Here is a 53,338-nt window from a genome sequence, read left to right on the forward strand (position 1 = left end):
TACGATATCTCGTACTGATATCCCTCATCTACAACCCCATTCACTTTTTGCAATACAGGAATTTCTATCCGTTCCTTTTCCGCTCCGACAACTACCTCTAACTCCGTAGGCTTCCAGAAAACCGGTATAACTATATAACCTTTTGTTCCATAAATATATGCCGTATGTAATGTTTCCGTACGTATACCACTCATCATGACAGCCAGCTCTCCACAGTCATACTGTCCAATATATGCAGCCTGTTCATCAACCTGAAAATGGCACGCATCTGTATCCATGGATGCCATTCCTTTCATGCAAATTGGTACTTTATTGTATACCATGTGTGCAAAATGTAAATTGTAAACACCTGTATCAAGAAGTCCTCCCCCACCTCTTAGTGGGTCTGTCAACCTTGATTTGTCGTTGTCTGCAACACGAAAAGAAAAGTTCGATTCTATCGTTCTTACCTCTCCTATTCTACCATTTTCAATGTAGGACAGGGCTTTTTGAATAACAGGGAAAAATCTGGTCCAAACAGCCTCCATTAGAAAAACATTATTTAGCTTTGCACACGCTATCAATTCTTGAAATTCTTCTGCATTAATTGTTGCCGGTTTTTCCAACAACACATTTTTTCCAGCATTCATCGCTTTTAATGCAAGCTCCCTATGTGCTGTATGAGGAACTGCAATATATACAATATCAATATCAGAACATTCCACCATTTCGTCATACGTCATTGTAAATGGAATATTCCATTTATCTGCAACTTCTTTTGCCGACGCTGTACTTCTTGATGATATTGCTTTGATTTCTATATCTTCAAGCTGCATCGCTCCCTTGATCCAGCGTTGGACGACAGCACCGGCACCCATAATTCCCCATCTGATTTTCCTTTGCATTTTAGCTTCCACGCTCCCAAATTTCCTGTAGTAAAATTACCCGACAGAACATAACACATAGCGATCTGTCCATCGGGTAATTCCGCATCTTAGCTTCTGGCAAAAATCGAAACAATCACATCTACTATTTCATCATTCCGTTTTCCGTATGCATTGCAATAATATCGTCTACATTTTCTGAGGTTACAACAGTACCGTCGAGTGCAATCAGTCGGGAGCTTGTATCCTTACCTGTAATCATATCTTTGAGTGCTGAAGCAGAAGCAGCTGCTTCGTCCGTCGCATCCTGAAGGATTGTAGCTGTCATTGTGCCATCCTTTACCGCATTGCAGCCGTTTGCAAGTGCATCAATGCCAAAAAACTGTGTTTTCTGCGTATCGTAGCCAGCTGCCTCACAAACCTCGATACAGCCTACAACCATGTCATCGCATGGAGCATAAACAAAATCAAAATCATCATAAAGCTGTGTCCAGTCTTCCATAACAGCCATTGCGCCTTCTTTTGACCAGTCTTTACTGTTCTGTACTGCTAAAATCTCAATATCATCTCTTCCTGCTTCTTCCAGTGCGTCCACAAATCCCTGATAACGATCCTCCGATCCTGTATTGCCTGGTGTGGCTTTCATGATAAGCCCTTTTCCATTTTCCGGTATCATTTCAGCAGCTGCTGTTCCGATATTCCCGCCAAGCGTATAATTGTCGAGACCAACATGCACACTGTATCCTTCTGCCTCTGTTGCATTGTTTACAAATACGACCCATACATCATTTTCTTTTGCATCATTGAGCAAGTCTTCCATTGGCAGATCCTGATCAGGAATGTCGATAATCACGCCATTATAGTCACCCACTATTGCCTGTTCAAATAAAGTAGCTACATTTGCGGAATCAGATTCAAAGTCGAATATGTCAGCTTTCATGCCCAGCTTTTCACATTCCTCCGCACAACTGTTTGCAAGCCATGAATAGAACGATCCTGACATATTCGATGCGCCGATCAGAACCTTATACTCTTCTTCTGCACTTACATTCATGGTTCCCATTGCTGTAACAGACAGAGCTGTTACCATCATCATACCAAGCATTTTTTTCTTCATCTCTTTGTCCTCCTAAATATTATATAGTTAATTAGTTTCACCGCGGAAATGTGGCCACTTATTCCCACGATTCTATCTGCTGTACAGCAAAGCTGTACTTGACAGGCTTATTTTTTCTTAATGCGTTTGTTCTTACTTGTCAGGTCAATTGCCAGAGCTCCGATAATGATGACTCCTTTTGTTACCATCTGGATATAAGAATCAAGTCCTACCAGATTCAGAAGATTTGTCAAAAATCCCATAATAGCTGAACCTACAAGACATCCAAATACTGTGCCAACACCTCCGGTAAAGCTTGTCCCTCCTATAATTGCCGAGGCGATGGCATCGCCATGATAGTTCATTGCCGTATCGGGGATTGCAGAATTCACTCGTGCGATCTGAAGCACTGCTGCTACACCAGTAAGAAGTCCTGCAATTACAAATGTCCTGATGATCGTAGCCCTCACATTAATACCTGATGCATTTGCTGCATCCTGATTTCCTCCGACTGCAAAAATATCTCTTCCAACAGTAGTTTTATTCATCACAACTGCAATGATGATCGCCATAAAAAAGAAAATATACACTGGAAGCGGAATAGGACCAATATACGCAGTAGAAATAACAGAGTAATTGCCTATTTCATATGTCGCCTGACCTCCCGTATAAATGTAGCAGATACCTCTGGCAATATAATCCATAGCCATTGTTGCGATAAATGCAGGAAGATGTACATGAGCGACCAGAACCCCGCTAATTGTCAGGCAGACTACACTAACTAAAATCGCAACAATGATTCCAACTGCCAGAGATCCGGTACTTAAATATGCACTTACGGAAAACATACCACTCAGTGCTACGACTGATCCCAGCGACAGATCAATCTGTCCCGAAATAATCAGAACCATTTCAGCCAATGCCAAAACCCCCGTTACAGAAATCTGGCGCAAAACATTTGTCACATTTTTTACCTTGATAAAATACGGTGAAATAAAACTGCCTATAATAATCAGTGCTACAAACACCAAAAAAATCCCATACTTTCTTGTTACAGTCTCTATCACAGATTTAACTTTCGTTTTTTCCATTTTACTTTTTACCTCCCGCTGCAAGTCTTACTACATTTTCCTGTGTCAGTTCTGAACGATCCAGCTCACCTGTAATCCTTCCGCCGTTCATGATATAAGCTCTGTCACACATCCCGATAAATTCCGGGAGTTCTGACGAAATCATAATGATCCCCATTCCTTTTCTCGCCTGATCAACCATGAGCTTATAAATTTCCCACTTGGCACCTACGTCAATCCCTCTGGTCGGTTCATCCAGAATAAGAACCTTCGCATCTGTCATCAGACATTTTCCCAGTACTACCTTTTGCTGATTTCCACCGGATAAGGTTCCTGCATGATAGTTTATACTTGGTGCCTTTACCCCCATTTTATCGAAATACATCTGTGTTATCTGTTTTTCTTTTCTTTTTTCTATAAACTTAAATTTTGATATCTTATCAAGACTTGACAGGGAAATATTCTCTTTGATGTTCCTGCAGAATATCAGCCCCAGGCGCCGGCGATCTTCTGTTGCCATGCTGATCCCTGCCCGAATCGCATCGGAAACGGATCGGATCTTTACGGGATGACCATCTACCTTAATAGTTCCTTCATCAAATTTATCAATTCCAAAAACAGCCCTCACCGTTTCTGTACGACCGGCTCCCATCAGACCTCCGATTCCAACAATCTCTCCTCTCTTTACATGGAAGGAAATGTCTTTAAGGCGACTGTATTCCGATGACAGATGCTCTACTTCCAGTACTGTATCTCCGATAGGTACCGTCTCTTTCGGATATACATTGGACAGTTCCCTTCCCACCATAAGCGCTACCAGAGAATTCTCATCAAACTCCGATGCTTTTCCTGTTTTAATATGCTTTCCATCACGCATAACAGTAATGTAATCTGCGATCTTAAAAATTTCGTCCATCTTATGCGAAATGTAGAGAATCGTTACCCCTGATTTTTTCAGATTTTCAATTTTCTCAAATAACCGGCTCACTTCTTTATCCGTTAAAGCAGAGGTTGGCTCATCCATGACCAGTACATCCACATTTTCTCCCCGTGTGCATTTTATGATCTCGAGCAGCTGTATATCAGAAACACTGAGATCCCGCAGCTTCATTTTCGGATCATAAGCCAGTCCCTCTTCCTCCAGTATCTTTTTTGCTTCCCGGCTGACCCCTTTCCAGTCGATAAAGCATCCTTTTTTCGGTTCATTGCACAGCATCAGATACTTCTCTACCGTCATATCAGGAATATAACTCAGTTCCTGATAGATCATTGCCACTCCGTGATGTTTTGCATCCATTGCTGAAGAAAAATGTCTTTCCTGCCCGGATACATACAGTTTTCCTTTTGATGGAGTGTTTACTCCATTCAATATCTTCATCAACGTAGATTTTCCGGCACCATTTTCTCCCATCATAACATGTACGACACCCGGCATTACGCCAAAGGACACATCATCCACTGCCAGAACTCCGGGAAATTCCATGCTTATGGAGTCAAACCAGATTTTGTATTCACTATGTTTCATATCCCCCATCCTTTTCTGTCAATTACATTCGATCACATACGTCCCTGCTTCCGCGAAAAGAACAATATAATATTCCTCCTCCCGGCAGTTTCCATCAACAACAGTACCTTTTTCATAAATATCTCTGCCATTTACCTTGATATTCGTATACACAGTATTAGCATTCGCTTTTGGTATATAGATCCTGGCTGTCGTATTAAATGGCAGTTGTGTTTTCATTTTGAAGCTATGTTCACCAACAAACCATGTATTTGCGACTCTTCCTCGCATCGTATCTACGCAGGCTTCCACATGTTTTAATGCTTCCGGTATCACCGGGCGAATAATCACATTTTTAAATCCCGGCTGTTCCTCATCCGCAAGAATACCTGCAAAATATTTATAGAAGCATACGCCGACCGCACCATACATTGGATGATTGTAAGATGCCATCTTACTCAGACAGCTGTCTTCTGAAACAATCTCTTCCCAGCGTTCCCAAACCGTTGTCGCACCTTTTTCAATCATATACCCCCAGCTTGGGTATGTAGTCTGAGTCAGAAGCTTATACGCCACATCCCTATATCCATTTGTCAGGAGCACCTCTATGATATATCTGGAACACAGGTTTCCTGTTGTCAGATGATAATTTCGTGTCTCTACAATATCTTTTACCAGATTTTCCATTACATAATGGCGGTCTTCTTCTGGTATCAGACCAAAATAAAGCGCTATCGTGTTACCTCCCTGGCTATTTAATCCCACATATTTTCCTGCACGATTATAATATGTTTTCAAAAATGCTTCTTTTACCTTATCACTCAGATCCTTGTAATAATCTACATCTTCTTTCTTGCCAAGAACAGATGCAATTTTTTCCATCAACGTACATTCGTAATAAAAGAATGCAGTCGCTACCATACGTGGCGGCGTCACCAGGGAAACTGCTCCCCCGCCAATACTATTTACATCATTATCTCCTATAGGTGCAGCCCAGTCTCCCATTGTGGCCCATCGCATAATATAATCCGTCGTATTCTTTTCCAGATATCTAAGGAAGCGTTTTATTGCATCATAGTTTTCTTCCAGAATACGTACATCACGATAGTGAAGATACATATTCCATGGCAATAACACAAGAGAAGCGCCAACCGGATCTGCCGGTCTGCAGCCAAATACTCGAAATGGTGCCGTATCTGTGATGGCTCCTGTCTTTTTTCCCTGCGTATCACGAATATCTCCAAGCCACTTCGTGTAAAGCGATGCAAGGCGATAATTATAAAGTGCACATTCATTCCTTACAGTCATATCATTCGTCCACCCAAGACGCTCATCACGCTGCGGACAATCGGTCGGAATGCTGTGCAGATTACTCTCTTCTGTCCAGCATATATTGCTCTGGAACTGATTCAGAAGTGCATTGTCACAGGAAAACTGTCCAATTCTCTCAACATCTGACCGAACAACGCACCCCGTCAGCGTATATTCATCTGGTTTCTGAGGCAGACCAAACACCTGTACATATCTAAATCCGTGGAATGTAAATCTTGGTTCATATTCTTCTATCCCTTCACCGCGAAGTACATATGTGTCAGTAGCCCGCACATGACGCAGGCTGATCTGATTAACAGTATGGTCTGCATATTCCAGCTCGCTGTAAACCAGCCGGATTTTCGTTCCCCGTTCACCACATACACGTAATCTCGCCCACCCTGCAAAATTTTGCCCCATATCAAAGGTGTAACTGCCATCTGCAATTTCATAAATCTTTGCAGGTTTCATCGTTTTGACCACCCTGATAGGTTCCAGACACTGCGCTCTTACTTCGCCTTCTTCCGGCTCAAACTCAACTGCATCAAACCACTCGGCACCTGATTCTTCCATTGAAAATCCCGGCATATCCCACCCTGGCAATTCATCCTGTGCATCATAAAATTCGCCGTGATAGATACTATTTTCATGTACAGGCCCCTTTTTTGTATAAGACCAGTTATCCGGATCACTGTAAATCCACTCGTATGTTCCATCTGTATACTCTATGCGAAGCTGAAGAGAAAACATGTGTTCTCCCACTCCTGCGTCCGTTTGTCCAAGACTCAATGCTTTCCATCCATTCCCCAATTCTATACCAATTACATTTTCTCCCTGCAGCAGACTTGCTTCTACAGGATAGGCTGCGTATAATAACGTCTTTGCCGGATCGGTATTTGCATTTTGCAGTACTGCATCTCCACACCGATGTCCATTGACAGACAATACATAATAATTTGGACTGATCACATATACAAATGCTGTCCTCACCGGCTTTTTAATTTCAAAAGACGTCCGGAACCAAAATGCCTGCACCTCCATCCAGGGGCCTCCGATCCACGCTGCACGCCAGACTGGCTGTTCCATAATTCCCATGGTAAAGGTATTATCTTCTTTTTTAATCACTGCGCCTGAGCTGCAAAATATTTCTACAGTATACTGATACGTCTGCGCGGTTTCCAGCCGCAAACCATTGTAAGGTATATTCAGCGTCTCGTCAGAATCAACCACGCCACTGTCCCATACTATCTGGCCGCTCTCCTCCCTGCGCACAACTACACGATATGCTTTTTGTTTCGATATATCCTCATCAACTACCCATGAGAATCTTGGATGCTCCCGGTCGATTCCAACCGGATTGTTCAAATACTCACAATAAACTTTCATAATTACCTGGATCCCTTCATTTATTTGCTAAAACGTTTTATCATCTATGAAAAAAATTATTATTGTTTTTCTTTTTTGATAAAACGTTTTATCAGTTCGATGTTTTTTTCCGCTATGGAATATACATCGTTTTTTACCATAGCGGATCTTTTTATGTGTCAATATTCTGATCTTGTCAGACTGCACGCCCGGTACTTTTTCGCACAATTAACCGAGGCTGAAAATAGACATCTTCTGCTGTCTGTGTATTATGTTTAATCATGTCGATCAGCATTTTGCAGCTTGCTTCTCCCATTTTATATGCCGGCTGCTGTATCGTAGTAAGCGGTGTGGAAAGAAATGCTGAAAATTCCAGATCATCAAATCCTACTACTGATAAATCCTTCCCAATGCAAAGCTGGTTCTGCTCCGCCATCCGATAAACACCATACGCCATCAGATCATTGAAAGCAAAAATAGCTGTAACTCCCTGTTCATAGAGAGTCTGCGCGTGTCTGGCAGCCAGCTCCTCATGAAAATCACCAACCTTCACGAGGGCTTCGTCGTATTCAATCCCATATTCATTTAATGCTCGTTTATAGCCGCGAAGACGGGACAATGGCGTATACTCACAGCCAGTAATACAGCCAATCCGGCGATGCCCCAGTTCCAGCAAATGTTTGGTTGCTATATACCCTCCCTGCTCATTATCAAAAATTATGTTTCCGCTCGGAAAACGCATCTCTCCATTTCCTGCATTTGCAAGTGGTTTTTTTCTTTCATGATAATATGTATCTATATATTTTTTCAGCTCGGGTGTATCTAAATCTCTTGTTATGATCAGTCCATCTGTACTGTCATATCCCAGAAGATTTGCAAAGCTTTTCGGCTTATTCCAACGATTCTGCATATTTACCAGAAGCAATTGATATCCATTTTCCGATGCAACATCCTCTGCGCCCTTCGCAAATTCTGCAAAATATATATTACTGATGTCATTCAGGATAACGCCGATAATTTTAGTACAATTTGTCACTAATGCAACCGCATTTCTATTTGGCTGATAATTCAGTTCTTTTGCCTTCTTTTGAATAAGCTCTCTTTTTTCCTTTGATATTCTGCAATCCTTTCCATTTAATACCTGAGACACAGCCGTTATAGAAAGACCTACTTCATTTGCAACATCTTTAATTGTTGTTCCCATTTTATCGCATCCTGTCATTCACCTTAATTTAAAACAAATTTGCTATTTATTATCAACAAAATACTATTATATTTTGCGATAAAACCATATCTCATTTGCTAAAACGTTTTATCATCGTCAGTATATCCAAATTTTCTTCATTTGTCAATGGAAACATCCAACAAATTGCACTTTTAAATTTTGTTACTTATCACCAATATCTTATTTTATTTTTCTTTCCCTGTTTATTCACCATTTTCCACCATCTCCTGCATTTGATCCCACAATCCGTCAAGACACTCTAACGTTTTTCTATAGATCTTATATTTTCGATCATAGATTTCTGCAAGCTTCGGATCCGGTTTTATTTTCCTCCCCACTGCTGTCATATTTTCTACCGCCGCAGCCATAGACGTATACTCTCCAACTGCAGCTGCCGAAGCGATTGCGCAGCCAAGCGCACCTGCTTCTTCCGCTTCCACTGTTTCGATTGGAAGCTGCATGATATCTGCAAACATCTGCGCCCATACCTGTGACTTTGCTGCACCTCCTGAAAGGCGGATCGCCCTTGGTCTCTCATCCATTGTTGCAAGCAGTCTCTCAAGATGATAGCGGTGGCAAAAAGCAATTCCCTCATAGATACTCCGCGCAATATGTTTTCTCGTATGTGAGATATTCAGGCCCACAATACTTGCTTTTGCATTTGGGTGGACGTTCGACGCCATAAGGAACGGAAGAAATACAGGCACAAACACCTGGGGAGAAATGCTCTCCACCCATTCATTCACCGTCTCATATATGCTTCTGCCACGCTTTTTTGCCTCTTCCTCTGCTTCCGGCAAGAGCTGATGGATAAACCATTCATTATTTCCTGCCGATGTCGCGCTGGATTCCTCGATCAGATAATACTGCGGCAGTCCAAATAGAGAATTCATCTGCACGTTTCCGTCCAGTACCGGTTCCCGACGGATATATTCATTGATCGACCATGTCCCTGCGATCATACATATCAGATCCGGATAGATCACGCCAGATGCGATCGCGCATGCATTGATATCAAAAAAGCCTCCTGCAACGGGTGTTCCTTCCTTCAGACCGCACTGTGCTGCCGCCTCTTTCGTCACGTATCCGGCAATTTCATCTGCACGGCAAAGAGGCGGAAGCGCAAATTGCATTTCTTCAATTCCGAACAGACGCAAAAGCTCCGGCTCGTATTCCCGGGTTTTCAAATTCATAAAGTGCGCCCCGGAATAGTCCGTGACCTCAGCACGCGCTTCACCGGTCAGGCGAAACCGGACATAGTCCTTACACTCAAAGACGTATTTAATATTTTCATAATTCTTCGGCTCGTGATCTTTCAGCCATGCGAGAAGTGCAACAGGCTGACAGCTCATCAGGTGCTGACAGGAAATCGCAAAAGCCTTTTCCTCTGTACCATCTGCTCTCCAGCGTTCCACATAACGATATGCGCGGTTGTCGGTTGAGATAATGCCATTCCTAACAGGTCTGTCATCTTTCCCCCACAGGTACAGTCCTTTTCCATGCCCACAGATTCCCACACCTGCCACGCGCTCCGGCTCAATACCCGTCTTCTCCAATACGCCCCGTACCACCTGGCAGTTTGCCTCCCACATTTCCTCCATATCACGTTCGACAAACTCCGGACACGGTGTCAGTGCTTTCGTTGCGGTACTACAGCATCCGATCTGTTTTCCTCTGCTGTCAAAAAGCGCTGCTTTTGTAGTTGTTCCCCCATTATCAAGTCCGATATAATACTGCATTTTTATCCTCCTGTTCTGGTAAAATAAGGCTGCCGCAAAATACATATCCGCCGGATCGTTTTGCAGCAGCCCTGGATTTACACTCTGTCACTTATTTTTCATTTCAGACGTGCACCATTTCATCTCACATTCTTCATTACATAATCGTGTATCTTGCCACTTCCCCCTGTTCATGGTTTGCCGCATACAGAACTACAGAATTTTCCATTTCCTTTACGCAAATATTTGAAGCACCTGCGCCTTCATCTGCCTTCATCTGCTCTAAACCGAATGCTTCTGCAGTACACGGCCGGTACAGCTTTGTACATTTATCTCCGCTCCTGCTGCAGGAAATGAGCAGTACACCATCCCCGCATCTGCCGCTCCAGACTGCATGACCGAAATCAAGTGCTTCCTGCGCAATAGCCTCCCAGCCCTGTGAAGTTCTTTTGAGTACCTTCATGGCATTTCCGTGGAAAGGACTAATACAGACCATTTCGTCTGTTCCATCGCCATCCACATCATACATACACAGATCACTGACCGGCTCATCACAGAGTTTTCTGACAGCACACTGACCGTCAATCCCCCACACGCCCTCTGCTCCGCTTATCAGGATATAAGAGCCGCCTTTCTTTTCATATGTATACATACCGTGGTTTTTCGTAATGCCCTCGAGGAGCGTCCGCGTTTTGCACACCTGCATATCCTCATTCAGCAAGTATTCATACACAGCCCCCGGTCTGGACCAGTCATCTGCAAAATCTTTTCCGCCGCACAGCGTGGCAGCAATCAGTCTGCGTACTCCGGGCTTGCCCGTCAGTGCGATTCTGTGTACGAACGGCAGAGGAACGACTGTTTTTACTTCCGCTTCCATTACATCACAGATTTCTCCGCTGATCTTACAGCATACCACCTCTGCTTCCTGCGAATCAAATACGGGATAAAATTTCTGGATCGCAAGGAATACACCGTCCTGTTCCGGTACCGGTATGACTGCCATCACCCCGCCGTCCAGTCCTGCGATCTTTGATAATTTCTTCGTTTCTGTATCAACCATGACGATCTCACCGCCACGTTCTTCCGAAGCGCTCACACAGTATTCTCTCCCTTTGTAATTCATCAGACTGATACTGTAACACATAGAAAGCTGTGCCAGCTTTTCTTTCATAATCATACGTTTCCCGTCCTTTATTTTACGCTCATTCCGGCAATTTCAAAACACTTCATCAGAAATTCTCTTGCGTTGCGCTCCTTCAGCCATAAATTATCCCCCGGATGTCCCAGAACCTCTACTGATACATAGACATCCTTTACACCTGCCGGCTTATCATAGGATGCTGCTTTCTTTAATATTTCTGCACCAAGAGCCGGTGTCAGGAAGCCCTCCGTCTCAAAATCAGGACCCTCGCCCACATCCATATGCAGATCGCCAAAACACGGATGCGATGGATCTACGATCGCATTACACAGGTGGAACTGCGCCAGAAACGGCGCTGTTACTTCCAGCGATTTCATCAGATCCATGCCGCCCAGGGCCTCGTGCGCACTGTCCCAATGGATATATGCATTCGGGCACTCCTCGTGAATCGGCGCAAACCAGATCACAGATTCTTCGATCGGTCCGATCAGCTGCTTTTTAAACACGTAACGGTCAAGCGGTTCCAGCGTCAGATTCAGCCCCAGGCTCTTACAGTGATCTGCAATCTCGATCATAGATTCTGCCAGAACATTCTTTGCCAGCCCTCGAAAAACAGGTCCCGGATCGTCACCACTTGGAACGCCAAAATTTGTATAGCCTGTATCTGCCGCATAATTTGCCAGTTCCTTCACAAGCTCTACTGCCTTTCTCCGCCTTCCCTCGTCCAGATCGGACAGTCCGAGCTTCTGATCTTTTACATAGGGCGTTGCAAAAGTCGTTCCGTTGAGATGATTTTCTTCCAAAATACGGCGTACCTCTTTTCGATTCGTCTTATCGAAAAAGATTCCAAGCTCTACTCCCTTATAAAAGTCAAGCTCTACTGCTTTGTGCAGTACATCAATCATTCTCGCCTCATCGGAACGGTAAGGCATGAAAATCTCCAGTAAGTGTGCCGATGTCAATAGTTTCTGTGCCATCATCATTTCCTCCTCACATACCGCATCTGCTGCGGATTATTTGATTTTATAATTTCCTGCCGCTTTTTCAGCGCTCTACCCCAAGGAAGGAACAAAGTTCATCCAGGCACGCTTCTTTATGTTCCGGCAGCAGCTTCTTTCCAAACATAAAGTCAAAGATCACATCCATCTGGGAAACGAGCATCTGCATACCGGGAACAGTATTCAGCCCGTTTTTCTGCGCCGCCCCGATCACCTCTGTTTTCGGCGGATTGATAATACAGTCAAATACGGTTGCCGTTTTCGGCATACGGTCAATAAATCCGAGATAATCATGTTTTGCAGGAAAACCACACATGCCAAGCGGGGTAACATTTGCAAGAAGCTCACATTCTTCTGCCGCCCGGTCCAGTGCTTCCCGGGCTGTCGTGATCACTTCTGTCTCCATCGGTGTATTTTCCCTTAAAATTTTCGCGATTTCTTCAGCCTTTTCCACAGAACGGTTTGCAATATACAGTTTTTTTACATTTTTTCTGGAAAGCTCATATCCTACCACGCCGCTGATACTGCCTGCCCCATACATAAGCGCATTGATCCCGTCAAGCTTTGCTCCGCCATTTTCCATTGCGCGTATGGCTCCCTTTCCGTCCATGCCGACTCCGTGGCTTCCTTTCTCGTCAATGCGGATCGCATTGACCGACTGAAACAGCCGTGATACCTCGTCCACATCATCGAGCAGCGGGATAAAATCCTTTTTATGAGGCATCGTCGGACACAGATAGTGAATATTCAAGAGCCTGCAGGCGTCCATAAACTGCGGCAGCATACCCTTTTGAATCTCTACCGGCAGCATGATCGCATTCATATCCAGCACTTCAAATATCTTATTATAGCATCGCGGAGCATTTGTCTTGCCCATCGGCCAGCCCACGTTGTATACGATCTCTGTATCAAGATTTAATTTAATATTTTCAAGTTTCATTTTCCTCCAGTTTCTCCTCTCTCTGATCGATCCTGCTTTTTCGCACCCAGATATGCCTCACGGAGCATATTGTCAGCAATTTCCTGCATATTCTCCTGCTCGTTTGATACCATGCCCGTAATCTTTCCCGTGTTTAAAACGTATGCCCGGTCGCAGATACGCAGCGCCATGCTGGCATTCTGCTCTACCAGAAGAACTGTGATCCCCATATCGCGCACTTTTTTGATCACTTCAAATACTTCTGCTACAACGAGAGGCGCAAGTCCCATCGACGGCTCATCCAGCATCAGAAGCTGCGGATCTGACATGATCGCGCGGCCGACTGCCAGCATCTGCTGCTCGCCGCCGGAAAGTGTACCGCCAAGCTGTTTTTTTCGTTCATAAAGCCGCGGAAATGTCTCATATACCATATCCAGCAATTCCTTATCTCTTGCCTTTGTCCTTGTGCGAAAATATGTCCCTATCTCCAGATTATTTTCCACTGATACATCAACAAAAATTTTTCTTCCCTCCGGAACAAGGGATATCCCCAGCGGCACGATCTGATGACTCTTTTTTCCCACCAGCTCCGTTCCGTTGTAGAGAATACTTCCGCTGTCAATATGAACCATACCCAGGATTGATTTCATCAGCGTAGACTTACCCGCGCCGTTGGCCCCAAGGAGCGTTACAATCTCGCCTTTGTTTACTTCTGCGTTAATATCGGTGAGAGCCCTGATATTGCCGTAAGAAGATACCAGATTTGAGATTTTCAAAATCTGCGTTTTTTCTGCCATTTATTCCTCACTCCTTCCCAGATATGCTTCGATTACTGCGGGGTTCGTCTGCACCTGCTCCGCTGTTCCGTTTGCTATGCGGCGACCGAAATTCACTACGGTAATATTTTCTGAGATCCCCATTACAAGCTCCATATCATGCTCCACAAGCAGTACAGAAAGATGGTACTTATCTCTGATCCTGTAAATTGTTTTCATCAGCTCCTGCTTTTCTGTAGAATTCATGCCTGCAGCCGGCTCATCGAGAAGCAGCAGCTTCGGTCCGGTTGCCAGTGCGCGCCCAATTTCCAGAAGTCTCTGTGTACCGTACGGAATATTGCATGCCTCCAGCCCCATAATATCCTCCAGATGGAGGAACTTCAGAATTTCAATGCTTTTCTCACGGATTTCGGCTTCTTCTCTGCTGATTTTTACCGGATTGTAAATAATATTGAACATACCGCCAGAGCTTTTGGTATGAAATCCGGTCATCACATTTTCCAGTACTGTCGCTTTTTTAAAGAGACGGATATTCTGAAAGGTACGGGCAATCCCCTTTTCCACGATTTTATGAGGTTTCAGTCCGCTGATACGCTCTCCCTGAAAGGTAATATCTCCCTCTGATACCTTATACGCCCCGGTGATCATATTAAATACGGTCGTTTTCCCAGCGCCATTCGGGCCGATCAGTGCGGCAATCTGATTTTCTTCCACTGTCAGATCAAGATTTCCTACTGCCGTAAGACCTCCGAATACTTTTGATACATTTTTAAGTTCCAACAGAGCCATTGCGCACTCACTCCTTTCCTGTCAGCCCGGGCTCGGGTGCCTTTTTAAATCTGTCAATAAATTTCTGAATATACGGATACAATCCGCCTGGGAATTTCAGGATTACGACCAGAAGGATCACTCCATAAACAACAAGTCTCCAGTTTCCGAGAAAACGCAGAGCCTCCGGCAGCACCTGCATAACAATGCCACCGATAACAGGTCCGAGGATCGTACCAAAACCTCCGACAATCGCTGTCCAGAGTATGATACTTGACGTGTTGTTCGTAAATGTGTCAGGGCTTACGTACTTAATCATCATTGCGTAAAGAACGCCTGCAATACCGCAGTAAACAGCGCTGAGTACAAAGGCACGGATCTTATACGTCGTAACATTGATTCCCGTAAGCTCTGCCGCTTCATTATCCTCACGGATCGCGATCAGCGCCCGTCCTGTCCTTGTCTTAATCAGACGGTTCTGATACAGCAGCCCCGCCGCTACAAAAATAACAATCAGAAAATAGTATTTCGGAAGTGTATCAAATGCAAAGCCGAAAAGCTTCGGGCTTTCGATCCCCAGAACACCTGCCGTACCGTTTGTTACCGGCGTCCAGTTGATCATTACGATGCGGACAATTTCTCCAAATCCCATAGTCAGAAGAGCCAGATAGCTTCCTTTTACCTTCAACGCCGGAACTGCCAGTACCAGACCAAAGAGTCCGGTCAGAACCATAGCGCAGACAAGCGCCGGAAGAAAACCAAAACCAAATCTCGTATTAGTCAGTGCCGCCGTATACGCACCAATTCCGAAGAATGCCGCCTGACCAAGCGAAAGCTGCCCTGTATATCCTGTCAGGATATTGATTCCGGTACCAAGGATAATATAAATACCGATCATATTGATGATCTGCATAATATAATTATTTGGTGTAAGAAACGGGATCGCGATGACAATGACTGCCGCAGCAGCTGCTGCAAGATAACTTGTTTTTTTCGTGTTATTCATCTTCTCTTCCCCCCTTACAGTTTATTCTCAATTTTCTTATTCAAAAGACCTGTTGGCTTCACATACAGTACAATGAACAGTACGATGAATGAAAAAGCATCTCTGTATGCCGTTGAGATGTAGGCTGCGCCAAGCGCTTCTACAATGCCAAGGATCAGTCCTCCAAGAAGTGCGCCCCAGAGATTTCCAATACCTCCAAGGATCGCTGCCGCGAATGCCTTCAGACCGATCGTAGCGCTCATATCAACTCTTGCATATGTAAGAGGTGCGATCAGGATACCTGCGATACATGCCAGACCGGCGCTGATGCCAAATGTCAGAAATCTCATATGACTCACATTTATCCCCATCATAGCTGCTCCCTCCGGATCAGAGCTTGCAAGCTGCATACATTTTCCTACCTTTACTTTTGTAAAGAACAGATGCAGCAGGGTAATAATCGCAAGGGAAATCAAGATAATGCCCACGCTCTGCGGAGTGATCATATAGCCGCCGATATTCCAAAGCGCTGCCGGAAACATGCTCGGAAAAAGCTGCGGGTTTGTCCCCCATATTACCATGCTCATATTTCTGAGCACATACGACACGCCTACCGTTGCGATCAAAAGATTCGTAAACGAATCAAACTGTACTTTTCTTAAAATCCCCCTCTCCAGAATAAATCCCAGAAGCACTGCACAGGCAATCGCCAGGATAACCGAACAGTAAAGCGGCAATCCGAAATTAAACATAGAAAGACAAATAAACGTACCTACCATCATGGTATCGCCATGTGCAAAGTTAAGCATCCCTAATGACTTATAGATCATTGTTACACCGACTGCCATCAGCGCATAAATACTGCCATTCGTTAATCCATTCAGTAGCTGCTGAACAAGCATATACACACCTTCCCTTCTTTATAAATCACGGGCCATGCATTTTCATGACATGACCCGCAATTCCTTCCCCAAACCAGCGAATTATCCGTACTTATTTCTGCCAGTCAATAATCTTATGCTCACCGTTTTCAATCTGAATAATAATCAGATCCTTCACCATCTCACCTGTTTCATCAAAAGAAGTTTTTCCTGTTGCTCCCTCATAAGCTGCCGAAGCTATATATTCATTCAAAACTTCTCCGTCACTCCAGTCTGCTCCGTCAGCGATCGCGCGTTCTACTGCATCAGCAATCAGATATACAGCGTCGTACGACTGCGGTGCATTCTGATCATATCCGGCTCCAAAAAGCTCTGTATATTTTTTATCAAATGCCTGAACAGCCGGATTCGGATCTGCTGCATCAAAAGAGGTACACATCGTAAAGCCTTCTACCGCAGCACCGCCCAGTGTCGTAAGCTCCGGAGAATTCATACCATATCCGATCACCGGAATCTTGATCCCGTACTGCATCATCTGATTGCAGATCATGGCTGCTTCCGTATGATAGCCCCAAAGGAAAAAATAGTCCGGCTTTTCTGAATACAGTTTTGAAATAATAACAGAAAAATCTGTGTCGCCAGAATTATAAACCTCTGCGCCTACCATCTCGATACCATACTCTTCGCACATGCTGCTGACTGTCTTGTAGCCGCCCGTTCCGAAGTCGCTGGACTCATACATCATGCCGATCTTTTTTACTCCGCAATATTCAGAAAGATATTTCAGCAAGGTAGCTGCGTTTGTCGCATCTGTTGAAGTCATTCTGTAAATATACTCATTTCCCGACTGCGTAATAGAAATATTGCTGGAAGCCGGCGTGATCTGAGGTATCTTTGCCGCCTTTGTGATCTCCATATTTGCGATCGTACAGGACGATGGCTGAGAACCAATGACTGCGTTTACTTTATCCTGTTCCACAAGCTTCTGAACCGCCGTAACTGAAGTCGCCGGTATTGCCTCGTCATCTGCTGATATAAGGTTAATCGGAATCTCTCCGTTGATACCGCCTGCTTCGTTTATCTCGTCTACCGCCATTTGCACCGCATTGTTTAAGATCGCACCAGATACTGCTGATGAGCCGCTGAGCGGACATACAACACCTAAATTAAATTCTTCTGCTGCCCCAACCGGAACTGCTGCAGCGATCATCGCAAATGCCAACAAGCCTGCTAAAATAACTCTGTTTTTTTTCATACTGCTCTCCTTTCCCTGCCATATAGCTGCCACATCGCCATTCGTATCTCTCCTACTTTTCTGCTGCGATCTCGTCGATAATCTCCTGTGTGATCTTCAGGAATTTATCAATTTCTGCATACGTATGGCAGTGCAGCGGGGATACCCGCACTATTCCATGCTCGCCGATTGAGTTTACCTGACGGGCAGAGTAAAGAGAATCATCAGTCCTTTCATGTACGACAACACCCCTTTGCTCATACATTCTGGATACCTGAGCCGGTGCTCTTCCATCGAATGTAAGCGGTACGATCAGATCCCTCTCGGCCAGATTATCCATCTCTACGGCTACATTGACACCATCCATATCCAAAAGTCCCTTCTGTTCTTCCGAACCATACAGCATTCTCGCAAGAAGCGCTCTCTCGTGAAGCATGATCGCTTCCATACCTTTCAGATACAGCTCACGGCGCGTTGCATTTTCACCGAGATAATATTTACCGATATCCAGTACATAACTGAAGATTGCAGAAAGTCCTGCGTACATACCAGGCGCACAGCCGCCCATCTCCCAGTTGCTCTGTTTTTCCTGGATCAGCTTTCTGTGCGGCAGATTCATGACTCTTTCTGTCAGCCAGCCAGCTCCGAGTCCCCGGATTCCGCCAAATTTGTACGGTGCAAAATTTACTGCATCCACCGGTGCAGCCTGCATATCAATGGTTCCATGCGGCGTATGCTGAACAGAATCGCAGATGATGTAGAGATCCGGTTTGATCTTTCTTGCTTCGCGGACGATTGTCTCGATATCCAGAATTGCGCCAGTAATATTAGACGTCATGATAACAGACAACAGGCAGGTATCCTGATCGATCAGTTTCAGAATATTCTCTACCGGGATAGAACCTGTGCGCGGATCTGTCTGCGCCACCCGAAGCTCTTTGCCGAATTTTTTCGCGGCCGCTGCGCAGCCGTCGTATGCGGACGGATGCTCCAGCGCTGTCGTTACCACGTTCGTCCCCGGCACGTTTTCAATAATTACTTCCGATACGTCAAAGATGATGATGGATGCTGTCATAGAAGTCACGATGCAGCCATCCTTCGCATTGAACATTGTAGAAAGATCTTCACAAGCCTGTCCCCGGAGTGTATCAAGATAATCAGATGTCACGCCGCCGTGTCCGCCGCAGTTTGGGAGATCATCGACCTTCTGAAAAGCTTCTGATACTGGTTTCAGTCTCAAAGATCCGCCGGAATTATCAAAAAAGAGCCTTTCTTTTCCAGACATTGGATCCTTTTCCAGGTGCAGGCACTGACTGCGTACCCATTTTGTAAGCTCCTCCGGCATTAATTTTCCTTTATTATCTATAGCTGCCATTTTCTTTTCCTCCTGATCTTGATCTATTTCTGTCTTATTATTAGAAAACTACTTCTCCGTCCTTCAAAATGGTCTTTCCGTCAACCGTCATCGTCGCACCAGAGAACATCATATCAATATGAAGGATGAAGTCCTGATTATCCGTCTCGTTATTTCCAAATGCACAGTGCATATAACCGTAGCATCCCTCATCCTCCAGCATCCTTCCGCAAAGGGAGGCTGCCGGATTCAGCCCTACAGCAAGCTCTCCGATACGATACATTCCCTTTGTGTCGCCTTTTAGAAGATCACCTTCTGCAAGTGCCTTTTCAAAAAGCTTCGACTCCTCGGTATCCTGCTCTACACCGTCTACAAGTCCTGTGATCTTTGTGCAGTAGCTGTCCTCGATATAAACGACGATCGGCTGCTTTACAAGTCCGATATACGGATGAGTGATGGAACCGTCAATTACCAGCTTTCCGTGAGCTGTTCCCGGAATAGCTCCTACCGCGCACTCTACGTCTGGCGGAGAACATGTCTGTCCCGGCTCAAGCGCCATTGCATACTGTGCGAATATTTTGTGTCCTTTGATGCTGCAGTAATAATCGGTTCCGAGTTTTGTAGTTACGTGAACCTGATCTCCGCCCTCAAAGCCTTTTGCGATCTGATCTACGTATCTCTTGCTGTCGCCATTAAAATCATTATATAAACCTCCGCTTTCCAGCATACTGTAATCATAATCACAGCAATTGAGATCTCTTGCTCCGGCTTCGCAGGCCTGTCTTCTCGCCATACTGTGAGAGAGGGAAAATGTCGTAGCACGGAAAATGACATCTGCCTTCAGCATTGCCGCCGCCACCAGATCTGTAGGCTCCTCCCCATGCATTTTACGCGTTTCCATCAGGATCAGACTCTTGTTCGGAAACTCCTCCGCCGCATCCCAGAGCGCCATCCCCATATCCAAGCAATCCTCATCTGTAACGATCAGAATGTTTTCTTCTTTCTTACAGTTGGAGCATACCGTCAGCAATCTGCGGCACGCTTCATAAACCTTCTTTTCTCGCATCACTAATTCTCTCCTTTTTATTTATTTTTTTATAAACCTCGCGGCACCCCGCGAAATTTCCTCAGTTACTCGTGTTGATGCAATTTAAAAAAAATATATATTGACCCATCTTTTACTATTGTTCTGTGGATTTCCATACGCTTTTTTTCATCTGCAGTGGTGATTTTTGTTCGATAGTTACTCGAGTTTCTAATCTGCCTAAAACAGGTTCCTGACTTTTCAGTCATTCAGGCACTTTCCCTCATGACGATAGAAACCTCAATATATTTATCAGACGGAGTTTTTCCCTTGAGCAGACTCATCATGGTATTCACCAGTGTTTCCGAAAACTTCTCTTTAGAAAAGTCCAGGCTCGTCAGCGTCGGGGATACAATATTAGAAAGATAGGTATTATCTACTCCGACGATCGCCACATCCTGCGGGATCCGAAATCCCATTTTCTTAACGTACTGCATGATATTTACCGCTTCATAGTCATTTCCCGTGATAAATGCCGTAGGCTTTGCCTCTGCTCTATTATTTACCAGCATATTAAATACAGTTGCCAAAATCGTATCAAGAGACTTCGTATCTGTACAGACCAGCTCTTCTCGGAGTCTTAATCCATTCTGTTTCATCGCCTCAATATAGGCGCTGACTCTGAATCCGTCATCCTCCAGTCCATTGATCCGATACCGTATGGGAGGGATCATTGCGATATTTTTATGACCCCGCATGGCAAGATAATTTACACTTTTGATCATGCCATCATAATAATCCGGTGCCACTGTCACAATGTTCGGCGCTAATTCCCCATAATTTCTTGTTTTGAATAATACCACCGGAATCCCTGCATGTGCGATATAATTCAGCTGAGCAGTAGAAAAACGATTCGACATCATAAAAATCCCGTCAAACTGCCGCTCTACCAGCATTGGCATAAAGCTTTCATCGTCCCTGCTATAGCAGTGCGATACGTAATAGCCATTTTCAAAAAAACGGGTCTCTGCATCTTCCAGCCAGTCGTTCCGCAGATTATCGCAGACAAATGCGATCTGCATGGACTGATTTGTTTTCAGGCCTCTGGCCTGCATATTCGGACGATATCCTAACTCCTCAATAGCCCGCTTAACTGCCAGCGTCCGCTCCTCGCTGACATACTTGGAAGAATTCATCACATATGAAACGACTGCCGGAGAAACACCTGCAAGTCTCGCAACATCATCCCGCGTCACTCTTTTTGACTTCTGTCTTTTTATCTCCCGGTTCTGCATTTCATCTCTTCGCGCCCCGTGACCGCCTGGCATATATCTGCTCCAATCGCTGAGACGCTTTCTCCTCCCTGATATTCTTTTAGTTACTCGTGTTTCTGTCTATCAATCCAAAACTTTTTCTTTTTTATGGTTTGAGCATAGCAGTTTATCTATGAGATGTCAATCTCTTTTTTACTCTTTTCATTATTTTTGTAACATCTGCACCGTTTTTTATCTGAGATTTTATCTAACTTTCACAAAGTCAGAGTACCCACAGTTTCTCTGCAAGAATAAGAGAAACCATGGGTACTCTGAACCGCGCCCTAAAAGCTCCGGTAAGTAGTACCTGCTTTTAGCCTCGTCTTCCCTTTGTATTGTGCAAGCTGTGAAACAGTCACAAGCTGATACCCTCTCCTGATCAGAGCCGGGATGATCGTCTCCGCAGCTGCCACAGAGGAAGCATGAATATCGTGCATCAGCACAATATCACCATTTTTCACATGATCGAGCACCTCGCTTACTGTGTGCTGCGGATTACCTGTGTTCGCCCAGTCCCTCGTATCAATCGACCAGTAGATAGAGGGAAGTCCGATTGCATTTAAAACTCTCTGATCCCACGCGCCATCACCGTACGGCAGACGAAAGACCGTCGGATTCTTTCCGCATGCTCTTCGGATACTGCTGCTCGATACAGATACCTCCTGCCGTATCGCATAGTCGGACATAACAGAAAATCTGCCATGGCTGTTAGAATGGCTTCCTATCTCACATCCAAGCTTTTCCATGCGACTTACAGTAGATGCATATCCTCCCACGCTTGTCCCAACCAAAAAAAACGTTGCTCTTGCATGGTTTTTCTCCAGGCAGTCAAGCAGCCTGCCTGTATACGGACCGGGGCCGTCGTCAAAGGTCAACGCTACCATTGGCTTTGCCGGATCTACGGAGAACTCAACCGTTACCGCAGGATCATACACTCCGTTCTTTTTAAAAAAGCAGCCTTTCCCATCAATATACTGCTCTCCTGTCACCCGTGCCCCTGCCGTATCGAGATAATACTTTTTTTCTCCGAGCGTCAGCCAGCCTCCTCTGCGCTTTTTCCCTTTTTTACCTACATAATAATGCTTCTTACCGGTCTTTACCCAACAACTCTTTTTCATCCGGTACGTTTCTGTGTCAAAGAAATACTGATGTTTCCCGAGCGTCAGCCAGCCGGACTGTGCAGCTCCTGTCTTCTTACCAAAGTAATACTGTTCCCCGTCTATACGCTGCAGGCCGTGATACATCGCCCCGTCCGCTCCAAAATAGTACTGCTTCCCTTTTCTTGAAAGCCATCCTGATACAAGCCCTCTGTTTTTTCTCAGAAAATATGTATTTCCCCGATATCTGACCCATCCACTGGTACGCTTTCCTTTTGCATCGAGGTAATAGATCCGACCCTCATACGCGATCCAGCGATTCCTGATCCATGTACCGTCCTCCTGTAAAAAGCGCTGTGATCCTCCTTTTTTTACCCATGTGCCGGTCACCGCAGGTGCAAGAGCTACATTAGCAAGTCCGGTATCTTTCACCTTCGTTATTTTTGCCTGTACCGGAAGTCCTGCCGCTGCCAGCAGCAGTACAAGCAGCACTATCCGCAAAAATCCAGAAGCTCTCTTCATAAGTACCACCTGCTCCTACAATCTGGAGTATCCAAAGCTGTTCACGATCGCATCGACCTTTTGATGACGTGCGCACATCGGGCATTTTGCCGCCTCGTACGTCTCATAATTTCCAATATCCGCTGCGCTGAAAATATGGTTGATCTCTACTCCCTCTACCATATCGCTGGCGCTGAAGATCGCCGAAACGCCGCTGATCATCCCTCCGTAGTACTGGATACATTCCAGCGCACGTGCGACAGTCCTTCCCGTCGTAGCTGATGCCAGAAGAAGCAGGCAATGCTTGCCCTCGATCATAAACTGCATATTATCACGGAAAATAAGCTGTCCTCCCGGATTCATCTCCGGCGTGACGATATACATCGTCTTATGCTGGTTCAGTGACATGATGCCGGATGCTGTCAGCTCATCTGCCAGATACGCCCCGATCACCTCGCAGCCATCCATACAGATGATCGTATCAATATACGTGCTCGTCGTGTATTTACGGGCAAGTACGGAAGCAGCCGCGGCGGCCTCACTCTTTCTGGACTTCATGATGGTCATATCCACATAAGTATTGATATGGGAATGGTTCGTTGCAAAATGTCCCGGGATCACACGGATGATCGCATTCGGGTTCACGCTTGAATGAATCTTGGTCGTTTTTGTCTCCATAAATACACCTCCATGAATTTTTGTTTCAATGATGCATTAATTATATACAATGAAACGGCCGTTTTCAAGCAATTTTCAGGAAATTTACACAAATCTTAATATTTTTCGTCACAGTTTAAAAATTCCAGTGGATTTGCCGGAACGCTCATCCCCTTTTGTGCGAGTCCCTCCGCAAGCTGCCAAAAGCTGCTGCTGATACGGATCAGAAATGCTTTTTGATTGTACATTGCCACTTTTTCAAATGGCCAGCGCAGGATCTGCGGATAGTGAAATCCTGCTCCGAGTTCCAGGATACACAGTTTGCGGTTAAGCGTACAGGAAAGCCATCGCTTATACTTCTCCCACTGCGGCAGATATCCCTGTTCTATATACCCTTGCGTCTCTACCGTATGAAACGCAAGCGGTCTGCCGCACTGCGGACATACGGCGAGCGTTTCATCGTTTGCGGCAAGTACTCTGCCACAGATTTCTTCTGCCGGTATTATGTGCTCTGTGCACTGCAGCTTTGCCATGCTGCCGCACGGAGCGACGATCAGATCCTCTTCAAGTCCTGACCGGTAGATCAGGTCATCCGTATTCAGTGTTACGACAAAATACGGCTTCGCTCCAATCAGGTCGCGCAGCTTATTGTACGAGCGTATTATCTCATGATCCTCTGGAAGTGAAGCATAATAAGCACTCCTTACAAACGGATCTGCCTTCGCCTCGGGCGGAAGCTGCGGCGACAGCTCTTCCCCTATTCCGAGCAGTACCATATCTGCATCCTTGATGTGCTCTAATATCTGTTCTCTTATTGTCTGTTCCATCCATCTCTCCTTACTGCAAACAGATCCGCCAGGATCTCATCTGCACACTTATGTCTATACTGTTGTGGATCTGTCATAACCGATCTTCCTGTCACGTCCCATCGCATCTGCGCATACTGTGTCAGGTAATCTTCTCCTTTTGTATGATCCGGGTATTTTTCATACCACTGCGGAAAATACGTCTGCATATAATACCGGGCCAGAGCAGCCGCACAGCTTGCAGAATTCCGGCTTTTTGACGGCGTTCCCGCCAGCTGTACCCCCGGCGGGCTGGAGTGAAGGAGCACCACGCTCCCGTCCTCACAGGTTCCGACTACCATCCAGACATGCCCGCTGCTGCTCATAATGTCTCCTGCCTTGTGATCACATACCACGTGCTTCTCCCTGTATGTACCCCAGCCGCGTAAAGCAAACTCATGTGCCATCGCGCGGGCTGCCATCACGTAGCCCTCTCCTCCATCCTCTGTATGGAGAGTGTTATAAATGCACCAGCCGATATAGCCGGAGCAGTCCAGTCCATTCTCTGTCTGATACCGGGTGCGCCGGTAATCGTAGCTGCCTGTCTGCGCACGAAAAAAGGTCTCCCAGCGCGGACTGATCCCCATCGTACGCGCCGCATCCCCTGCCGCGCTGTCCGTGCTGTTCCATCCCCCGCCCCATACATACATCGTCCTTCCCACCGGCATGAGTCCGACCTGCAAAAGCTTCTTTAATGTAGCTGTCTGTCTGCGGCTGTCCCTGTGCATACTGTCATCCTCCAGCGGCCCGTACGGACCACCCCTTTGCATTTCATACATTCTATGCATATGGACGAAATGTCATGCCTGCCTGCGGCTTTTCTTTCCGTCAGGTAACGCTTTCTTCAGTATAATGTGCCGGAAAAAGCCTGTCAACACCCCAGAAACTGTTTGATACTTTCTGTCAGTTATGGTAGACTGGACATATCTGAAAATTTTATAAAGGGGAGTTGTAAATGAACGAAAACTATACAAATGAATCAGGCTTTGATGAGCTTGAAGAGCGCAGAAGGGCGCGCAGGCAAAAGCGCAGACGTCAGGTCGCACTGCAGCGCGCAGCTTTTTTTCTTGGACTGATCATCCTGGCTGCGGGAGTCGGCTTTGCAGCCTTTACGATCTCACGCAAAAACTCCGGCCAAGGCCAGCTAAGTGCCGGAAATGGCAGTACGGGATCTGGCGGTACAGCAGTATCTACGGAAGCGCCCAGGCAGACAGAGGCGCCCACGCCTCAGACACAGGAGACTGCTGCCGCACCTGCCGAGCCTTCCACGGAAAACGCATCGGATGCTTCCAGCGGTTCTGTCCTGGAGCAGGCGAGATATCTGGCAGCCGGCTATGACTATGACGGAGCGATCGAGCTCTTAAAAACCGTTCCCTCCTATGAATCAGACCCGGAGATCTCTGCCGCGATCAGTGAATTCGAAACAGCGAAGGCCTCCTGCGTGGCGGTCGATGTGACCACAGTTCCGCACATTTTCTACCACTCGCTGATCAATGATACGGACCGCGCATTTAACGTTTCTGTACTGGGACAGGGACAGGTTGATGGTATGAATGCGTGGATGACGACTATAGAAGAGTTTGACAAGATCACCCAGACCATGTATGACAACGGTTACGTCTTTGTCCGTCTGCGCGATCTTGTGGTAGAAAGCACAGACGCAAACGGCAATGTCACCTTTTCCCCGAATACGAACCTGATGCTTCCACCGGATAAAAAGGCGGTCGTGCTCTCTATTGATGATCTGAGCTACTACCATTCCTATGAAGCAGCCGGATATCCGGAAAAGCTCGTGCTGGACGAAAATGGCGATGTAAAATGCAAATATATTTCCGCAGACGGGACAGAGCAGATCGGAGATTTTGACGTTGTTCCCCGGCTGAACACCTTCCTGGAGGAGCATCCGGACGGTGCCTATAAGGGCGCGCGCGGACTGATCGCGATGACGGGCTACAATGGCGTCTTTGGCTATCGCACAGATTCTGATTATGAAACGCAGGAAAATCTCATGGAAGATCAGCGCAAATGGCTGGACGAGCATCCGGACTTTGACCGCCAGAAGGAGATCGAAGAGGCTACAGTCATTGCAAATGCGATCAAGGAAAGCGGCTGGGAATTTGCAAGCCATACATGGGGACATCTGAGCGTCACGAACAAAACCGTAGATGAGCTGCGCATTGATAACGAAAAATGGGTCAACAATGTCCAGAACATTGTCGGTCCGGTAGATACGATCATCTTCGCCCATGGCAACGACATCGGCGACTGGCAGGATTACAGCAGTGACAATGAAAAGTTCCAGTATTTCAAAAATGCAGGCTACAACTTCTTCTGCAACGTAGATGGCTCCGTGCCGTACTGGGTACAGATCCGTGATAATTATGTCCGTCAGGGCCGGATCAACCTCGATGGATATATGCTGTATCAGGCAAGTCAGGGCGCGACGACTGTGCTCGACAATATGTTTACCGCATCTCAGGTGTTTGATTCCAGACGCCCCACTCCCGTTGTTGCAAACGGTGAGGGCTGATCCTTAAAATAAAAATACAGGAATAAAAATAAAAACCTCCGGGCATTCTGTTCTTATCCGGTACTGTATCTGACACAGATATGGATACCGCTATGGAACCGAAACGGAGGTTTTATTTTATGTCTGATCTATTACACATTGGCAAAACAATCTTTGAGAACCGGGAACGGCTCGCAGACATCCTTCCCATCAAAGAAAGCTTTGACCTGATCCAGCGCGACATCCTGATCGGAAACAGGCAGTCGTCCTTTTATTTTATCGACGGTATGATAAAAGATGAAGTCATGCTCAAGCTCATGGACTCCATTATGAAGGTACAGGAGGCAGACATGCCCCCTGATGCTACTGCTTTCTCCCAAAAAAATATTCCCTATGTAGAGGTGGATATTCTGGGGGACTACGATCAGGTCCTGCGTAATGTCCTCTCCGGCGTGCTCGTTCTGTTCATAGACGGATATTCCGCCGGTATTGCGATCGACTGCCGCACATACCCGGCAAGAAGCGTGGATGAGCCTGACAAGGATAAGTCCCTGCGCGGCTCAAAAGACGGATTTGTCGAGACAGTCGTCTTTGATACGGCGCTGATCCGCCGGAGGATCCGCGATCCGCATCTTGTCATGGAAATGCTGGAGGTTGGCAGCTCTTCCCGCTCCGACGTCGTGCTTTGCTATATGAAGAACCTTGTAAATCCAGATCTGCTTGATAACGTAAGATCCAAAATCGAAGCAGTCCGTACGACAGACCTCTGCATGAACCAGCAAAGTCTCGCAGAAGCGCTGATCGGCACGAGGTGGTATAATCCTTTTCCCAAATTTAAGTTTTCTGAGCGTCCCGATACAGCGGCTGCCTGTATCATGGAAGGAAAGGTAGCGATCCTTGTGGACAATTCCCCCGCCGCGATGATCCTCCCAACCTCTGTTTTGGATATGATCGAGGAAGCAAATGATTATTATTTCCCGGCATGGACCTCTGTATACCTTAAAATCTCACGCGTCCTGATCCTGCTGCTGACTGTTTTTCTGACCCCGGTTTTTCTGCTGCTGATGAACAATCCGCAGTGGATCCCTGCTTCATTCGAATTTATCGCAGTCAAGGATGTCGTAAATATCCCTCTGGTTTATCAGCTTTTGATCCTCGAGCTTGCCATTGACGGGCTGCGGCTTGCTGCGCTCAATACGCCGAATATGCTCAGTACACCGCTCAGTGTATTTGCCGGTCTTGTACTTGGCGAGTTCGCCGTCCGATCCGGCTGGTTCAACGCAGAGGTCATGCTTTACATGGCGTTCGTCTCTATCGCCAACTATACACAGCCAAACTTTGAGCTCGGATACGCTGTGAAATTTATGCGCATGATCCTGCTCGTATTAACAGCAGTCTTTGACTGGGTCGGTTTTCTCGCAGGCTGCGCCCTGCTGTTTCTGCTGCTCTTTACAAACAGAACACTCTCCGGCAGAAACTATATGAATGTAAAGTTGAACTAGACCTTTCGCTGCTTCGCAGCTCTGTCTGTGGCTGGATGGGCGTCCCGCCCATCCTAAAAAAGGAGCGGCGCATCCCTCTCCCAGATAAATCTGGTCGGGATGCGCCGCTCCTTTTTTTGCATGGCTGGCCTGTTTTACAAGTCATCGATCAGGGCGGTGGATTTTGCATAGGCTGTTGAGCGCGCCTCGAAGAAGTCTGTTTTGACGAGGTTTGCATTGGAATACTGGGATACCCATCGCATGGACTCTGGCTCTTTTTCGCAGTCTGGATAGAGTATCTCGTATCCGAGGCTTGTCCACCGCTGATTGCCGAGATACTGGATGTAGTCGGTTATCATCTGACGGTTGAGCCCTGCTATGTCGTCTCCGATCACGTAATGTCCCCATGCGATTTCCTGACGCACACCTTCTTTTAGCAGCTCCCGCATGGCTGCTACGGTCTGCTCGTCGAAAAGCTCCGGCTCTTCTTTGCGCAGCTCTGTGATGATGTTGCGGAACAGCCACAGGTGGGTATTCTCATCACGGTTGATATAGCGGATCTCCTGTGCTGATCCTGGCATTTTTCCGTTTCTGGAGAGGTTATAGAAAAACATAAATCCAGAATAAAAGTAAATGCCCTCCAGTATATAATTTGCCATCAGCACCCGGAAAAGTGTCCTGGCATCTTTCTTTTTCTGAAACTCATTGTAGCAGTCTCCGATAAAGGTATTTCTCCGCAGCAGATGTTCATCGGTCTTCCACTGATACAAGATCTCCATCCGCTCCTCCGGGGAACAAATGGTATCCAGCATATAGGAGTATGACTGCGAATGTACACACTCCTGAAAGGTCTGTATATTCAGACAGAGGTTCACCTCGTTTGCCGTAATGTATTCTCCGATGTTCGGAAGATTTGCTGTCTGGATCGAATCCAGAAAGACAAGAAAGGAGAGGATCTTATCGTATGCCTCCCTCTCTGCCTTCGGAAGCTTCGGGTAGTCCTTCATATCCTGTGAAAGATTGATCTCTTCCGGTATCCAGAAATTATTCATCGCCTGGCGGTACCAGTCCGATGTCCAGTGATATTTTAAATTATTATAATCATTCAGATTCGTCGTATTGCCGCCGATCATGCGCCTGCTCCTCACATCCGTATCTCCTCCCGGATTAAAAAGCGGCTTGCGCACCAGCTGTCCGTTTTTTTCCCATTCCTGCATGTTTTTCCTCCCTTACTATCATGAACCTTTCTCGTTTTCTGCGACACACGCTCCGCGTTTTATATCCTGCCCTTTAGGAAGAGCAGGATTCACATTCTTCGACCTCCAGGGATCTGGAACGCACATAGTAGACCGTCTTGACTCCACATTCCCATGCTTTTAGATAGAGGTTGAGTACCTGGCGCATCGTGTATTCGTTCGTAATGTAAAAATTCATGGACTGTGCCTGATCAATATGACGCTGCCGCACGCCGCATGCGCGTATGGACCAGTTCTGATCAATATGGTGTGCATTTGTATAATACCAATACGTCTGCGGAGAAAGCTCCGGGGCTACTCTTGGCAGCATGGAACCCTTCTTTTCTTCTATAAAATATTTATTCATAACAGGATCTATCCCTGCTGTGGTCCCTGCAATGATCGAGGTCGAGCTTGTCGGAGCGATCGCCAGAAGATAGGCATTTCTCATTCCCTGCTCATGCACCTTCCTTCTCAGTCTCTGCCATGCCTCTGAGACATAATCACGTTTTTCAAAGTAGGCTCCGCTTTCCCAGTCTGATCCGGCAAAACAGCTATAGCAGCCCTTCTCTTTCGCATAATCGCTGCTTGCTTCGATAGCCGCATAATTAATTGTCTCAAACAGGTCGTCAACAAAGTCCAGGTGCTCCTGCGAATGCCATTTGATCCTGTTTTTGGCAAGCATATGATGATAACCGCTGACGCCAAGCCCAATGGAACGGTATTTGTGATTGGTGATCTTTGCATATGGAAGCGGATAAAAATTCAGGTCGATCACATTATCAAGCGCGCGTACCACCGTGCGCACTATCTGACGCATATACGCTTTATCCTCCACCGGCAGCTTTCCAAGTGACAGAGAAGCCAGATTGCATACGACAAATTCACCTGTCTTCGTCGTATTTACCACAACGGTATCTCCCTCCTGCGTCTCTACTTCCGTGCTTACCGTAGAGATCGGGGCCATATTCTGCGCGATCTCTGTACAGAGGTTGGAGCAGTAGATCATACCCGTATGCGGATTTGGATTCGCACGATTGACGATATCTCTGTTAAAGGTGAACGGTGCTCCTGTCTCTACGACAGATTTAATAATCAGGCGCACCAGATCCTTTAAGCCGATCGTACGCTTTGTGATCCTCGCATCCCGAACGCACTCCCAGTATTTTTTCTCCCACTCTTCCCCGTAGCAGTCCTCCAGGCTGTATCCCTTGACGGTCAGAATCTCATGCGGACACATGAGATACCAGTCCTGATCAAGATTTTCCTGCACCATCCTCCAGAACAGATCCGGGTAGCAGACAGCCGGAAATACATCATGCGCTTTCATGCGCTCATCTCCATTATTGGTACGGATCTGAAGAAACTCCGGAAGATCCCGGTGCCATACGTCAAGATACACTGCCACTGCTCCTGACCGGACGCCAAGCTGATCGACTGCCACTGCCGTATCATTTACAATGCGCAGCCAGCGGATCACGCCGCCTGCCGCTCCTTTAAAGCCACGGATCATACTGCCTGCCGCGCGTACCTTGCCAAAATACATCCCCATTCCGCCGCCGTATTTGCTTACCTGCGCAAAATTATCCACAGAGCGGAAAATCCCTTTCAGACTGTCCGGCACAGTATCAATGAAGCAGGAACTAAGCTGATGAAAAGGCTTTCGCGCATTAGAAAGCGTCGGTGTGGCCATCGTCACCTCGAGCTTTGAAAGCATATCATAGAACGCCCGGACCCAGGCCATCCGCCCCTCCTGCGCTTCCTTCATGGCAAGGTGCAGCGCAATGCCAAGGAACATCTCCTGCGGACTCTCCAGCGGCACATGGTCATGTGTCAGGATCACGTAGCGCTTCAGCAAAAGATCCAGACCGGAATAGTTCAGCAGACGATCCCGCTCCTCTGCCAGAAAGCTCTGCGCCTCGTCAATCTCCCTGCGCGTATACGCTTCTAACACATACCTGCCATACAGTCCCTCTTCACTCAGATATACAATCTTCTCCCACAGGCTGTGAAGTCCCCGCTTTTCCTCCTCCAGGCGGAGTTTTCTGTGAAACCGGAAAGACAGAAGCCATCCTGCGATCGTTTCCCACCGGGGCGCTTCCTGACTCGTAAGCTCTGTAGCTGCCTTGACCAGAGCGCCAAGCTTCTCATCCAGATCCATATCCGGTTTCAAAAATCCCAAAAACTTGCTGTTAAGTGCCAGGAGCGTATATACCTCTGCAGAAAATTCATTCTGTATATCACGCAGCAGCTCCTCAAATCCCTCCACCGGAAACTGGCGGGCCAGCTCCTGACGGGCGCTGCGAAGCTGCGTCCTGTTCTGCCGGTACAAAATATACGCTTTTGCCTCACGGAAATACCCCTGCTCCATCAAAGTTTCCTCAACAATATCCTGTATCCGCTCTACTGAGTCCGCCCCGGTTTTGATGATTTTCTTCTCTGCTGCTAAAAAGAGAGCATCCAGGTCTTCTTCTGCGGCATCTGTACCACAGGAATCAAAGCTTTTTTTCATTGCTGCCTTTATTTTTTCTGTCCGGTACAGCTCCCGCTGTCCCGACCGCTTTATTATAAACCGCTCTGTCATTTCTCCTCCTCACAATATATGGTATATTCTAAGCAAATTTCCCACTAAATCTATATTATAAAGGATGACGCCCACAAAGTAAACCGCTCATTTACAAAAATGATCAAACGATAATAACGCGAGAAATGTAAAAGTAACTTCCGGTTCTTCTTCGCACTTCCGGAAGCTTGTTTTTCATTAAGGCTTTATGAAAGACTTATTTCCGGTTATCCTCTTCCTGTGATGTTCATGGGAGAAAGGATGTACATAATGAGAGCAAAACATTTAACCTTAGAAGAAAGAAAAATAATCCAGGAGGGCATCGAAAAGCGCTTGTCCAAAACAGCCATTGCCCGTTCCCTCCACAAAGATCCGACTACCATTGCAAAAGAAATCAAAAAGCATAGAACCTTAAAACCACGCAACCGCTTCAATTCACCTGTCATCTGTTCAAACTTTAAACAGTGCAGCAAACCCCGTAAATACTGTTCTGAAGCCTGCCCGTCCTATGCCGAACAGTCCTGTTCCCTGCGTGACCGCTCCGTCGGCGCCTGCAACCATTGTCCGGACATCAAACACTGCCGGCTGGATCATTACTTCTACAACGCCAGTCATGCTCACGAAGATTATCTCTTTCACCTGTCCGATTCCAGACAGGGCGTTAATCTTTCAGAGCCGCAACGTCTACTCATTGCACAAACCATTGCCCCGCTCCTCAAAAAAGGGCAGTCCCTTTATCAGATCCTTGCTAACCATCCGGAACTCTCCCTTTCGGTAAAATCCCTCTACACCTACATCGAAGGCGGCGTTTTTAAAGACTTTGGCGTTGATAACTTCTCTCTGCGCAGACAGGTTTCCATGCGCGAACGCAAAAAGCTGAAAAAACGCAGAGAGCCGGTCAACTATGAGGGGCATAAGTTTTCAGACTATCTCGCGTTTCTTGCCGACAATCCTTCCATCCCGACAACGGAGATGGATACTCTGTACAACCAACCGCAAGGACCTTATATCCAGACCTTTTCTTTTCAGAATACCGGACTTATGATCGGATTCCTCCATCAGGAAAAAACTTCGGAATCCATGGCTTCTGCCTTAGATTTCCTTCAGGAGCTTCTCGGCATCGACTATTTCCGCCTCTTTTCCCTGATCCTCACTGACCGTGGGACAGAGTTTGAAAAAGTCTCCCTCTTTGAACAGAATCCAAAGAGCGGACAGATACGGACAAATATCTTTTATTGCGACCCACAGACACCAAGCCAGAAACCTCATGTAGAAAATAACCACAACTATGTCCGGAATATCCTTCCGAACCAGCGGAATCTCGAACACCTGACGCAGAAAGATCTGAATCTTATGTTCGATCATATCAATTCCGTTCCACGAAAGGTATTAGGCGGAAGAACTCCTTATGAGGTCTTTTCCTTCTTTTATGGGGAAACGCTGCTGCATAAGCTGGGTGTCAGACGGATCGAACCGGATTCCGTAACGCTTCAGCCGTATCTGCTGAAAATAGAATAAGCCAGCCACAACCGCTGACTTATCCTTACACCATTAATTTTGCCCCTATGAACACACGTCCCATATGTATTCTTCTGGGCAACGGAACTTTGTCTTTCACAAAAAAAGAAAAAGCTCCCTTTGCTCCGCTTTGCATGCGCAAAAAAGCGGAACTGTACTTAAAGTTTACACAAAAAAAGTCTTTTAGGCAAGAAAAACTTCCGTTTTCCTGCCTGAAAACAGAAGTTTCTCTTTCATCCGGACGTTACTTTTACAACCGGAAGTTACTTTTATAATTCACCAACGATAATAACGCGCCAGCACAGCCTTGCGATCTGTACATTGACAAAAGACCATTTTTCATGATACTCTTCCCTTATCTTCTGTATAAAATCACAGATTTTACAGACAATACATCGCGTCAGTATCGCAGGAAAACCAGTTCACAGCCTCATAGACAGCTGCATTCTGACGCTGCAAAGGAGAACCGACTATGAATGAAAAGCTTCAAAAACTGACAGATTACATGAAAAAATTCCAGCAGTTCAACACCATCAACGCACTGCTCTACTGGGACCTCTCGACTGCTACTCCGGAAAAAAGTACCGAATCAAAAATGGATGCGATCGGCTACTTTTCCACCGAAGCGTTCCGTCTCTCGACTTCTGAAGAATACGGCGCGCTCTTAAAAGAGCTTTCCGAACCTGAGACATTTGATGCGCTCGATGATGCCTGGAAGGTTACAGTTCGCCGCGAGCTGCGCGATTATGAACGGTTTCTTCGCGTGCCGGAGGATTTTTTTACTGAATACGTAACGCTCAAGGCACGCTCCCAAAATGCCTGGAAATCCGCAAAAAAGACGAACGATTACGCTCTCTATGCCCCTTATCTTGATCAGCTGATCTCCATGACGAAACAGTACGTGCACTACATGGAGCCAGACAAAGATCCGTATGAGGTACTGCTCGACCAGTATGAGGAAGGCATCGACAGCCAGACGATCGACCGCATCTTTGACGAGTTAAAGGAAGGGCTTCGTCCGCTTCTTGAGAACATCCAGACTGCAAAACAGCCGGATCTTTCCGCGTTAAAGGGAACGTACGATATTTCCGCTCAGAAAAAGGTGCAGGATCTGCTTCTTACCTACATCGGTTTCGATTTTTCACATGGAACGACAGGAGAGAGCGAGCATCCATTTACCACGGAGATCGGCTGTGATGACGTGCGCGTCACCAATCATTTCAAGGAAGACGATCCGATCTCTGCAATGTTCAGCGCGATCCATGAGGGAGGGCACGCTATCTTTGGTCAGAACATCGACCGCGCCTATGAAAACACTGCCGTTATGCAGGTAAACATGATGGGACTCCACGAAAGTCAGTCAAGATTTTTTGAAAATATCCTCGGCCGCAATATAAACTTCTGGCGTCCGATCTACGACAGACTCGGCGAACTGCTCCCGCAGTTTAAAGAGATTCCGCTCGATACCTTTTATCGTGCGATCAACTACGTGCAGCCGAGCATGATCCGCACAGAAGCAGATGAGGTCACATACTGCCTCCACATCATCCTGCGCTATGAAATGGAGCGCGCGATCTTCCGTGATGAGGTCACAACAGACGAGCTTCCGGCACTCTGGAATGATAAAATGGAGGATCTGCTCGGCATCCGTCCGGAGACAGACACAGAAGGCATCCTGCAGGATATGCACTGGTCAGACGGATCGTTTGGCTACTTCCCATCCTATCTGCTCGGCTCCGTCTACGACGGTATGTTCCGCGTGCAGGCAGAAAAAGAGCTCGGCAGTCTTGATACCATCCTTGCCGAGGGCAGAATCCTGGAGATCACCAAATGGTTAAACGAAAAGATCCACCGCTACGGCAGTCTTTATACTTCCCGTGAAGTGATCGAGCGTCTCTGTGGTACAGAAATTTCCGCAAAACCGCTGCTGGATTATTTTAATGAAAAGTACAGTAAGATCTATTCCCTGTAAAAACACAGCAAAAACCTTCGGCACGAACTCCGAAGGTTTTTGCTTTAGTCACCTGTCATTTACTCCTGTATTTCATTTTCAAGCACAAGCAGCTCATAAGGTTTCATAATATAGCTTTTCTCACCTGAAATCTTCTCCCTGCCCGCATAATTGTTCAGCAAGATTTTGAAATCGCACCATGCATCGCTTATCGCTACTTCCTGTTTTTCTTTGCCAAGATTGCAGAACACTATTATTTTCTGTTCTCCCAGCTTCCGCTCATATGCCAGAATCATGTTGTTTCCTGTTTCGATAAAAGAAATTTCTCCCTTCGCAATTACCGGATACGTTTTTCTCACAGAGATCAGTTGCTTATAAAAATTAAGGATCGAGTCCTCGTCTTCTCTTTGCTGCGCTACTGTAATTTCCGGCCGAAAGGCCGCTGACATCGCAAGCCACGGTTCAACCTCAGAAAAACCTCCGTATTGCTCTGCGTCCCACTGCATAGGAGTCCTGCTGTTATCTCTTGATCTTGCCGCCAGTATCTCCAAAGCTTCCTGCTTCGTCTTTCCCTTTTTCAGAAGAATCTGATAATAATTCAGACTCTCTACGTCTTTATACAGATCAATCGACGGATAGTGGGCATTCAGCATTCCTATCTCTTCACCCTGATAAATGTAAGGGGTTCCCCGCATCAGATGGATCATTCCTGCCAACATCTTTGCTGACTCTTTCCAGTAAGTATCTTCATCGCCCATCCGGCTTACAATACGTGGCTGATCATGGTTACACCAGAACAAAGCGTTCCACCCTCCTCCTGTCTGCATTCCCATCTGCCATTTTTCAAAAAGCGCCTTCAGTGCTTTATAATCGGTCGGCATCAGAGCCCATTTATCGCCATTTTTGTAATCCACCTTCAGATGATGGAAATTAAAGCACATGGAAAGCTCCTTTTCCTCCGGTGCTGAATACTTAATACAATTCTCCAGCGTTGTGGATGACATTTCCCCCACTGTGACAAAATTTTCAATTCCAGTATCATGAACCATCTCTTTTAGGTATTCATGAATATGCGGACCATCTGTGTAAAATCTGCGTCCATCACCCTCGCAATCATCAATCATCTCCTCGGGCTTAGATACGAGGTTGATCACATCAAATCGAAATGCACGGATTCCCTTTTCTTTCCAGAACCGCAAAATCTCTTTTAATTCTTCCCGCACCTGCGGATTATCCCAGTTCAGATCTGCCTGCGTCACATCATACAGACGCAGATACCATTTTTTCAGATGAGGAACGTATTCCCATGCAGGACCGCCAAATTTTGACTGCCAGTTAGTAGGAGGCTGATCAGGTGTTCCTTCCTTAAAGATATAATAGTTCTGATATTTTTGCTCTCCTTCCAGAGCTCTTTTAAACCACTCGTGCTGTGTCGACGTGTGATTAAACACCATATCAAGCATCAGCCCGATCCCATGCTTTGCACTCTGTTCGACCAGCCGTTCCAGATCTTCCATTGTACCGAATTTAGGATCTATATTCCTGTAGTCTGCTACATCATAGCCGTTGTCCCGCTGCGGAGAAATAAAAAATGGGGTAAGCCAAAGATAGTCCACACCTAAATCCTGCAGATAATCTAATCGTTCTATCACTCCTGGAATATCCCCGAATCCATCTCCGTTCGTATCCTGAAAAGACTTCGGATAAACCTGGTACACTACTTTATCACTAAAATCTGACATGTTATCCCTCCCTGATATTACACTTTTTGATGCTTTCCTGAAATTAATCTTTTTAATGTCTGCCTAACTGCGCTTTATTTGAAATCTACTACCACAGTCTCTTTTGCTTTTACCTCCATCCCCGTGTGGAACTGGATATCCTGCGCATTTCCTTTCTCCGTGATTACACAGACTGTAACATCGGGATGACCTGCTGCCCTGATCTTTTCTCTGTCAAATCGAATGAGCGGAGTGCCTGCACTCACCTTCTGTCCCTGCTCCACCAGATACTCAAATCCATCTCCCTGCATATTCACCGTATCGATTCCGATATGCAGCAGCACTTCCATGCCATTTTCAAGCCTCAGTCCACACGCATGCTTCGAATCCTGCATCAGTACGATAACCTCTGCATCGACCGGTGCATACAATGTATCATTTTGCGGAAGGATCGCCATTCCGTCACCTACGATCCCTTCAGAGAAAACACCGTCTCCCACTTCTGCCAGAGAAATCGCTTTTCCCGTCAAAAATGCAGTAAACGCCTGCTGCATTGTCTCAGCTGACCCTGCCGTTTTGTCATCCGTTTTATTGGTCATCCTCTTTCTTCCTGCAACAACTGTCAATAAGAACGGAACCACAACTGCGATTGCCATGCAGAGCGCAAAGTACAGCATATACGGTGTCTGGATAGACAAGATGCCCGGGATACCGCCTACTCCAATGGCATTTGCCGTTGTCCCCGTCGCTACACAGATGACTGCAGCAATGCCAGAACCGATCATGCCACAGATAAACGGAAATCCTTTCTTCAAGTTCACACCAAAAATCGCCGGCTCCGTAACACCGAGATAGCAGGAAATACATGCCGGAATATTTACTTCCTGCGCCTTTGCATCTTTTCGCTGCAGCCAGACCATTCCAAGGACCGCCGATCCCTGTGCAATATTGGACAGTGCGATCATAGGCCAGAGCATGGTGCCGCCATAATCAGCGATCAGCTGCAGGTCAATGGCATTTGACATATGATGAAGTCCTGTGATAACAAGCGGCGCATAGATCACGCCAAAGACTGCTCCAAATACGACCTTAAATGTCCCTGTAATTCCTGTAAATACCACTGAGGAGATCGCTTCCCCAATCTTCCAGCCAATCGGACCCAATATAAAATGCGCCGCCATGACAGATAAAAGCAGACTGCAAAACGGAACAACAATCATCGATACCACCTGCGGTGTAATCCTGCGGAAGAATTTTTCCAGATAAACAAGCATAAACGCCGCCAGAATGGCCGGAAGTACCTGACCCTGATAACCGATCATATTAATCTGGAAGCTCCCGAAATCCCACTTCGGAATGTCCGCCGCCGCAGTTTCTGCAACCGAGTAAGCATTCAGCAACTGACCGGAAACAAGTGTCAGACCAAGGACAATACCAAGCATCTGCGTCGTTCCCATCTTCTTTGTCACAGACCAGCAGATACCGACCGGAAGCATATGAAAAATCGCCTCACCGATCAGCCACAGGAAGCTGTCGATTCCAGTCCAAAACTGGCTGATATCACACAGCGTCTTTGTCCCATTTTCAAAGAAATAAATGCTGTCGATACAGTTTCGAAATCCAAGAATCAGTCCGCCCGTAATAATCGCCGGGAGCAACGGAGCAAAAATCTCCGCTAATGTTGCCACTGCTCTTTGCAGGAACGTCTGATTCTGTTTCGCCGCTTGTTTTACTGCATCCTTTGATACACCTTCGACTCCTGCCACCGTCACAAACTCATCGTAAAAATCAGCAACTGTATTTCCGATAATCACCTGAAACTGTCCGGACTGCGTAAAGCTGCCCTTTACAGACTGCAATGCTTCGATTGCTTTTACATCTGCCTTCTCTGGGTTTGCCAGGACAAACCGCATTCTCGTCATGCAATGTGAAACAGCTGCTATGTTTTCCCTTCCTCCTACGAGATGCAGCAACTGCTCTGCATCCTCTGCATACTTTCCCATGATCCTTCCTCCCTCGTTTTTTACTTGTCTGAACAAGTTGTTTACTTGTGTTATATCACACTTGTTTAAACATGTCAATCTCTTTTTGTAATTTGTTTAAACAAGCAGTTGACTTTTTTCTGCTCTGTTTTTATAATCTTTTACAGAAGAATTTTTCCATGTATAACGACTCCATTGAGAGGAGATTGATATGCCAAAATCTATTTATGAAAATATTTATCGGGATCTGAAGCAGAAAATAGAACAGAAAATTTTCGCATACCAGGAGCTTCTTCCCTCCGAACATACACTGATCCAGACCTATGGCTGCTCCCGCAATACACTTCGACGGGCAATCAGCCGCCTGGTGACAGATGGCTATGTACAGACCATACAGGGGAAAGGCGTCCGAAATATTTATGAGCCAGTAGAACAGACCGCTTTCACACTGGGTGAAATCGAGAGCTTTGAAGAATCTGCCCAGCGCAGTGGAAACCGTGCTTTTACAAAAGTACTTCTGTTCACCGAATTTGAAATCAATGAGAAACTCTCTTTATGCACCGGCTTTCCGATCGGAGCCAGAGTTTATTATATTCAGCGACTTCATTATCTCAATGATATACCACTGATCCTAAACCACAATTACTTTTTACAAGAAGCCATTCCCGGTCTCACAAAAGAAATTGCAGAAAAATCTATTTATCAATACCTGGAACAGACGTTGCATATGACGATCATAAACAGCAAGCGGATTATGACTGTAGAAAAAATGACGCAGATTGATGAGAAATACCTGAATATGAACAGCGAAGATTATAACTGCATGGCTGTCGTCAGCAGCCAGACATACAACAGCGATGGCGTGATGTTCGAATACACCCAATCCAGGCACCGCCCGGACTATTTTCGCTTTTACGATAACGCTGTAAGAAAACCTTTTTGATTTTGCAAAATTTTGATTGCTCCACCCGGGAAACCAACAGAATAAGGATATTTACAAAGGGGGCGCAAAATCATCAAATCAGATGACAGAGCGATACCCTCATTCTATGCACAGAAAAATCCGGCAAGATCCCTTTTGTTTGGGGATTCTTTCCGGATTTTTGACGCACTTTAATAATGCCTCTGTTTTTCTGACTTTTAAGCGGTCCAATATATGTAAAAAATAAATCTTCTACTTCCGTTCCCGTCCACTCCGTTTTTTCTTTCGGAGATCTGGCGGCGGGGAGAAGGTCTGAATATAGTCCTGCCGGATCGCTGTCACATCCTGAGAAAGAAAAGCAGCGACACGATCCTGTTCGGAAGTTTGCTCTGGGAAAAAGGACGCAAATTTCTGTGCCAGCTGTTCTTCTTTTTCATGCAATTTAAGTGTGCCTTCGTATCCAATCAATTCTTTCAGCACAGCAGTGAACTCTTTGTACCGGTTCTCTCGAATATCCAGATCGACTTTCGCTTTGGCCGTCATGCCGTTAAGGTAAAGTACCTTCAAGGACGCTTCGTTTCCTGACCGATCCATTGTAACCCATAAAGCGAGCTTTTTTGAGAGCAGCTTCCCGCCAATCAGCATAAAGTTTTGGCTTCGGTAAATTTCCAGATACTTTTTCATGCCCTCATCTTCAAATTCTATTGGTTCAAAATGTTCTCCATCCAACAGCTGCTCCAACTGTTTTTTGCTGAGAATCTGATTCAGTACCGGTATGTTCCGGTAAGGCGCGCAGATATAGCGCCTCATTTTCTGAAACAGAGCCACAACCAGAACTGCTGTACCAAGTAAAAACAGAAAAAGCTCTCCATCCATTTCGATTTTTCCGGTTGCCGTTACCCAGATGCCACGCAGAACCAGCACGACGCCAAAGCCCCACAGTCCGAAAATCAACAGCTTTTTCAGCGGATGAAAATGAATCCACTCAATAATCTGTACTTGTTGCTTGCCGCTCATCGGTTCATCCCGCAAAAGTCGGCGGGCAATCCACTGATTTAACAGTTGTGGAGTCCATGCAACGCCAAATAGAAAAACTGCAATACCGGCATAAAGGGCAATCCCGATCCAACCAATATCCAGATAAGACTCCAAAAGCAGTAAAAGGATAATGGGCAGAATCATGGTGAGAAAAAGTGGTAAAAATGATTTTTTGCGTCCCTTCTGGAGATTTAGGTCATTGAAAGCAGAAGTAATGCACAGGGCAAAAATCATCACAGCCGATATTCCGCCGGACACCCAGTTTTTAAGGTCACCAAAACGCATCACATGCTCGACTCTGTGCATATTCGGAAATTTCCCGGTAATACCTGCATAGAGGCAAAATCCCAAATAAGCCAGAGCCAAGAGTGCCCCTACCAGCTTCAAAATTGTTTTTCCTGAAAGTTTTCGTTTCTCCATCTTCGTCGTTTTCCTATAAAATCACTGTTCCTGTGTCAATTTATCCTTCTGTATCCCAAACAAAGCTATCTACCATGTCCCTGGCGCCTGTTCAGTAGTTTCTGATCCGCTGAAATTTGTAAGCTGGATCAGGCAGAACCCGTAATCCTTTACAATATAGTATTGCGTGGTGACAATATCGCCCTCGTCGATGGTAAAGATATAAAGCAGATCTCCCTGCTCGGTATAGGTTCCATCCCCGTTCAGTTGAGCTTCAATACCATCCAGCTGCATCAAAATCTGTTGGACGATCGCCTCCCGGAACTGCTCATGCTCATCCAGACTATATTTGTTCTTTCCTATATGGATGGAGATGTTGTCCGGCTTTTCATCATTTTCGTGACCTTCCTTTATGTAGAAAATCTGCGAATCAGTAGAATGCTTCTCAGATTTCTCCCATCCCTCCGGGACGGTATAAGTTCCGGGAATCGCATGATCTTCAGATGATATTTCGGTTTCGGAAGAAGAAGGTTCCTGCTGATCCGCCACAGATTCATCAGAAGGAGATTGTGACAATGAAGCCCCATTCTTGCCGCATCCAGCAAGGAGCAGCACCATAGTTAATAGCACAATCAAGATTTTTTTCATTCTCTGATTCCTCTCACTTTGTAATACTGGTTATATCCGTTTTCCGGTATTCGTGTCGATAAAATATCTTCCGGTATTGTCAAAACAGAATTCCAAATCCGTACCTACCGGCATATCATATACAGCCAAAACTGCCGGTTCAATGTTTGCAAGGGTATTAAAGTCTACAACTATGGAATTTTCCGGGTTATCTAAGTATTCCTGTGTATCATTATCCCCGATTGCCCGCCAGCCATTATCAGAAGGATTTACACTTTCCTCTCTAAAAAACCATTTCAGCTTAGAAGTTCCCTCATAAATTGATTTCGTGATGATCACTCCGCCAGCGTTTTCAATAAAAGTAATTTGTTTATTTTTCTTTTTGAAAAATCCCATTAGCCTTACCTCCTCCGTGTTTATAAGGCATTGATATAATCCGCTCTATTATCCGAGTTTGGAAACAATCTGGCAGAACATCTCAACATTTTCTTTCTGCATCTGAATATCAGAGCCAATCGCATTGTTCATCAAAGAAATTTTCATTTTTTCTTTTCCAAAATGCAGCATTACGACTTTTCTTCCGGGGAGCAGCCCACCCTTAACTTCTGCCTTTGTTATGCTGCTTAGAGGCAGAGAAAGCCGGTTTTCAATTTTTGAGACATTGACGGAATTTACAATGACCATATTCAAATGTTGCTCGGTAACTCCCATATAGCAGTAAGCATTGCTCAGTGCGCCCAATGCAGCGGCAGCGCCCCCCGTCAATGTAGAAAGTCCTCCAATCAGTGCATAGGTATCAGCCCCGGCCATGATGACCGCCCATAACTTGCACTGATAGGATTCGTTTTCGTTCAAAATGGCTTCCAGCATTTCATTTTTATCTTTTTCATTCATTGTAAGCATAATTGTTCCTCCTAATTATTGTTTTAAGTTGAGAACGCCGGATGCAATCCTTTGATATATGCACCCGGCGTTCAAAAGCATTAGTCTGCTTTCAAATTTTCGTCCAGGATCACCAGTTCGCCATTGCGTTCAATGATACCAGGCTGAACCACGACGATTTTCAGTCCTTCCTGCAATTCCAGATACTGTGAAGCATAACCCCAAACCTTGACCTGATCGCCTTCCTCAAGCTCAATGGCAGTGCTTACAGTACCATCTTCGTTCAAAAGCTGGTTAGAAATACAGTAGAGCTGGCCTGTTGTATCCTCTGCGATGTAGAGAGACACATCCGTGGCGAGCGGCGTTCCGGCAATAGATTTATATTCACCGACTTCTTCGCCCCAAATAGTACCTTCGCTGTAAAATCCAACGACCATATTTTCTTCATATCCCTCGATGATCGCATTGAAATCCTGAGCATACGGCTCCATCTCGGCTTTTGTAGTATCCTTGTAAGCGGCAATCTTTTCATCAGATACCTGTTCTTTTACTTCTTGCGGCTGATAATCCTTGTATTCAAAAATATTGTCCGAAGCAAGCGTGATTGCTGTGTAGTCATCATCCAGGATGACTTTATAAACAGCAATTTCATCATCATCAACAGTACGATTGATGTTGATATTTCCTGCGGAATTCAGTTCATATCCGTCTACACCTTCCAATGCCTTTTGCAAAGCTGCGTTGGACATCGCACAGTTGATCCCGTTGAGCGTTACAAAAAAATCAGGATTTTGTCGATCCTTATCGGCAGAATATTCCAATTCTACCACCGTTCCGCCCTCAGCAGGCTTACATGGCTCTGTCCCGGCATTTACGATTGCCACATCCATTTCCTGATCGTCTTTGAAAAGTTCCCCATAAATGCGCTCGCCGGGCTGCAGCGAAACCTCTGCCGCATCATATTCTTCCGTTTCCAAACTCCATCCGGCCTGTATCAGCTGGGAAGCTTCTAAAGGAAGCGTATAGTAAGTACCGTCCAGTACGAACTCAGGTGTCCCGTCATTTTTCAGCTGAGACAGAATAGCTTCATCCGTACAGCCTTTATCGCTTCCTTCAGCTGCCGAAGCCGATGTCTGAGGTTTTGAGCCGCATCCGGCCAGCATACTGCATACCAGTACACATCCTGTCAGTAAAGCAATCCATTGTTTTTTCATAAGCGTAAATCCTTTCTGCGCCGGATCAGCCAGAGAATCAGCCAGATCAAGCAGACTGGGAATGAGAACAAGCCCAAAATAAAAAGTCCGGCTCCAACTGATCCGAATATTGAGTCACCGGTGGCTATGTTGCTGATAATTCCGAACAGTGCCAGACCAAAGCTGAAAGAGAGCCAGCAAAAGAAAGCATATTTACTCTCTTTTGCGTTTGCGGGTACTCTTGATTCTCCCTTTTTGTTTCCAAGCTGGGTTTTTAGCTGTTCGCTTAGAAGTCGTTCCTGTTCCTCTAATTCGGTGTCTCCGATTGCCCTTGCGTAATCTCCCCGAAGCAGGTGATACCCTATTTTATCCTGCGTATTTTTGGCTCGATGCAAAAACTGCTCCAAAGTTTCTTCCGCTTCTGCCCAGCGCTGTTGTTCCAGCAGAGCGGAAAACCAGTTCGCTGTAATGATATTTTTGGAATGTTTGCTGAATGCCCAGGGACGCCAGCGATCCAATCCCTGTTTCAAATTCTCAAGATTATGGTCGCTTTGATACGCCACCACATAAGGGTTCAGTTTCTTTGCCAGCCAGCGTTCATATTTGCAATATGCGAAAAAGCATAGAGCCAACAGCGCAAGGAACACTACAACAGCAATCCACATAGTCTCGTAAGAAAAAAAGTGATCATAAATCAGGCACGCAGCTCCGGAGAGAGCCGCAATGCTGAAAATTGGCCATGGATTTCTCATAATAGCAATATCTCCAGTCATCTGTTTGTATAACGATTTCAATATGGGCAAATTGCCATATCTATATGCGAACATTATAGCATTTGCATGGCCTCCCGTCATCATTTTTCTACTATCCCACTAAGAATTTATCCGAAAACATTCATCAAATACATTGGGCGTTATTTTGGGCATGAAGATAATAAATACATAGCAGAAACTCTCCCGGCTATTGATTTTATCAAACGATTAATTCATCATGTCCCCGAGAAGCCTCGAAAAGCAAACATCGTTTTTACCGGAGTTTCAACCAATATTCTCAAGATTGTAGAGCCCGTTTTCTGATGATATGATAAAAAGAAAGGAAACCGCTTTCATGTTAAAAATGAGGATCCGCATGGATGATGATAAGATAATGACAGAGAAAAAATACTATTTGGACGGTATTTACAGTACAATCAATAACACAGATGTAGGACAGATTTTGCGGACATTCAAAATAAAAATGAAAGGCAGGGCGATTACCTAAGTGCGAGGGAGATTGTGAACGAGGAAATCATTTACACATAACAGACTTGAGCCAGAGGTGATATGCCTCTTTTCTATAATTTTAGGAATGGTCTTCTCAAAAATGGTCAATGGATATATAATATGCTTGTATTAACCGTTACGGTCAATAAGGAGAATGTATATGAATGACAAGTTTTTCAAACTTCCATTAGAAAAACAGAGGCGTATCATAAATGCTGCTTACAAAGTGTTTTCCGAAAACAGCTACAAAAAAGCACCTATGTCAGAAATTGCAGACGAGAGCGGCATTTCAAAAGCGTTGCTTTTCCACTACTTTACAAATAAAAAAGAATTATATCTGTATCTATGGACGAACGCTATTGAGATGACAAGGAAAGCAGTTGCAGAATACAAAACTTTAGAAACTGATGATTTTTTTGAAATGCTGAAAAGGAGCCTATTATCAAAGTGTTCGCTTATGCGTGAATATCCGCATTTATATGCTTTTTCGCTCAGGGCATATTATGAAACGACTCCAGAAATACAAAATTTCATTCAAGAAAACTATAATGATGTTAGCAAGGCAAGTGAAATGATAGTGTTTGAAAAGATGGATATATCAAAATTTCGGAAAGACATTGATATAAAAACAATGTATGCTGAAATCTTTTATGCTGTCGATGGATATATGCTGAAAAAATATCGTTCAAATTGTATTATACCAGATGAAATTGAGAAAGAAATCATTGTTTTAATTGATTTTTGGAAAAAGGTTTATACGCAGGAGGTGTGAACCAATCGCAACATAAAACAATTTTGGCACAAGGTGGAATGGTACATTATTGGATTATCAAAAATGAAAATGTATCAGACTGTATTTTTTTACGCATGGAGTAACCGCAGACCATACCATGTTTGAAAAGCAGATACCTTACTTTTCAGATAATTACACAATCATCTTATGGGATGTTCCTATGCATGGATTGTCAAGACCTTATCAGCAATTCAATTATCATGATACAGCAGAAATATTACACAGCATATTGCAGAAAGAAAACATTGAAAAAACATTTTTAGTGGGAATGTCTATGGGTGGCTATCCAAGTCAACATTTTGCTGCTTTGTATCCCGATATGGTAAAGGGATTTGTGGCGTTAGATACAACACCATTGGGACTTAAATATTACTCAAAATCAGACATGTGGTGGCTGAAGCAGGTTGCACCTATGGCAAAATGCTTTACAGCCAATCTTTTGAGAAAGAGCATGGCATGGTCGATATCAGAGAGCCGATATTCCTATCAAAAAATGTTGTCTATGCTAAAACCACTGTCTAAGTCAGAAATTATTCAGCAAATGCAGATTGCTTATGAGTATTTTATTGCAGAAAATAAAGATGTAGATTTTTTGTTTCCTGTATTGATATTAGTGGGTGAGAACGACAGCACAGGCAAGGTTAAGACATATTGCAAAGAATGGGCAAAACAGACAGGTTATCCTTTGCATTTTATAAAACAGGCAAAGCATTTTGCCAATGGAGATAATCCAGAACAAGTAAATAAAGAAATAGAAAACTTTATTATCGAAACTGTCCGCCAAGAAAGGAAAAATTATCCTTTGTATTGTCCGAAATGCAAGCAGGAAACATTGATTGAAGTAATTAATCTACAAGTAACAGTCATCAAAAAGCCAGACGCACAGACGCAGAGCCGATGAACTTGTGGAATAAACTCACAGATCATCGGCTGTATTCCCTCTGACTTCGTTTTGAAGTTTGGAGGATTTTTTATGTGCGGGCGCAAGCGAGTGTATAAAGAAAACGCCGCCCCACAAAAACAGGGCGGCAAAGACTGTTCTCCAGTTTTATCATGATTATAGCAAGGATGCGCGAAGCTCCTCTCCTGTTTTTGCGCTCAGATATGCCGGTGCGATATCGAATACGGTTCTGCAGCCTGTCTGCCCTTCCTTTGCAAGGCGGTAAGCTGCACGCGCATACGCTACGATCACACTGGACGTAAATTCAGGATTGGAGTCAAGCTTCAGACTGTATTCGATCAGATGCTTGTGCTCCTTTTCCCATCCTGTCACGCCGCTGCGCAGTACAAAACCACCGTGAGGAATGCCGCTGTGATTCTTTTTCAGCTCCTCTTCACTGATAAAATGAACTGTTGTATCATAATCTGCAAAATAATTCGGCATCGTTTTGATTTCCTGCTCGATCTTCGCCGCATCAGCGCCTTCCTCCAGAACGACAAAACATTCTCTCGTATGCTTCTGTCTTGTTGTCAGCACTGGATTCGTTCCTTTGCGCACCTCTTCAAGCGCCGCTTCTACCGGAATCGTGTACTGCTTCGCATCTTTCACGCCATCAATACGGCGAAGCGCATCGGAATGTCCCTGACTGACACCTTTTCCCCAGAATGTATAATCACTTCCCTCCGGAAGGATCGCATTCGCATACATACGGTTCAGAGAAAACATACCCGGATCCCAGCCAACGGAAATAATGCCCAGTTTATCGCTCTCCTTTGCAGCCGCATCTACATTTGCAAAATGCTCGGGAATCCTCGCATGAGTATCAAAACTGTCCACAACATTGAAATATTTCGCATATTCCGGCGTCTGCACCGGAAGATCCGTCGCACTTCCGCCGCAAAGGATCAAAACGTCAATTTTATCCTTCCAAAGCGGAGCATCCTCTACGCGGCATACAGCCGCAGTCTCCGTCAATATCTTTACATTCCCTGGATCTCGTCTTGTGAATACAGCCACAAGCTCCATATCCTTATTCTGGCGCACTGCACACTCTACGCCCCGTCCCAGATTTCCATAACCTAAAATGCCAAGTCTAATACTCATCCTGTTCACTCCTCTTTTTTATTTTGCTCACATTATAAACGCATTTTTTCCTGCACGCAAGAAAAACATCACAAAGAGGAAGAAAAAACAGCTCCTCTATTTATATTTTCCTCTCTACTACAATATAAATATGGTTAATATCCCTTACAGCCAGTAAGGAATTATCCATCTTGTTGCTTAAGCTGTATAATGATGGAGCAATCGGTATGTCGGCTTCCTTTCTTGGACTTCGCGTCCGTTAAGTAGACTGATAACCAGCTCCTCATTCGCAGCGTTCGTTTTATGCAGGTTGAATCGCCTTAGGCGCATTCGTGTCACACCACAGTAGATTGAATAGGCAATGAGTAAAACTGGTATTTATCCATTGCATGATCAATTTTTAAGGAGTGACAAATTTATGAACGCAGTAGGTATCGATGTTTCTAAAGGTAAAAGCATGGTTGCTATTATGCGCCCTTTTGGCGAAATTGTTGCTACGCCTTTCGAGATCAAACACACAGCCAGTGATATTAATTCACTTATAGAACTCATCAACTCCATTGAAGGTGAATCCCGCATCGTGATGGAGCACACCGGACGTTATTATGAAGTCCTTGCCCATCAGCTTTCCCAGACAAATCTTTTCGTCAGCGCCATTAACCCAAAACTTATCAAGGATTTTGATAATGATTCCCTTCGCAAAGTCAAATCTGACAAAGCTGACGCCGTCAAAATCGCCCGATATGCACTTGACAAGTGGCAAAATCTCAAACAGTATAGTGTTATGGATGAATTACGCAATCAGCTCAAAACCATGAACCGTCAGTTCGGCTTTTATATGAAACACAAGACGGCTATGAAGAATAACCTCATCGGCATCCTTGATCAGACCTATCCTGGCGTCAATACCTACTTTGACAGTCCTGCACGTAGTGACGGCAGCCAGAAATGGGTTGATTTTGCATCTACTTACTGGCATGTGGACTGTGTTCGTAAAATGTCTCTAAAAGCCTTCGTAGACCACTATCAAAAGTGGTGCAAAAGAAAGAAGTACAACTTCAGCCAATCCAAAGCTGAGGAAATCTATGGAAAAGCAAAGGAGCTTGTTCCTGTACTTCCAAAGGATGAAATAACCAAACTTATCATTAAGCAAGCGGTTGACCAACTCAATAATGCCTCGGCAACTGTAGAAGAACTTCGCACTCTTATGAATGAAACAGCCTCTAAGCTGCCCGAATATCCCATCGTCATGCAAATGAAGGGCGTAGGTCCATCACTTGGTCCTCAACTCATGGCTGAGATCGGCGATGTTTCCCGTTTCACTCACAAAGGCGCAATTACAGCTTTCGCCGGTGTAGACCCTGGTGTAAATGAATCCGGCTCTTATGAACAAAAGAGTGTTCCAACCTCCAAACGAGGTTCCGCAGACCTCCGCAAGACACTTTTTCAGGTAATGGATGTTTTAATCAAAACCATGCCTCAGGATGATCCAGTTTATAAGTTCCTTGATAAAAAACGAGCACAAGGTAAACCTTATTACGTCTACATGACCGCCGGAGCTAATAAATTTTTACGGATCTACTATGGTCGGGTGAAAGAATATCTTTCGTCACTTCCAGAGTCCGAATAATCCCACAACGCTTTCTTTCAGACCAGCACTGATGTGGTGGTCTTATTGTGATACCCATTTTTTCAACCTGTATAAAATTATCAATTTTCAGCAATTTAGCCTTGACTTTTTATTTGCAGGCTACATATGGAAGTTCTGTCATCTCCACCAATTCCTGCTTTTCCAGTATCTGAGATCGCAGCAGACCGCCATCCTCATATTCAATCTCTCCGACCTGATTATCAATCTCATCTGCACGCAGAAAACACTTGGCAGGATGGAACTGTGCATGAATGTCAGAATTTGACACCATGCGGAATACATCAAGATTGCCGAAATAATAGTTCCAGCGCTCGAATTCTCCCTTGCGGTATGCACTTCCTCCAAAGGAGAGATCGGCAAATACCCACCCATATGGTTCTACATAAAACTGCGCCCAGTCATGCGGCCCTGTATACGGTCCTGTCACATACAGCCCCGACTGCCACCGTGCCGGTATTCCTGCCATGCGGCACAGTGTGATAAAGAGCAGCGCCTGTACTCCGCAGTCTCCCTTTAAATTGACCGCTGCATACTCCGCAATATTACTGATGCAAAAGTACTCCCGCATAAAAGAGTACATCACATGTGTCGTCACATAGTCGTATATCAGGCGTGCCTTACGGATCGGGTTCGTCTCCGTGCCGATAATCTCGTCGAGCAGCATCCACAGATATGGTGTAAACGCCATATGCGGCGGCTGTTCCTGCGTATAAAAAGTCGGCAGCGCAATTCCCTGTGCTCTCTCCGGTTCCAACTCTACATAGGAGAGGCGGTTCACGTACTCATATTCGATCTCAAATTTCTGATTCTCACGAAGTGTTGTCTCAAAATATACCGTCCGCTGCAGCGCATCCTCACTGTCAATAAACTTGATATCCAGTGAGGCGTGCAGCAGCTTCACATCAGAAATCTGCTGACACTTTTTCGGAAACGGCAGATGCACACGCACCTTCTCCCCGACGCGCGCAAAATCCTTTGCCGGCTGCACAGACGCGCGCAGATGCAGCTTCACGCACCGTCCGCCCTGTTCTTTCATTATACGGACATTTTTATTCAGCAGATCCTGCTTTCGCTCCGCTTCCTCCGTCTCATCCAAAACGAGCTGTCTCTGCGCATAATCCGGACGCGTTTTTATCAGATTTTCCAGAAAAAGCCGCTGAAAATGTACTTTTCCATTTATGTAGATCCAGTCAGCCTCCCCGCTTTCTTTCAATGCTGTAAGCTCCTCGTCACAAAAGTCCCGAATCTGCTCGTGCATCATAGATGCCGCCTGATCAAACGTATACGGATATTCCGAATCACCAAGCATCTTCAGTACATCCAGTTCCAGCAGAAGCCGCTTTTTCATCGTCTCTGATGTTTTCTCCCTGCCAAGCATCATCTGGATCAGTTTCTTTGCTCCGTCATAGTCTCCGTACGTCTTAAGCTTCTCCACATCCTCCGGCAACGGTACTTCATAATAGCCTAAATCATGATACATTTTCTGCAATCCTCCTGTTTTGTCTTTTTATTTGTCGCTGTACTTTGTTTTACAGTGTATTTTCTACAGTATCCTTTGTCGCTTCCTGATAATTTTACCATAGTATAGCGTCAGTGAACAGGGGACAACACGGTCAAAAATGTCCGAATTTGCGCTCCTGCAAAGCACAAATCGAACTATTTCTGATTCTCCGACCTCAGCCATCAGAATTTCGCATACTTTCAAGGCAAACTTACAAATTAGAAAATTAAATCATATTATAAAGATGCTTGCCCAACAGCAAAAATGTGGAAATTTTTTTCAATAAAAAAGTACAGCCATTCCGCTTACTGTGCTGTACTTTTCTAATTCTTATCCAATTCTTATATCTGATTTGTACCGAAATCACTTCGCCATCTCCCGAAATTCGAAAGCATATAAAACCAGAACGACTGCCATGACCACCATTTCTCCTAAAATCAGCCCATCTGCTATTACAGGAGAAATTTCAGGTATTAAGACCAATACGCCTAAAATTACAAATAACGTGGCAGTACATACTTTTCCATACCATTTTGCCCCATCCAGCTTCTTGCCGCGCCGCAGATTGACCAGTCCCATTACAGCCATAAATCCTTCCTTAACTGCCATTAATGCTACAAGCCACACCATACGTTTATATCTGGCACACAGGCATAATGCTATAGCAGCATGAGTCAGCTTGTCTGCAAGAGGATCAATAAATTTTCCAAGCTCTGTAACCATATTAAATTTGCGGGCCACTTTACCATCAAAAAGATCTGTGATCGTGGATACCAGAACAATTCCCGCAGCAAGATAATAATCTTTCATACTCTCTGCATTCAAATAAACGATACAAAAAACCGGTATCAGCAGAATACGGAAATAACACATACAATTGGGGATAGACCATATTTCCTCTTTTTTTATTTTTCCCATTTTTTACACACTCTCTTTCTTTGTATGATCTGCTTTGTAATTGTTTTCAATAACTGAAAAAAGCACCGCTTACGCGATGCTCCCCACATACCTTCAAAACCACATACAGAATATCATATCTTTCCGATCTTTACAAGTCTTTTTTACCCTTCCGATTGCTTCGATCAGCGTCTTTCCGAAAGTCGGATATCTCGAAAAATGCTCCGCATTTTCCTTCGATACCTTTGCTCCGCAAAGCTATGTGTCTACGCTCTCCCGTCCGGAACCACTTTGTGCTTCCTTCCGCTCTCGCGTACCCACATCCGCCTTTCTCCGTCTTTGGATAAGCTTGCGACCTATTAGTAGCAGTCAGCTCCATGTGTTACCACACTTCCACCTCTGCCCTATCTACCTCGTGTTCTTCAAGGGGTCTTGGGATATCTCATCTTGAGGGGGGCTTCACGCTTAGATGCCTTCAGCGTTTATCCCTGCCCGACTTGGCTACCCGGCCATGGTCTTGGCAAACCAACCGGTGCACCAGAGGT

The 53,338-nt window shown here is 45.4% G+C and carries 43 protein-coding genes, 1 rRNA gene and 3 pseudogenes (1 of these 47 only partly in view); 11 read left to right on the plus strand and 36 right to left on the minus strand.

The window, feature by feature from the left end; translation table 11 throughout:
- The 22 genes from QOX44_RS09260 to QOX44_RS09365 all read right to left on the minus strand — a co-directional run.
- A protein-coding gene (locus tag QOX44_RS09260) for a Gfo/Idh/MocA family protein (protein ID WP_283682812.1) crosses the window boundary here: on the minus strand, positions 1–896 show its 5' portion. It extends 145 nt beyond the left edge of the window; 896 of the gene's 1,041 nt are visible here — the first part of the coding sequence; the start codon lies at positions 894–896; its stop codon lies beyond the left edge, outside the window.
- A gap of 112 nt (positions 897–1,008) precedes the next feature.
- Positions 1,009–1,980, minus strand: coding sequence for a sugar ABC transporter substrate-binding protein (locus QOX44_RS09265; RefSeq protein ID WP_283682813.1), 972 nt, complete (start codon positions 1,978–1,980; stop codon positions 1,009–1,011).
- Between the two features lie 107 nt (positions 1,981–2,087).
- Positions 2,088–3,050, minus strand: a complete 963-nt coding sequence (locus QOX44_RS09270) for an ABC transporter permease (RefSeq protein WP_283682815.1) — start codon at positions 3,048–3,050, stop codon at positions 2,088–2,090.
- 1 nt (position 3,051) lies between these two features.
- Positions 3,052–4,554: a sugar ABC transporter ATP-binding protein gene (locus tag QOX44_RS09275; protein ID WP_283682816.1), complete on the minus strand. Its 1,503-nt coding sequence runs from the start codon at positions 4,552–4,554 to the stop codon at positions 3,052–3,054.
- An 18-nt stretch (positions 4,555–4,572) separates the two neighbouring features.
- On the minus strand, positions 4,573–7,230 hold the full coding sequence (locus QOX44_RS09280; RefSeq protein WP_283682817.1) for an alpha-L-rhamnosidase: 2,658 nt from the start codon (positions 7,228–7,230) through the stop codon (positions 4,573–4,575).
- A gap of 175 nt (positions 7,231–7,405) precedes the next feature.
- Positions 7,406–8,413, minus strand: coding sequence for a LacI family DNA-binding transcriptional regulator (locus QOX44_RS09285; protein ID WP_283682818.1), 1,008 nt, complete (start codon positions 8,411–8,413; stop codon positions 7,406–7,408).
- A gap of 224 nt (positions 8,414–8,637) precedes the next feature.
- Positions 8,638–10,173, minus strand: coding sequence for an FGGY-family carbohydrate kinase (locus QOX44_RS09290; RefSeq protein ID WP_283682819.1), 1,536 nt, complete (start codon positions 10,171–10,173; stop codon positions 8,638–8,640).
- Positions 10,174–10,309: 136 nt separating this feature from the next.
- Complete coding sequence (locus QOX44_RS09295; protein WP_283682820.1) at positions 10,310–11,329, minus strand: hypothetical protein; 1,020 nt, start codon at positions 11,327–11,329, stop codon at positions 10,310–10,312.
- A gap of 14 nt (positions 11,330–11,343) precedes the next feature.
- A complete protein-coding gene (locus QOX44_RS09300; protein ID WP_283682821.1) occupies positions 11,344–12,270 on the minus strand; it encodes a sugar phosphate isomerase/epimerase family protein in 927 nt (308 codons plus the stop codon).
- 67 nt (positions 12,271–12,337) lie between these two features.
- A complete protein-coding gene (locus QOX44_RS09305; protein ID WP_283682822.1) occupies positions 12,338–13,231 on the minus strand; it encodes a shikimate dehydrogenase family protein in 894 nt (297 codons plus the stop codon).
- Entirely contained in the window at positions 13,228–14,007 is a 780-nt protein-coding gene (locus QOX44_RS09310) for an ABC transporter ATP-binding protein (RefSeq protein WP_283682823.1), read from the minus strand. Before QOX44_RS09310 ends, QOX44_RS09305 begins: the two co-directional genes overlap by 4 nt.
- The gene (locus QOX44_RS09315) at positions 14,008–14,775 is read right to left on the minus strand and encodes an ABC transporter ATP-binding protein (RefSeq protein ID WP_283682824.1); all 768 of its coding nucleotides are present in this window, start codon (positions 14,773–14,775) and stop codon (positions 14,008–14,010) included.
- A gap of 7 nt (positions 14,776–14,782) precedes the next feature.
- Positions 14,783–15,760 (minus strand): branched-chain amino acid ABC transporter permease, encoded by a 978-nt coding sequence (locus QOX44_RS09320; protein ID WP_283682825.1) that lies wholly within the window; start codon positions 15,758–15,760, stop codon positions 14,783–14,785.
- A 14-nt stretch (positions 15,761–15,774) separates the two neighbouring features.
- Complete coding sequence (locus tag QOX44_RS09325; RefSeq protein ID WP_283682826.1) at positions 15,775–16,641, minus strand: branched-chain amino acid ABC transporter permease; 867 nt, start codon at positions 16,639–16,641, stop codon at positions 15,775–15,777.
- 91 nt (positions 16,642–16,732) lie between these two features.
- Positions 16,733–17,875: an ABC transporter substrate-binding protein gene (locus QOX44_RS09330; RefSeq protein ID WP_283682827.1), complete on the minus strand. Its 1,143-nt coding sequence runs from the start codon at positions 17,873–17,875 to the stop codon at positions 16,733–16,735.
- Positions 17,876–17,927: 52 nt separating this feature from the next.
- The gene (locus QOX44_RS09335; protein ID WP_283682828.1) at positions 17,928–19,229 is read right to left on the minus strand and encodes an aminotransferase class V-fold PLP-dependent enzyme; all 1,302 of its coding nucleotides are present in this window, start codon (positions 19,227–19,229) and stop codon (positions 17,928–17,930) included.
- 40 nt (positions 19,230–19,269) lie between these two features.
- Positions 19,270–20,274 carry an aminopeptidase gene (locus QOX44_RS09340; RefSeq protein WP_283682829.1) on the minus strand — a complete coding sequence of 335 codons (1,005 nt, stop codon included), beginning with the start codon at positions 20,272–20,274 and terminating at the stop codon, positions 19,270–19,272.
- A gap of 227 nt (positions 20,275–20,501) precedes the next feature.
- A complete protein-coding gene (locus tag QOX44_RS09345; RefSeq protein ID WP_283682830.1) occupies positions 20,502–21,560 on the minus strand; it encodes a LacI family DNA-binding transcriptional regulator in 1,059 nt (352 codons plus the stop codon).
- Between the two features lie 269 nt (positions 21,561–21,829).
- Complete coding sequence (locus QOX44_RS09350; RefSeq protein WP_283682832.1) at positions 21,830–23,164, minus strand: polysaccharide deacetylase family protein; 1,335 nt, start codon at positions 23,162–23,164, stop codon at positions 21,830–21,832.
- Between the two features lie 15 nt (positions 23,165–23,179).
- Complete coding sequence (locus QOX44_RS09355; protein ID WP_283682833.1) at positions 23,180–23,821, minus strand: orotate phosphoribosyltransferase; 642 nt, start codon at positions 23,819–23,821, stop codon at positions 23,180–23,182.
- Positions 23,822–23,916: 95 nt separating this feature from the next.
- Positions 23,917–24,627, minus strand: a complete 711-nt coding sequence (locus QOX44_RS09360) for a hypothetical protein (RefSeq protein ID WP_283682834.1) — start codon at positions 24,625–24,627, stop codon at positions 23,917–23,919.
- Positions 24,612–25,373, minus strand: coding sequence for a hypothetical protein (locus QOX44_RS09365; protein WP_283682835.1), 762 nt, complete (start codon positions 25,371–25,373; stop codon positions 24,612–24,614). Before QOX44_RS09365 ends, QOX44_RS09360 begins: the two co-directional genes overlap by 16 nt.
- A 227-nt stretch (positions 25,374–25,600) precedes the next feature.
- Between QOX44_RS09365 and QOX44_RS09370 the strand changes: the two genes are divergently transcribed.
- A complete protein-coding gene (locus QOX44_RS09370; protein ID WP_283682836.1) occupies positions 25,601–27,175 on the plus strand; it encodes a polysaccharide deacetylase in 1,575 nt (524 codons plus the stop codon).
- A 119-nt stretch (positions 27,176–27,294) separates the two neighbouring features.
- Entirely contained in the window at positions 27,295–28,656 is a 1,362-nt protein-coding gene (locus QOX44_RS09375; RefSeq protein WP_283682837.1) for a spore germination protein, read from the plus strand.
- 134 nt (positions 28,657–28,790) lie between these two features.
- Here QOX44_RS09375 and QOX44_RS09380 read toward each other — a convergent pair whose 3' ends face one another.
- Entirely contained in the window at positions 28,791–29,852 is a 1,062-nt protein-coding gene (locus QOX44_RS09380; protein ID WP_283682839.1) for a ribonucleotide-diphosphate reductase subunit beta, read from the minus strand.
- 73 nt (positions 29,853–29,925) lie between these two features.
- Positions 29,926–32,454, minus strand: a complete 2,529-nt coding sequence (locus QOX44_RS09385) for a ribonucleoside-diphosphate reductase subunit alpha (protein WP_283682840.1) — start codon at positions 32,452–32,454, stop codon at positions 29,926–29,928.
- A 249-nt stretch (positions 32,455–32,703) separates the two neighbouring features.
- On the opposite strand from QOX44_RS09385, the gene QOX44_RS09390 reads away from it, so the two are divergent.
- Complete coding sequence (locus tag QOX44_RS09390) at positions 32,704–33,951, plus strand: IS30 family transposase (protein WP_283682841.1); 1,248 nt, start codon at positions 32,704–32,706, stop codon at positions 33,949–33,951.
- A 472-nt stretch (positions 33,952–34,423) separates the two neighbouring features.
- Positions 34,424–35,923, plus strand: a complete 1,500-nt coding sequence (locus QOX44_RS09395; protein ID WP_283682842.1) for a carboxypeptidase M32 — start codon at positions 34,424–34,426, stop codon at positions 35,921–35,923.
- Positions 35,924–35,982: 59 nt separating this feature from the next.
- Here the strand turns inward: QOX44_RS09395 and treC are convergent, their stop codons facing one another.
- Together treC and treP are read right to left on the minus strand one after the other, a co-directional pair.
- Positions 35,983–37,644 carry an alpha,alpha-phosphotrehalase gene (treC, locus tag QOX44_RS09400; protein ID WP_283682843.1) on the minus strand — a complete coding sequence of 554 codons (1,662 nt, stop codon included), beginning with the start codon at positions 37,642–37,644 and terminating at the stop codon, positions 35,983–35,985.
- Between the two features lie 74 nt (positions 37,645–37,718).
- Positions 37,719–39,626 (minus strand): PTS system trehalose-specific EIIBC component, encoded by a 1,908-nt coding sequence (treP, locus tag QOX44_RS09405; RefSeq protein ID WP_283682844.1) that lies wholly within the window; start codon positions 39,624–39,626, stop codon positions 37,719–37,721.
- A 190-nt stretch (positions 39,627–39,816) separates the two neighbouring features.
- Between treP and QOX44_RS09410 the strand changes: the two genes are divergently transcribed.
- Positions 39,817–40,548, plus strand: a complete 732-nt coding sequence (locus QOX44_RS09410; RefSeq protein WP_283682845.1) for a UTRA domain-containing protein — start codon at positions 39,817–39,819, stop codon at positions 40,546–40,548.
- Positions 40,549–40,779: 231 nt separating this feature from the next.
- On the opposite strand, the gene QOX44_RS09415 is transcribed toward QOX44_RS09410, so the two are convergent.
- From QOX44_RS09415 to QOX44_RS09440, 6 genes are all read right to left on the minus strand, one after another.
- Positions 40,780–41,985 carry a hypothetical protein gene (locus QOX44_RS09415; protein ID WP_283682846.1) on the minus strand — a complete coding sequence of 402 codons (1,206 nt, stop codon included), beginning with the start codon at positions 41,983–41,985 and terminating at the stop codon, positions 40,780–40,782.
- A 69-nt stretch (positions 41,986–42,054) separates the two neighbouring features.
- Positions 42,055–42,612, minus strand: coding sequence for a hypothetical protein (locus tag QOX44_RS09420; protein WP_283682848.1), 558 nt, complete (start codon positions 42,610–42,612; stop codon positions 42,055–42,057).
- Positions 42,613–42,642: 30 nt separating this feature from the next.
- Positions 42,643–42,987, minus strand: a complete 345-nt coding sequence (locus tag QOX44_RS09425; RefSeq protein WP_283682849.1) for a DUF2185 domain-containing protein — start codon at positions 42,985–42,987, stop codon at positions 42,643–42,645.
- Positions 42,988–43,035: 48 nt separating this feature from the next.
- The gene (locus tag QOX44_RS09430) at positions 43,036–43,485 is read right to left on the minus strand and encodes a hypothetical protein (protein WP_283682850.1); all 450 of its coding nucleotides are present in this window, start codon (positions 43,483–43,485) and stop codon (positions 43,036–43,038) included.
- Between the two features lie 89 nt (positions 43,486–43,574).
- A complete protein-coding gene (locus QOX44_RS09435; RefSeq protein WP_283682851.1) occupies positions 43,575–44,687 on the minus strand; it encodes a hypothetical protein in 1,113 nt (370 codons plus the stop codon).
- Positions 44,684–45,418: a ribonuclease III gene (locus tag QOX44_RS09440; RefSeq protein ID WP_283682852.1), complete on the minus strand. Its 735-nt coding sequence runs from the start codon at positions 45,416–45,418 to the stop codon at positions 44,684–44,686. Before QOX44_RS09440 ends, QOX44_RS09435 begins: the two co-directional genes overlap by 4 nt.
- A gap of 132 nt (positions 45,419–45,550) precedes the next feature.
- Here QOX44_RS09440 and QOX44_RS18315 point away from each other — a divergent pair.
- The 5 genes and pseudogenes from QOX44_RS18315 to QOX44_RS09460 all read left to right on the plus strand — a co-directional run.
- Positions 45,551–45,670, plus strand: a pseudogene (locus QOX44_RS18315) (IS91 family transposase); the annotation flags it as partial.
- Between the two features lie 103 nt (positions 45,671–45,773).
- Positions 45,774–45,926 carry a hypothetical protein gene (locus QOX44_RS09445; RefSeq protein WP_283682853.1) on the plus strand — a complete coding sequence of 51 codons (153 nt, stop codon included), beginning with the start codon at positions 45,774–45,776 and terminating at the stop codon, positions 45,924–45,926.
- A 162-nt stretch (positions 45,927–46,088) separates the two neighbouring features.
- Positions 46,089–46,700 (plus strand): TetR/AcrR family transcriptional regulator, encoded by a 612-nt coding sequence (locus QOX44_RS09450; RefSeq protein WP_283682855.1) that lies wholly within the window; start codon positions 46,089–46,091, stop codon positions 46,698–46,700.
- Positions 46,701–46,818: 118 nt separating this feature from the next.
- Positions 46,819–47,409: pseudogene (locus QOX44_RS09455) on the plus strand (alpha/beta hydrolase); the annotation flags it as partial.
- Between the two features lie 102 nt (positions 47,410–47,511).
- A pseudogene (locus tag QOX44_RS09460) lies at positions 47,512–47,622 on the plus strand (cysteine-rich KTR domain-containing protein); the annotation flags it as partial.
- Positions 47,623–47,778: 156 nt separating this feature from the next.
- On the opposite strand, the gene QOX44_RS09465 reads toward QOX44_RS09460, so the two are convergent.
- Positions 47,779–48,765, minus strand: a complete 987-nt coding sequence (locus QOX44_RS09465) for a diaminopimelate dehydrogenase (protein ID WP_283682856.1) — start codon at positions 48,763–48,765, stop codon at positions 47,779–47,781.
- Between the two features lie 397 nt (positions 48,766–49,162).
- Between QOX44_RS09465 and QOX44_RS09470 the strand changes: the two genes are divergently transcribed.
- Positions 49,163–50,374, plus strand: a complete 1,212-nt coding sequence (locus tag QOX44_RS09470; RefSeq protein WP_283682197.1) for an IS110 family transposase — start codon at positions 49,163–49,165, stop codon at positions 50,372–50,374.
- Between the two features lie 109 nt (positions 50,375–50,483).
- On the opposite strand, the gene QOX44_RS09475 is transcribed toward QOX44_RS09470, so the two are convergent.
- The 3 genes from QOX44_RS09475 to QOX44_RS09485 all read right to left on the minus strand — a co-directional run.
- Positions 50,484–51,875, minus strand: a complete 1,392-nt coding sequence (locus tag QOX44_RS09475) for a transglutaminase-like domain-containing protein (RefSeq protein WP_283682858.1) — start codon at positions 51,873–51,875, stop codon at positions 50,484–50,486.
- A 384-nt stretch (positions 51,876–52,259) separates the two neighbouring features.
- Positions 52,260–52,814 (minus strand): CDP-alcohol phosphatidyltransferase family protein, encoded by a 555-nt coding sequence (locus QOX44_RS09480; protein WP_283682859.1) that lies wholly within the window; start codon positions 52,812–52,814, stop codon positions 52,260–52,262.
- A gap of 318 nt (positions 52,815–53,132) precedes the next feature.
- Positions 53,133–53,338 (minus strand): 23S ribosomal RNA (locus QOX44_RS09485); the annotation flags it as partial.

Source organism: Parablautia sp. Marseille-Q6255 (assembly GCF_951230155.1).
In the GTDB taxonomy this organism is placed as follows: Bacteria; Bacillota; Clostridia; order Lachnospirales; family Lachnospiraceae; genus Choladousia.

What these genes read in the sequence shown, in the direction of transcription:
- QOX44_RS09300 (WP_283682821.1), bottom strand. Translation starts at nt 12,270, where the DNA reads ATGGCACAGAAACTATTGACATCGGCACACTTACTGGAGATTTTCATG.
- QOX44_RS09290 (WP_283682819.1), bottom strand. Translation starts at nt 10,173, where the DNA reads ATGCAGTATTATATCGGACTTGATAATGGGGGAACAACTACAAAAGCA.
- QOX44_RS09305 (WP_283682822.1), bottom strand. Translation starts at nt 13,231, where the DNA reads ATGAAACTTGAAAATATTAAATTAAATCTTGATACAGAGATCGTATAC.
- treC (WP_283682843.1), bottom strand. Translation starts at nt 37,644, where the DNA reads ATGTCAGATTTTAGTGATAAAGTAGTGTACCAGGTTTATCCGAAGTCT.
- QOX44_RS09450 (WP_283682855.1), top strand. Translation starts at nt 46,089, where the DNA reads ATGAATGACAAGTTTTTCAAACTTCCATTAGAAAAACAGAGGCGTATC.
- QOX44_RS09385 (WP_283682840.1), bottom strand. Translation starts at nt 32,454, where the DNA reads ATGACAGAGCGGTTTATAATAAAGCGGTCGGGACAGCGGGAGCTGTAC.
- QOX44_RS09380 (WP_283682839.1), bottom strand. Translation starts at nt 29,852, where the DNA reads ATGCAGGAATGGGAAAAAAACGGACAGCTGGTGCGCAAGCCGCTTTTT.
- QOX44_RS09275 (WP_283682816.1), bottom strand. Translation starts at nt 4,554, where the DNA reads ATGAAACATAGTGAATACAAAATCTGGTTTGACTCCATAAGCATGGAA.
- QOX44_RS09360 (WP_283682834.1), bottom strand. Translation starts at nt 24,627, where the DNA reads ATGGAACAGACAATAAGAGAACAGATATTAGAGCACATCAAGGATGCA.
- QOX44_RS09325 (WP_283682826.1), bottom strand. Translation starts at nt 16,641, where the DNA reads ATGCTTGTTCAGCAGCTACTGAATGGATTAACGAATGGCAGTATTTAT.
- QOX44_RS09280 (WP_283682817.1), bottom strand. Translation starts at nt 7,230, where the DNA reads ATGAAAGTTTATTGTGAGTATTTGAACAATCCGGTTGGAATCGACCGG.
- QOX44_RS09445 (WP_283682853.1), top strand. Translation starts at nt 45,774, where the DNA reads ATGTTAAAAATGAGGATCCGCATGGATGATGATAAGATAATGACAGAG.
- QOX44_RS09330 (WP_283682827.1), bottom strand. Translation starts at nt 17,875, where the DNA reads ATGAAAAAAAACAGAGTTATTTTAGCAGGCTTGTTGGCATTTGCGATG.
- QOX44_RS09375 (WP_283682837.1), top strand. Translation starts at nt 27,295, where the DNA reads ATGTCTGATCTATTACACATTGGCAAAACAATCTTTGAGAACCGGGAA.
- QOX44_RS09440 (WP_283682852.1), bottom strand. Translation starts at nt 45,418, where the DNA reads ATGAGAAATCCATGGCCAATTTTCAGCATTGCGGCTCTCTCCGGAGCT.
- QOX44_RS09390 (WP_283682841.1), top strand. Translation starts at nt 32,704, where the DNA reads ATGAGAGCAAAACATTTAACCTTAGAAGAAAGAAAAATAATCCAGGAG.
- QOX44_RS09415 (WP_283682846.1), bottom strand. Translation starts at nt 41,985, where the DNA reads ATGGAGAAACGAAAACTTTCAGGAAAAACAATTTTGAAGCTGGTAGGG.
- QOX44_RS09335 (WP_283682828.1), bottom strand. Translation starts at nt 19,229, where the DNA reads ATGGCAGCTATAGATAATAAAGGAAAATTAATGCCGGAGGAGCTTACA.
- QOX44_RS09320 (WP_283682825.1), bottom strand. Translation starts at nt 15,760, where the DNA reads ATGAATAACACGAAAAAAACAAGTTATCTTGCAGCAGCTGCTGCGGCA.
- QOX44_RS09430 (WP_283682850.1), bottom strand. Translation starts at nt 43,485, where the DNA reads ATGAATGAAAAAGATAAAAATGAAATGCTGGAAGCCATTTTGAACGAA.
- QOX44_RS09355 (WP_283682833.1), bottom strand. Translation starts at nt 23,821, where the DNA reads ATGGAGACAAAAACGACCAAGATTCATTCAAGCGTGAACCCGAATGCG.
- QOX44_RS09410 (WP_283682845.1), top strand. Translation starts at nt 39,817, where the DNA reads ATGCCAAAATCTATTTATGAAAATATTTATCGGGATCTGAAGCAGAAA.
- QOX44_RS09315 (WP_283682824.1), bottom strand. Translation starts at nt 14,775, where the DNA reads ATGGCTCTGTTGGAACTTAAAAATGTATCAAAAGTATTCGGAGGTCTT.
- QOX44_RS09270 (WP_283682815.1), bottom strand. Translation starts at nt 3,050, where the DNA reads ATGGAAAAAACGAAAGTTAAATCTGTGATAGAGACTGTAACAAGAAAG.
- QOX44_RS09350 (WP_283682832.1), bottom strand. Translation starts at nt 23,164, where the DNA reads ATGAAGAGAGCTTCTGGATTTTTGCGGATAGTGCTGCTTGTACTGCTG.
- QOX44_RS09345 (WP_283682830.1), bottom strand. Translation starts at nt 21,560, where the DNA reads ATGCCAGGCGGTCACGGGGCGCGAAGAGATGAAATGCAGAACCGGGAG.
- QOX44_RS09425 (WP_283682849.1), bottom strand. Translation starts at nt 42,987, where the DNA reads ATGGGATTTTTCAAAAAGAAAAATAAACAAATTACTTTTATTGAAAAC.
- QOX44_RS09395 (WP_283682842.1), top strand. Translation starts at nt 34,424, where the DNA reads ATGAATGAAAAGCTTCAAAAACTGACAGATTACATGAAAAAATTCCAG.
- QOX44_RS09285 (WP_283682818.1), bottom strand. Translation starts at nt 8,413, where the DNA reads ATGGGAACAACAATTAAAGATGTTGCAAATGAAGTAGGTCTTTCTATA.
- QOX44_RS09470 (WP_283682197.1), top strand. Translation starts at nt 49,163, where the DNA reads ATGAACGCAGTAGGTATCGATGTTTCTAAAGGTAAAAGCATGGTTGCT.
- QOX44_RS09420 (WP_283682848.1), bottom strand. Translation starts at nt 42,612, where the DNA reads ATGAAAAAAATCTTGATTGTGCTATTAACTATGGTGCTGCTCCTTGCT.
- QOX44_RS09435 (WP_283682851.1), bottom strand. Translation starts at nt 44,687, where the DNA reads ATGAAAAAACAATGGATTGCTTTACTGACAGGATGTGTACTGGTATGC.
- QOX44_RS09295 (WP_283682820.1), bottom strand. Translation starts at nt 11,329, where the DNA reads ATGATTATGAAAGAAAAGCTGGCACAGCTTTCTATGTGTTACAGTATC.
- treP (WP_283682844.1), bottom strand. Translation starts at nt 39,626, where the DNA reads ATGGGAAAGTATGCAGAGGATGCAGAGCAGTTGCTGCATCTCGTAGGA.
- QOX44_RS09370 (WP_283682836.1), top strand. Translation starts at nt 25,601, where the DNA reads ATGAACGAAAACTATACAAATGAATCAGGCTTTGATGAGCTTGAAGAG.
- QOX44_RS09365 (WP_283682835.1), bottom strand. Translation starts at nt 25,373, where the DNA reads ATGCACAGGGACAGCCGCAGACAGACAGCTACATTAAAGAAGCTTTTG.
- QOX44_RS09475 (WP_283682858.1), bottom strand. Translation starts at nt 51,875, where the DNA reads ATGTATCATGATTTAGGCTATTATGAAGTACCGTTGCCGGAGGATGTG.
- QOX44_RS09480 (WP_283682859.1), bottom strand. Translation starts at nt 52,814, where the DNA reads ATGGGAAAAATAAAAAAAGAGGAAATATGGTCTATCCCCAATTGTATG.
- QOX44_RS09465 (WP_283682856.1), bottom strand. Translation starts at nt 48,765, where the DNA reads ATGAGTATTAGACTTGGCATTTTAGGTTATGGAAATCTGGGACGGGGC.
- QOX44_RS09340 (WP_283682829.1), bottom strand. Translation starts at nt 20,274, where the DNA reads ATGCGAGAAAAGAAGGTTTATGAAGCGTGCCGCAGATTGCTGACGGTA.
- QOX44_RS09265 (WP_283682813.1), bottom strand. Translation starts at nt 1,980, where the DNA reads ATGAAGAAAAAAATGCTTGGTATGATGATGGTAACAGCTCTGTCTGTT.
- QOX44_RS09310 (WP_283682823.1), bottom strand. Translation starts at nt 14,007, where the DNA reads ATGGCAGAAAAAACGCAGATTTTGAAAATCTCAAATCTGGTATCTTCT.